Source organism: Bacillus sp. JJ864 (genome assembly GCF_036963045.1).
In the GTDB taxonomy this organism is placed as follows: Bacteria; Bacillota; Bacilli; order Bacillales; family Bacillaceae_G; genus Bacillus_A; species Bacillus_A pseudomycoides_C.
In genome coordinates, this window is sequence record NZ_JBALLY010000094.1 from 1 (window position 1) to 43,073 (window position 43,073).

Sequence of the window (43,073 nt, forward strand, 5' to 3'; positions counted from 1 at the left end):
CAGTTTTCTACTCTACTAATAAAAGGGAGGAATTATCATGAAATTCTCAAGTAAACAACGTCAAAATGTTTTAAATGAAGTAAATAAACAAGAGGTAGATGTGATTGTCATCGGCGGTGGAATCACAGGGGCAGGGATTGCACTAGACGGAGCAAAACGCGGGCTATCAACAGTTGTATTTGAAATGCAAGACTTCGCAGCGGGTACATCAAGTCGTTCTACAAAGCTTGTTCACGGCGGTTTACGTTATTTAAAACAGTTTGAAGTGAAGATGGTCGCTGAAGTTGGGAAGGAACGTGCTATTGTATATGAGAACGGCCCTCACGTAACAACACCGGAGTGGATGCTGCTGCCGTTCCATACAGGCGGTACGTTTGGTGCATTTAGTACATCAATCGGCCTTCGCGTATACGACTTTTTAGCAGGGGTTAAGAAAAGCGAGCGCAGAAAAATGTTTAGCCGCGAAGAAACGATGAAGAGAGAACCACTTGTGAAACAAGAAGGGTTAAAAGGCGGCGGTTACTACGTAGAATATCGTACAGACGATGCACGTTTAACAATCGAAGTCATGAAAGAAGCAATTAAACATGGTGCAAAAGCAGTCAACTATGCGAAAGTAGACAGCTTCTTATACAAAGATGGAAAAGTATGCGGCGTCCGTGTAGTCGACTTATTAGACGGAAACGTATATGAAGTGTACGGTAAAAAGATCGTCAACGCAGCAGGTCCTTGGGTCGATACACTTCGTGAAAAAGATAATTCGAAAAAAGGGAAAGTACTGCAGTTATCAAAAGGTGTGCACCTTGTCATCGATCAAAAACGTTTCCCATTAGGGCAAGCAATCTACTTTGATACGCCAGATGGACGTATGGTATTTGCGATTCCGCGCGGAGGTAAAACATACGTAGGTACAACGGATACATTTTACGATAAAGATGCAGCGGTGCCAAAAATGACGACAGAAGACCGCACATATATCATTAATGCGATTAACTACATGTTCCCGAGCGTAAACATTACAGAGAAAGATATCGAATCAAGCTGGGCCGGCGTTCGTCCATTAATTTATGAAGAAGGAAAGAGCGCATCTGAAATTTCTCGTAAAGATGAAATTTGGACTTCTGAGTCTGGCTTAATTACAATTGCCGGCGGAAAATTAACAGGATACCGTAAAATGGCAGAGATGGTTCTAGACTATGTAACATCTTTAATGCAAAAAGAAGGTCACGGTTCATACCCAGCAAGTGCAACGAAACATATGCCAATCTCTGGCGGTCATGTGGGCGGTTCGAAAAACTTCCCAACATTCATCGCGAAAAAAGCACAAGAAGGAACAAAATACGGTTTAACAGTAGAACAAGCAGAGCAATTCGCAAAATTCTACGGTTCAAACGTCGATGTACTCTTCGAATTAGCGAAGGAATATAAAGGAGATGCAGAGCGCCATAACATGCCGCTTGATGTACTTCTCCCACTCGTATACGCAATGGAGTTCGAAATGACAACAAAACCAGTCGATTTCTTCGTACGCCGTATGGGAGCAGTATTCTTCAACATTCACTGGGTATATGAATGGAAAGACGCAGTTATCAACTACATGGCAGAAGCATTAAACTGGAACGGAGAAGAGAAGCGGAAATATACAGCTGAATTAGACGCAGCATTAACAGATGCAGTTGTACCGGTCGATCAACAAAATCAGACATCTGCGCTCGCATAAAAATGAAAACCACACTGTTTCTAAAGATTTAGAGATGGTGTGGTTTTTTTATATGAATGGATAGTAGTTTGAATAAGGGAACTTCATGTATCTTTGGAATAAAGATTGGTGAAAAAGTTGTAGCTATACTATATTTTGCAGATTTAGTATGATGTGGCTCTTTTTGGGGTACCGCCACATCGCTATCAAGCTAAGATTTTAAAGTACCTCCAAAACGAAAAAACGGTATTCTTTCTATCTAAGATGTAGAAGGACTATCGTTTATTTTTTTTAAAAATGTAAAAAACTTTTGACATTAATAACAGAATTATATAAACTAATAATGTAAAAAGTTTTTGACAAAACTAGGGGTGATGTTCATAAAAATGGAGAACATAATTCGTATTTTACGTAAAGAGAAAAAGCTTTCCCAAGAAGATTTAGCTAAATTATGTCATGTTTCAAGACAAACGATTAATGCGATTGAGAATAACAAATATGATCCTACATTGGAACTTGCTTTTAATTTAGCTAAATCCCTTGGTGTAACGGTTGATCAATTATTTATAGAAGCTAGATAGGGAGAAGAAACAAATGAAAAATGGAATTAATATCTTATTTACTTGTTTATACATTGTGATTATGGGTTTACTTGCTTTTGAATGGTATGAGAAGCAACAGCTTTCTATAACCTCGTTATTTGTAGCAACAATCATTTTGCAATCTTTATTTATGAAGAGAATTTTTAAAGGTAAAAAGGAGAGCGAGCATTTTATTGATGAAATGTTTTTACATATCAGACAGAAAAGCTTGTCAATTTGTTGTTTTGTAATGTACATATTAACTTTAGGTACTTTATTTTTATCGGAAGGAACATGGAATTTTAACCACATGCATAATAAACCATTAATCTTTTTGGTCTTTTTATACCCTATCGTTTATCAAATTAGTCACATATATACTTCAAGACGTAACTCTTAATTTAAGGATTTAGACTGTTTCAAAGTACAAAAAAACGTTATTCTCTCTGTAGAAATATACAGAAAGGATAACGTCTTTTTTGCTTTATGGATAGTGCAAAATCTTAGCTTGATAGCGATGAGGCGGGATCCCATATATAATTATTTTATTTGAAAGTCCCTTTTAAATTTTTTTCAAATCTTTTCATAGGTTGATATACAAAGACGTGTAGTGATAAACCTATAACTGCAGTAATGTTTAAAATAATGCTTATAATCATTAAAGACCATTCTATAACTGGAGAAAAGTATCCGTTCATACTTAATGTAGAAGAACTTACACCTAGCATTAAAATAACTATTAGTAAAGGTAAGTTTTTAACCAATTTGAATCCTCCTATAAACATAATATTCCTATATTTATTATATCATGTAATTAATTATAAATTTAATTTTGTTGGTGGACTTTTATAGGAATTCAACTTGTTTTTTCGTTTTGGGGACCAATGAATTTCTTAAGTTGATAGGCATGATTGCCAAATATACTAGTAGAACGATTATTTATATTACGAAAACGAGAAAGGGGGACATTGAATCATGCCGAAACATATCGTAGACCTATCTAAATACAATGATAATATCGATTGGGATATTGCTGCGCCGCAACTGGATCTAGCAATCTGTCGCGTTCAATATGGCTCAAGGAAGATAGACCCACTGTACAATGAACATGTCCAAAATTTAGAAGCGTATGGAATTCCTCATGCTGCTTATGCTTACGGTTGTTATGTAAGCATTACAGATGCCATTGTAGAGGCCGAAGATTTTCTGGCACGCGTAAATCCAAATGCAAAATTTCTTGTATTAGATGTTGAAGATGATACGCTCGCAAGCTGCGGAGCTACAAATCTAGCAGAAGCAACACAAGCATTTATTACTACTTGCCAGGATGCTGGTTGGAAAGTTGGGTTATATGTATCGCATCATATGCATGGATCTTACGGGTTACAAAATGTACAAGCTGATTTCTTATGGATTCCACGATATGGAGGAAGAAAACCTAAATATGCATGCGACTTATGGCAATATGCAGATGGTGAAACAGGGGGATGGCTTGATGGGATTGGAAAAGTAGATTTAAATGCTTTAAACGGAGATAAATCGCTTGAATGGTTCACAAATGCTCAGGAACTGTATCGTATTTTTGTAGGAGACTTCAATTCAAATGGATGGATGGAAGATGTATACCACACAATCAAAGGTATTTTCCCTGACTACGGAATGTGGACGCAATCTCTTGACGATGGAAATCAGCGTATCGTTATTGGTGATTTCAACTCCAAAGCGTGGTGTGATGAAACGTTTGCGAAGTTGAAAGAGGTTTTTCCGTCATATGGTATGTGGGCCAAGCGAATTTAGCTGCCTACATAATGCATATCGTATGGGATGGCATATTTGTGCTATCTCATACGATATTACTATTTTATGAGCAGGTAGAAGTTTTGGTAGGATACATAAAGTTTATACTTTCAATGCTTTTACATATAAGGTTGCTTAGTTAAGATTACGGTGTTCCAGGGGATGGGGTCCAAATAAAGGAATATCCATATTGGGTCGCATGATAAAAGATGGCGACAACTGAAATAATGATACTTATTCGAAACATCCAAGGGCTTTCTATTTCTTTTTCTTCCAGTATTAATCCCACAATAGAAATAGCCATGCTAAGGAGTGGACTTAAGAAGTAAAGAACTATCCATATTGGTTCGTATGGTAAAGAAGGGTCACCAGTGGCCATATGATGTTGTTCATATTGTTTGGAAATTTGAAAATAAAGAAACGGATATAGACTTATCGTAAGTGCTGTATAGGATGCCCAAGTAAATTTTTTCATAAATGATAGCCCCTTTAAAGTGTGTTATAACAATGAATGATTGTATTTCAGTTATATAGTTTTACGCATATATAAGAAACAAATGAGTCTAATAGTAAATTGGATTTAAGGCAATAGTTTAGACACAAAAAAGTTAAATCTAAACTATTTTTCATCAAAATTACGAATTTCTCTTATGGGAATGTAAATACCCTTCTGGAACTCTACTCAGCGAATCAATGATTTGGCTATTTTCATTAAATTCGTAGTCAACGCCGCTAATTTTAACTACTGGTTTATTTGTGCCTCGTTGTCCCATTATTAGGGCGGCAGTAGCGGCAAGAAGGTCGCAAAAGGTCTCTACAGATTTCTTTATTTCACCGGTAACTGGATCGATTGCCTCGCTCGTTCTCAAAGCTGGGATGCCATATAGACCGATGGCAATCTGAGTCGCTCCCGCTTTTTCGATACGTCCATCACTATCAGTAATGATCACGCCGACTTTAGCGTTAAGAATTTTTTGCACCGTTTCGCTAATTCTTTTTGCGCTTAAATCGGGGTTCTCTGGTAAGAGCATAACGTGTTCAGAATCGATTTTGTCTATCCCAGCACTCGTTAAACGCATTCCATTTGGCAGCCAAGCGCCAATGTAGTCATTGTCTATTTCTAGCTTACGACCAAATGGATCCCCTGTTTCATCTATCATTTTTTGAATAATTCTAGGGTCTTTTCTTGGAACTTTTTCATGTATTTCATTCGCTAATTTACTTGGTTTTACATTACTAAGAGCTATATCTCGACCCTCTACGGTTGAGATTGCTTTTGAAGCTACACAAAGTATATCACCATTTCTTATTTCAAAATTTGATTTTACGGCTGACATGGCAATTATCTCGCCGATATTATCGCCTTTATTAATTCTTGGTATGTTTGGGACTGCTTCAACATGAATTTTCATAATTTATCTCCTTTCGTTCTTTCACGCAATTAGGGGACAAGTTAAAGTTTCACTTTATCTGGAAATCCATTCCGTTATTATTTGAAGCATTGGTATAATCATTGCTAAATGCACACGAATAAAACAATAAAACAAAAACTAGTGAAAAAAGTGAAAGTTATAGAAATAGCTAGATTTAGCATGATTAACCATTTTGGTTTTTCCTGTTTTCGTAAAGCTATGTATGAATAAATATTTGAGATGCCTAAAGGAACTAACAAAGCAAAAAAGATATATGTAAGTTCAACTTTTTCACTTTTATCAAGGTCATTAGCATCATACATATAAAAGCATTCAAGACAGGTTAAAAAAATATATAGATATTTGAAAAAAATAAGGTTTGCTGTGATTCCGATACAAGCGTGTTTATTCTGTAATAGTTTCATTATTTTTCCCCTTATAAACTTCTACTAACAATTTACCAAATAACATTATACATTAATTGGTATTTAATGTGTTGGAAAATAAGTGTTCTCCGAATAAGAGGGAGGGGGAAATGAAAACATATATTTGTATAGGAATAATAAGTATCTTTGATGGTGGATTTCAAATTTAAATGAATTTTTATCAAAATAAGGTACTAAGAAGCTATATAGAAAAATAGAAAGCAAGCAAAAAGATAATGCTACCTACTAAAAAAAGGAAGATATGAAACTCACTTTAATTAATTCTTGTTTCATTAAACATCTTTCATTATTTGTAGTTAAGGTAAAATAAGAACCTAAAAACCAAAACAAACCGGTAACTAATACTAAAAGACTAGAAATCATTATAAAAAAAGCTAATATTACCAACTCAAACACTTTATTTCCTCCATCCTTATAAACTATAAAATATGTTCGTGTATGTAATGAGGTACTGTACTGTTCAATTGTTACACCACCAATATGTATTAAGTAAATTATAAAGAGAATAAGGGAATTTATTCCATAAAATAGGTTCATCACCGTAACATGGGGTTGATTTTTTGAAAGTGAATCATTTTCAATACACGGAACGGAGAGTGGCGACTCCCGCGGAAAGCGTCCACTCGGAGTGGAGTGTACATCTATCTAAATGGCACCCCCGTCTTTTGGTGATGAACCATAAAATATTGCATTGAGGAAATCGCTGTGAAAATAAAAGATCTTGAATCAGGGACTTTTTAAGTGCCCACGATTTTGGTTTTGTATGTAGTCTATTACTCCTTATGCTAAAATAAAGGATAAGAATGGTAAGGGAGGATGGGGAAATATGATTCCTCAAAACATGATAGCATCCATTAGCGAAAAGTTAACAAAAACAGTAAATCCATATTGGATTATTGTATTTGGATCGACAGCACAAAATCGGACAAGAGCAGATAGTGATATCGATATAGCATATGTTAGTGATGGAGCTTTAGATCATTACGAACGTTTTTTACTAGCGCAGGAGTTAGCCAATATTGTTCATAGAGATGTTGATTTAGTTGATTTATCACAGGCATCAACGGTTTTTCAAGCACAGATTATCCATGAAGGAAAGACAATATATTGTTCGGATGAAGAACGCAAGATTGTATTTGAAATGAAAGTTCTTAAAATGTATGCAAGATTGAACGAGGAACGCCGCGTTATATTTGATGATATTAAGAAAAGAGGTGCTATACATGAAGAGTGAAGTGATTGTAAACAAAATTGCTACAATAGAACGTTGTATAAAGAGAATTATAGACGTATACGAAAACAACCCGGAGAATTTAGAGGATTATACAAAGCAAGACTCGATTATTTTAAATATACAACGAGCATGTGAAGCGAGTATTGATTTAGCGATGCATATTGTCGCAAGTAAGAAGCTAGGATTACCACAATCTAGCCGAGAAGCGTTTGATTTACTAGTTGAAGCGAACGTTATAAATAAAGACTTAAGCAATAATTTAAAAGCGATGGTAGGATTTCGGAATATTGCTGTTCATGATTATCAGAGTGTAAACTTAGAGATTGTCCAAAAAATTATTGAGAAACATTTGAGTGACTTCAAATTATTTACGAAGGAAATTTTAGGGATTTTGGACTTGTAAAAGTGAAACCACATTATCTCTACAGTTGTAGAGGTGATGTGGCTGTTTTGGGCTTTGGAGAAAGTAAAAGAGTTTACGAATATTTCCTTTTTTACAATAATATTGTAGAAAGGAGGCGGGAGCATGGAAGTATTTTTTCGAGCAGCTCCATTAGAACCGTTTGTCCCATACTCGAAACAACATGTTATTATACTTCTTCTTATTGGATTAGCGATGTATTTTCTATATCACTATCAGGATTTACTACGCCAAGAGCAGTGGAATATGATGGTTCGCTATACAATTGCTTTTTTATTTATAGGTAGTGAAATTGGATTGGACATATGGCAAGTGAAGGCTGGGATTTTTCAGCTCAGTACATCATTGCCATTTGAGTTATGTACGATTAGTTTATTTTTGGCATCCATTATGATGATAACGAAAAGTTATAAGTTATATGAAATTGTCTTTTTTACAGGAATTCTCGGGGCATCACAAGCTATTTTAACTCCAAACTTACAGTATGCATTTCCGCATTTTCGCTTCATAGAATTTTTCATCGCACATGCATTACTCGTTTTGTCACCGCTCTTTATGACATGGGTGGAAGGATATAGACCAACTTTTCAATCGATTAAGCATACAATGCTATTTTTAAATGCATTGCTACCCATTATTTTATTCGTAAACTATAAAAAAGGCGGGAACTATATGTTTTTAGCGCATAAGCCCGAAACGGCTTCCTTACTTGATATGTTAGGTCCTTATCCTTACTATATTATTTCATTAGAAATTGTTGCGTTTATTGCATGTCTACTCTTGTATATGCCATTTAACAGAAATAGAAGAGGTATAAACAAAAAATTATTAAGAAATGTTTGAGTGAGAAACCACACCCCGCTATAGATTTAGCGACGGTGTGGTTTTGTTATTCTATCACTTGTTCCTGAATATCAGGATCATGATTCGCTATCACTTGTACACAATCTTCTCTTTTCCTAAATTCTCTGACCCAATCTAAAGATTTTTGAGCAGCGGCCTTATCAGCCGTTACCCCAGGTAATACATTTTGTTCCCATGACCTTTCTGAATAGCCAACATCACTTGCTAATAGTACCCAACCTTTCGATGTTTGTACTAGTGCAGAGCACAATCCTTTACTATGGCCAGGTGTAAATACCATATAGAGAGAACCGTCTTGAAATACATCATAGCCTAATCGGTTAGGGCCGTGCGGAATGTCGTGTAACTGAAACGTATTGATAGAAACACCTTCCCACATTGACCTGATGTATCCAGCGTCTTTTTGCGCGGCATTCCATTCTAGTTCGCTTGTTACAATCTGTTTTGCATCTGCCACGTGCTTTATCCCGCTTACATGATCGGAGTGAAGGTGGGTCAGTAATACGTAATCAATATCCTTGTTTTGAATTCCTTTCGCTTGCAGTCTTTCCGCAACTGACTGCCCTTCTGGTAAAGTGCCAGTAAACATCGTAGAAGTAAGCCAACCTAAATGTTTTCTCGGATTTATTCTCATATCTTCGTGCCATCCTGTATCGACTAAGACGAGTCCTTTTGGATGCTCAATTAAATATGCGGAAACAGGCATCCATCTTTTTTTAGCAGAACTTCTGAACCAGCCTGTATACGGCAGTGGGTGCCATGTTTTCTCTTGAAATGCCATCGCTTGATCGATGTATACTTGTCCGGTATGCCATACATGTATTTTACTAGTCATCATTTTTTCACCTCTGGATAAAATATTAGATTAATTGTAAGATAATTATGTATTTTATGGAAAATTATTGTTTTAATAAAATATTATGTGGAATATGGGGTGAATAGACATGCAATTGGTTTTTCGAATTACCTATCATCGTATGTACGACTATTATCGTCTGAAACTACTTCAAGCAATTCATTGTTTAAATACTGAAGAATTGTGGAAGCAGGAGATGAATTCAATTGGTGGCATCGCCTTACACATTTGTGAGCATATAAAAAGAAATACAGTTCGGTACTCGAATCCGGATATAAAGTTTGAAGAAGGGATTGAAGAATACTTCCCTCGTTTAGAAATCACATCATATGATTTATGTTTAATGATAAAAGAAACCTTTGATAACTGGAAAAGGGCGTTTACGAAAGCGGTAAAACGGAATGTAGAAATTGATATGCATAGTCTTCTTCATCTTGTTGAACATACCGCCTATCATGTAGGGCAAGTAGTGGATCGTGCGAAAAGAATAAGAGGAACACAGTTTGATTTTTGTCAAAAGGGGTTAAATGAAAGGAATTTGAGAGATATGATTGAAAATGACAGTGATTTGCTAGATTCATAAGCATTTCTTATACGTATCCTAAAGTTTTGGCTTATTTTGCGGAAATAAAAGGTATTGTACGATTAACTTAAATATGAGATGAAAGGAAATGATGCCAATGCTTACATTTCGTCGTGTCGATGTTGAAAAGGATAAACAGACGATTATTAGATTTTTCACAGATACAGATGAAGAACTTGCGTTTGATGAGAGTGAATATATAAAGTATGCAAAGCAAAAGCAATTCCATTTTCCAGAAGGGTTTGTTCTCTTAGAATGTGATCAACAGGCAGTTGGGGAATTGGTGCTTCGATATGATCAGTATGAAGGAAGAGAGATTGGGTATGTAAGTTTTGTATATGTAATTCCCGAGGGGCGTGGAAAGGGATATAGTAAAGAACTTTTTCAATATGCTGAGGAGCAGTTTAAAAAACGTAATCTATTTGAATATCATCTCCGCGTGGCACAGTCTAATTTGAGAGCAATCAAATTTTACGAAAAACAAGGACTTGAAAGATTGGGAGAAGAGCGGAATTCTTACAATCAGCGTTGCTGGAGAATGGGGAAGAAGATGTAGGTAGGAATATATAAATTCATAAAGCGGTGGTCGTATTGACAAGTAAACTTCCTAATAAAATTCATATCATAGGCTCTGTTGGGAGCGGAAAAACAACTTTAGCAAGAATGTTATCTTCACAGTTACATATTTCATATTACGAGCTCGATAACGTCGTTTGGAGACGGTCTGAACAAGGAGATATAAGAAATACACCTGAAGAAAGAGATGGACAGCTGAATGATATTGTCAGTTCCGATGCATGGATTGTTGAAGGGGCTCATCATACATGGGTATCTCAAAGTTTTCAACATGCAGACATCATCATTTTTTTAGATGTAGCCCTTTCGAAGAGGATATATAGAATAACGAAGAGATTTATTTTACAACTACTCCGGCTTGAAAAAGCAAACTATAAGCCGAGTTTCAACATGTATTTGAAGATGTTTAAGTGGACGAGGGATTTTGAAAGAGAGAGTAGAGCGGGGATTTTGCATATGTTAGGGGAGCATGGTGATAAGGTGGTTGTTTTGAAGGATAATAGAGATGTTGATATGTATGGTATAGGATGCAGAGATTACTGATTTTCATGCCTTTCTGGAGTTACTTGACATTTACTTACATGAAAAACTAACCAATTTTCATTCCATCCAACCACGTGGACTATGCTCTGCAAATGCTTGAAGAAGGGGACATTTTGTCGGAGTACTGTTGAAATAAATTCATATCATGTTACGGAGGAATCACTGAAGTGAATAAAAACATAACTAGAGTAGCCATTCTACTAACCTCTCTCATTTGCGTTACCGCTTTATTTCTTTACTTCACATGGAACGGTACTCCATGGGAAAAACAAACAGCCATTTCTGAATCAGAAAAGTATATTGCGAAATATTTTGATTTAGATGCGAAAATCAAAGGCACTTCTTACAATCATAAAATGGATAGTTATGAAATCTCATTTGAAACAAATGAAGGTAAGAATTTTACTATTGAATATAAAGGACCGAACCGCTTTGACATTTCTCCGGGAGTTCAGGAGTATTTAAGTCAACATTCTAAAATTACAAAGTAATAAGGTTGAAACAAAGAAGTAAAAAAGAGCTAGCGTCATGCTAACTCTTTTTTACTTCTTTTGGTTACGCTGCTATATCTTCGTTCTCATTATTTTAACAAAATTCCAACAGAAGTCCCCTTCCTCAAGCACGTGCAGGGCATAGCCCAAGTGGTAGGGAGTAGAAGAATTCTATAGAAAATGCGGATATCGCAAACGATTTGGGAAATAGATAGGAAAACGTAAAATAGTACAGTAAAAAAGATGGACCAAAACAGTTTCTTACTGTTTTGGTCCATCTTTTTTTACCATTCCTTTGGCTCATAGTTCAAGTCTTGGAATAATCGATTACGTTCTTTTTTAGATAAGTCTCTCCATTGTCCAACGGGTAGATTACCTAAATGAATATTCATAATTCGAGTCCGCTGTAGTCTATACACATCGTAGCCAAGCGCTTCACACATGCGACGAATTTGGCGATTTAGTCCTTGTGTTAAAGTGATTTGAAAAACATATTTGGAAAGTTGTTCCACCTTACAAGGCAGCGTTTTCGTACCTAAAATTTTTACACCTTCAGCCATTCGTTTTAAAAATTCAGAAGTAATTGGCTTGTCTACTGTAACAATGTATTCTTTCTCATGCTTATTTTCAGCACGTAAAATTTCATTGACTATATCTCCATCGTTCGTAAGGAGTATTAAGCCATCTGAATCTTTATCTAGTCGCCCAATATTAAAAATTCTTAATGGGTGATTGACTAAATCAACAATATTACCCTTAACATTTTTTTCTGTTGTACTCGTAATACCAACGGGTTTATTTAAGGCAATATAAACATAATTACTTGCCATTCGTATTTGGTTACCGTTTACACGAACATCATCCCCGGGCTCGACTTGGCTACCTATTTTCGCAACTTTTCCATTTATCGTGACTTTTCCTTCAGTGACTAATTTATCTGCACCGCGTCTCGATGCTTGTCCAGATTCACTAATGAACTTATTAATACGCATGTTAAACACAACCTTAAGTAGAGAGTTAATAGTATAAGAATATTGGATTCGCATTTGATTTTCAAGGGCTTATTAAAATCTCAGGTAGATTATATAAATGCAAAAACCCATTTCTTTTTAGGTGGGCGAGAGCATCTGGCCATGCGTAGAAGCGGTTAGGACCTTTTTTTACCACATACAAGGGTTTAAAACAAAGGAAGAAAGCATGTTATGGTGGAATATAACGTTTATTGAAGAGATGCTGAGTTCAATTTCAGTGCTTGTAGAACAAACTGAATTATAGAGTGATGAAAAAAATATATGGAATGTGTTTCTGTTGAGAGACAACTTTGTTCGGAAAAAGATGTGTTAGATTTTGTAGGCATATGCGTTGAAAATGACGTATACTTATTAATACTCTACGTTGATGTATTTTCTGAAGACTTCTTCAATCTGAAAACAGGTCTAGCAGGAATGATGTTGCAAAAATTCACTATTAGATTCAAAGAAATGATTATGGGAGCTACTAAAGGAAATAATTTTAGAACATTTAAGAATATTGTAGATGCTGAAACTTGGATTTCAAGTTTATGATGCCAAAGAGAAAAAAGGGAATTATGCATATGGTATTCATACAATGGTGAAAAATACATACAAGAATCTATAACAAAATGAGGTTAGTACATGAGTCCACAAAGTTTTAACGATTACGCATTGAGTAAAGAAATTGTAAGAGCACTTGCTAGCTTACAATACGAAAAGCCAACAGAAGTGCAAGAGAAAGTCATCCCAATTGCATTAGAAAAGAAAGATCTTGTTGTAAAATCACAAACAGGAAGCGGTAAGACAGCTTCTTTTGGAATTCCGCTTTGTGAAATGGTTGAGTGGGAAGAAAATAAACCGCAGGCGTTAATTCTTACACCAACGAGAGAACTTGCTGCGCAGGTAAAAGAAGATATTACGAATATAGGAAGATTTAAGCGTATTAAAGCAACTGCGGTTTATGGAAAATCCCCATTTGCACGTCAAAAATTAGAACTGAAGCAAAAGACACATATTGTTGTCGGCACTCCAGGGCGTGTATTAGATCATATTGAAAAGGGGACTTTCTCGTTAGAGCGTCTGAAATATTTGGTGATTGATGAGGCAGATGAAATGTTAAATATGGGCTTTATCGATCAAGTAGAAGCCATTATTGACGAACTACCTACGAACCGAATGACGATGCTCTTTTCTGCGACATTACCAGAAGATGTTGAAAATTTGTCTCGTACATACATGGAATCACCAATCAACATTGAGATTCAAGCATCTGGAATTACGACAGATAAAATTGAACATAGTCTTTTAGAAGTGAGGGAAGAAGAGAAGTTCTCTCTTCTGAAAGATATAACAACGATTGAAAATCCAGATAGTTGCATTGTTTTTTGTCGTACGCAAGAAAATGTAGATGATGTATTTAGACAGTTAAACCGTTCTGGCTATCCTTGTGATAAAATTCATGGCGGTATGGTGCAAGAAGACCGGTTTGCAGTAATGAATGATTTTAAAAGAGGGAAATTCCGTTATTTAGTAGCGACAGACGTAGCAGCAAGAGGAATTGATATTGAGAATATTACCCACGTTATTAATTACGATATTCCATTAGAAAAAGAAAGTTATGTACACCGTACAGGAAGAACGGGACGTGCTGGTAAGAGCGGAAAAGCAATTACATTTGTAACCCCGTATGAAGAAAGATTTCTAACAGAAATCGAAGCGTATATCGGTTTTGAAATTGTAAAAATAGATGCACCTTCAAAAGAAGCAGTTATCACAAGAAAGGCGGCATTTGAAGGAAAAATAAATGCTAAGCCAATTGTGAAAAAAGATAAAAGCGCTAGTCTCAATAAGGGAATCATGAAGCTGTATTTTAATGGCGGAAAGAAAAAGAAAATCCGAGCAGTGGATTTCGTTGGTACAATTGCCAAAATTTCAGGTGTTACAGCGGATGATATCGGGATTATTACGATTCAAGATAATGTTTCTTACGTTGAGATATTAAACGGAAAAGGACCACTTGTTTTAAAAGTAATGAAAAACACAACGATAAAAGGTAAGCAGTTAAAGGTTCATGAGGCGATTAAGTAAAAGGAACTATCCACTCTAATAGGTGGATAGTTTTTTCGTTGAAATCATTATTTTATTTTAATAAAAAAAGAACCCTAAACTTTTCGTCTTAGGGTTCTACTCTGAAATCATTATTTTACGGTTTTCTTACAACGAAATTCTATAAAATTAGTTAACTTATAGATAACTTGTCCAACTGAAAAACGCAACCTATTTTGTCGCTTTTCGACCTACTAATACCCAGTACAGAGATAAGCTGAAAAGGGCAATGAATACGAGAATGAATAGGATATTACTAAACATGGAAGCATCCACATTGTTTGTCATTCCGAAGAAACTTTTTTTCATTGCGGAATGGTCCATCATTGCCGCTGTGTAGGCAATTCCGATTGACATCGCAACATTCAGTGTTAAGTTATAAAATCCGATTGCTGTTCCTGTTTTTTCTTTATCAATTGTACAAATGCAAGACTCAAGTAATGGAGCATACATGAATGCAAATGAGCTAGAGAATAGAACCATAGAGATTACGAATACAACAACAGAAGTTTTGATAAAGAATCCGCCTAATAGTAAGCTGATCATAATGCTGCACATAGCGATTGTAATACATTGCTTGCTTCCCATAACCTTCGCAACTTTTCCTGAAAGAGCCCCAACGATAGTCGCTGCGATATAGCCTGGAATTAATAATAGTGAAATTGTATCTAACTGCAAGCCATAAATCTTTTCAAGCAAGAATGGAAATAGGAATATATATGCTAACTGTACAGAATAAATGATAAACGCAACGCCAAGCAATGAGATAAACTGCTTATTTTGGAAGAATGAGATTCCGATAAAAGCTTTTGAGTTCTTACTAATATAAGTAAGGAACAAGGCAATTGCAACAATAAACAAGATCAGGTACATCCAATTGAAATCTGTAATATATAGTAGTAGGGACGCTGAAATGGCTCCAACTAGAAATAATCCTAATATATCTACATGACTGTTTTCCGTTTCTTCCTTAGGAAGGTATTTTAAAATAAAAGGAAGAGTTAAAAGTGTTACTAAAGAAATTAAAAATAGAGTTGTCCAATGGAAATATGTTGAAACATAACCACCAGTTAATGCACCGATAAGCTGTGAAAGAGCAAAACTACTTGTACTTAATCCTAAAAATTTCTTTTGTTCATCTGCAGGTAAATGCTTTGTGACAAATATTACATATAACGTTTCAGCTGATGCTAAACCAGCAGTTTGGACAATACGTGAAATAACAACTAGTAAAAACGAATGTTGAAAAATATATCCCATGATGGAACCAGCGCAGATTAAAATAATCCCAGCGCTAAAAAGTTTTCTAAAACTAATAGAATCCGCTAAAGCTGCGTAAACGACTGCTCCAATTCCAATCACAAGACCAGCTAATGTTGCTTGCCAGCTAACTGTTGTCGCTGAAATGTTAAAATCTTTTGCCATATCAACAGAAATAATCTTAAACGAATTATCAATTACTAAACATAATAGAAATAATAGTAAGGTAACAGGTACTGCTTTCTTAGCACTATATTCCTGAGTTTTCTTCATACTTACATCTGCATTTATTGTAGACATAGCGATATTCCTCTCCTTTTGTGATTTAGGAAATGATCTTTCTAAATCATGATTGTCTAACTATCAATTAATTGGATGGCTTCAGTAATTTCTACGCCATTTGCTTCATAGGTGGGATTTCCTTGTGCACAGTTGTACCCATTTTTGTTTTTTCCTTTTTATGATGTTCAAAAAGGAAGCGATTGCATGAATAACTGAAAAAAACTTACATTTTGATGCCGCTTTCATAATCATGCGTGATAACCCATTACAATATCGTATAGTTGTATATATCTAAAATGTGAAAAGGATACCATACCTTGTTCTTATGATGTTTACAAGGAAGCATTCGCGTGAAAAGCATCTTATGTTTGATTCCGCTTTCATGATTATGCATGATAACCTGTTGTGATATACAACATTGTACAGTTGTCTAAAAACTTGTATATATCTTAACAATGAAAAGGATACCATACCTTTCTTTTGCTCACAACCCATCTTTCTTTCGGAATTTGTCTGTTTTGTTACAAAAAAAGCGGTGGCAAATTAAATTGTTGATTTGAACAGAAAGCTTTACTATTTTAAGAATTAAAAAAGCCAGAAATCCAACTAGGGATATCTGGCTTGATTTTATATTAAAAAAGACATGACACTACCTACATGATGTAAAAAACTGAATTATAAGTCTATATCTTTTTTCGTAATAATGCAAAAATAAAGGTATGCACAAGAAACGTAACGTTACGACCAATATAGAAAAGAGGGCGTACAATGAAAAGAACAATGACGACTGATGAAGCAATTCAAGGAGGGAAGCATGTGCGGATATTCCATGTAAGTGAAGAGAGTGATATTCAAGAGTTTCATCCTCGAAAACCGACTCGAACGGATTTAGATCCAACGAAAGGGCTTGTATGGGCAATAGAAGATCGATGCTTACCTAATTTTTTGATGCCTAGAAATTGTCCACGTGTTTGCTATCGTGTTGGTCCAAATACATCTGAAATTGACAAGCAAACATATATATCATCAAAGTCATGTTCTCATGTAGTGGTTATTGAAAATAAATGGTTTGAAACAATGAAACATACGAAATTATATTTGTATGAATTTGATACAAAGCAGTTCACACTGCAAGATGAGAATGCTGGTTATTATGTAAGTGAAACATCGCAAATTCCAATCGCTAAATTAGAAGTCGTTGATGTATTTCAAGAATTGTTTAAACGCAATGTTGAACTGCGTTTCGTAAATAACTTGTGGGATAGTTTTGATGAAATTCAAAAGACAACGTTTCAATGGTCCATGTGTAGAATGGGTTTTGCACAGCCAAGGTTTGAGGAATAATTTGTTATGCGGGAAAACTAAAGTTAGATTTCTAATAAGAGAATCCTTATAAAGTAAGGGTTCTCTTATTAGAGTATTCGTTATTAACTATTATAATCAAATTGAGGTGATTATTCTCCTGTTTTAGCGAACTTCTTAATACGTTCACCGATTTCATCACGAACTTTTTGAAATACAGACCATTCTTTTCCTGCTGGATCGTCAAATCCCCAATGAACTCGTTTTACATGTGGAGGTGTTGTTGGGCACACATCATTCGCGTGACCACAAAGAGTTACAATAAGATCTGCATTATTTAAAATTTCTGGATTAATAGTATCAGATGTTTGAGCAGTAATATCGATACCTACCTCTTTCATCGCTTTAACTGCATTAGGATTTACACCGTGTGCTTCAATACCTGCAGACAGCACGTTCCATTTGTCACCTAAATATTTTTCACCCCAAGCTTCAGCCATTTGACTACGGCAGGAATTCCCTGTACATAAGAAATAAATTATTTTTTTGTTATCCATTTTACATCCACCTTTACTATGAATATTTATCTTGGCTGTGTCTGAAAGTACTTACGCTGGAACCAAAGTGCTACATTTACAAGAGCAATCATAACGGGAACTTCTACTAACGGCCCAACAACTGCTGCAAACGCTGCGCCTGACTGAATTCCAAATACACCTACAGCAACGGCAATTGCTAATTCAAAGTTGTTGCTTCCAGCGGTAAAAGCTAATGTTGTTGTTACTCCATAACTTGCGCCAATCTTTTTGCCCATAAAGAAAGAGACAAAGAACATGAGTACAAAATAAATGAGTAATGGAATGGCAATACGTACAACATCAAGCGGTACACTAACAATAACCTCACCTTTTAAGGAGAACATCACAATAATTGTAAATAGTAATGCGATTAATGTAATTGGGCTAATCTTTGGAATGAATACTTTTTCATACCATTCTCGCCCTTTAGTTTTTGTAAAAAACAAGCGTGTTAGCATTCCAGCAATGAACGGAATTCCTAGATAAATAAAGACTGACTTTGCAACCTCTGCCATTGTGATATCTACAACAGCACCTTCAATTCCTAGCCATTCTGGAATTACTGTTACAAATACATACGCATATATTGAGAAAAATAACATTTGAAAAACCGAGTTAAAAGCAACTAATCCAGCTGCATATTCTGTATCACCTTTTGCTAGGTCGTTCCAAACAATGACCATAGCGATGCAACGGGCTAAACCAATCATAATTAAGCCCACCATATATTCTGGCTTATCTGGTAAAAATATTACCGCTAAAGCAAACATCAGAACAGGACCAACAATCCAGTTTTGAACAAGTGATAAAAGCAATACTTTTACATCTTTAAAAACTCTCCCCATCTCTTCATAACGAACCTTCGCTAAAGGAGGATACATCATTAAAATTAAACCTATGGCAAGTGGAATAGATGTTGTCCCCACTTGTAAATTATTTAAGCTACTTGTGATTTGTGGAAATAGTATTCCTGTACCGATTCCTATAGCCATAGCAAGAAAAATCCAAATGGTTAAGTATCGATCTAAAAATGATAATCGTTTCATGAAGTTCTCCTTTCAGATTAACAGCAAGATGTAGGTTCTATCTTATGAACGTCGCTGTCCGCCTTTGTATAGAAGAATTCCCATTCGTTACCATCTGGGTCAGTTATCCAAAACTTATCTTGTACGGCATAGCAGCATGTTGTATTTATCTCGTCCCGTGTGAACAAGCCTTCTTTTTCTAAACGGTGCTTATGGATCTTTATTTCTTCTTCATTTTCTAATTGGAATCCAAAATGATTGATTTGATTTCCATTTACATTATCTATTACATTTAAGGTGAAATGTAATCCTGGAGTTTCCAATAAGAATTTTGCATAATCATTCTTTACTTTAACGGGTTTTACTCCAAATACTTTTCCGTAGAATTCAATAGATTTTTCTAGGTTTGTAACATTAACCCCAACATGTACGTATTTCATCAAAAACTCCTCCTTAGATTTTATATTAATCAAAAAAAATTGATATAAAGTTTAAAAATTTTAGCAACAAGTTCCTTTTCCTGTTTTTCTAAAAATACAACAAAGTTCTTCTGATAATAAGTTATTTACTTCAGTGTCGTTTAAATCGTAGTAACTCCAAGTACCTTCCGTTTCTTTGATTATTAAATTTGCATCTAACAAAATTTTTAAGTGATAAGATAACTTAGATTGTGTCATCCCAAATATTTCTGTTAAATCACATACACAAGTTCTTCCCCTTTGACAAAGTTCATACATAATCTCTAATCTTTTTTGATCTGCAAGGGCTTTAAATTTCTTCTCATATTGTTCAAATTGTTTATTCATATTATCTAACCTCGTTCATCAATTTTTATTGATGTTTTTATTATACGATAGATTTTTTGTTCAACACAATAAATTAATCAATTTTTTTTGATTAATTTATTCCACAAATAATTATAACCATATGATTCATGAATACGAAAGGTTGTTTAATTTGACTTTTGTTGTGGTAAAACTTAAAAGTTATAGTAGAAAGAGGGGGCGTATGTAGTACAAAAAGAATAGATAAAGCGTAAATATTTATGCTTTATCTATTCTTCTCGAAACCCTTATATAAGGTACAACATTTCATCTCGCTATTCGTGGGCAGTAAGACCCTAGCTGAGGAAAGTTTCACTTTGTAAATAGGACCTGACCGCTTCTTCTGATTACTTCGATGTTTTAATCTTAATCTGACTAAATTCGATTGGTATATAATATTTATTATAAACGACAGGATATTTATCGCTAATATAGACACTTTCTAAAATTAAATCACATTCTTCTCCGTGGAAAAGCTGATATTTTAATGACGACGGAGTATTGACGGAACTAGAACGTTTAATTTCGATAGTAGAGGAATTAGCGAGTTCATAGATTTTCTCCTCTAACATTTCTAATACTTGCTTCTCGTTTTGTAAGTCAAGATTTAACTTCGAAACAGCTTCTATTGGCATCATTGTAAAAGCAAAGGCTACGATGTTATCATTATTTTTATACCAGCGTTCCAACGCAACCACGGCAGTCATTTCTTGATTTAATACTTGCATGGCATAGTCTGTGACTAGGTCAATTCGGAAAATAAGTTCGATATCATCTATTTTTTCCGTATAGCATTTATATAAGGGATTCCCTAACTTCTCCAAGCCATCCATACTTTCATTATGATGAAATTTTGTAATGAAATTTCCTTTTCCATGGATATTTTTCACTAAGCCATCTTCCTGCAAAAGTGCTAAAGCATGCCGTAATGTCATTCTGCTTACACCGAATACTTTTGCTAATTCGGGTTCTGTTGGAAGCTTACTGTCTGGAGGAAATGTTCCATCCGTGATTAATTTATACAACTGGTCATACACAGTGACGAATAACGGTTTTTTTTGTTTATTGAGTTCTTGAAGTTTATTTTTCATTTTTTTATACTCCTATAGCTTTTCAAATTCATAACTATACATTTCTTTTTTTGTTCTATTGTATCTTACTTTTTTGTGGAAATTAATACGCTTTCAAAAATTCATTATAATTGGCATTGGGTGTATCTGTTAAGCAAACTGAAATATTGCTGATTCTACAAAATTATAAAACCTATACTAGATACGAGGATATTCAGATTCTATCACGAATTGAATTTAAAAAAGTGAATCAAGAGCTGAAAGGAAATCAATATGGAAAAAATATTATTGAAGTATTTGATTAAATTTACAACGTTTAGCGAAGCGGAGCAACAAGAAATTGTTAGAGAGATACTTATTGAAGAATATAAAAAAGGAACAATGCTCCTTAGACAAGGAGATGTTTCTACGAAATGTTATTTCGTATTGCAGGGCTGCGTTCGGCAGTATTCGATAGATGAAGCGGGAAAAGAAGTCACATCAAACTTTTATATAGAAGAACAAGCGATTGCGAATTTTCACCACCATAAACAAGACAAGTCATCTCCTTATTCTTTAACTTGTCTAGAAGATTGTATAGTAGTCGTTGGTGACCTTGATACTGAAAAAGACATGTATAACAAATATACACAATTGGAAACAATGACCCGCAAGATGATTGAGGAAAAACTAGGTGATATGCAAGATGAATTGGCTTCATTTATTGCCTCTACACCTGAAGAACGCTATAAGTCACTATTACGGAAGCGCCCCCATTTAGTCGGTCGTGTACCTCAACATCAGTTGGCGAGTTATCTTGGGATTACTCCAGAGTCATTAAGTAGAATTAAGAAGCGAATTTATAAAGAAAATTGTTAGGAAGTTGTCATCCATTTTGCGAGGTTTTTCCGCCTCTCAGTAAGAGCCATATCCCAAATCCTAGTTCTCCAGCAATCATTGGTATACTAAATACAATTTGAAGTAGGGAAATAACCCTATCATATTCTGGAGAAAACGTGCTGCATAAGTGAATGACAATATAGCCTATTGAAGCAAGAAGCAATAAGATGCTAATGACTTTTGGTATGCTGCTTGATTTGAAAGCTAAGTAGCCGATAATCATGAGGTGTCCACCAAAAATAATTAATCCGATAGCCCAAATCGATTCAAATGCTTCTAAAAATAGCATGATATGTGCTTGAAGCTGATCGATTTTCAAGAATGATAGATAAGTTGTATTTGTTGTGAGAAGCAGTACAAATAGCAAATTGAGTATGGCAATTCCTAATATCGCCGCATAGATAAGACGGAGCCATGCCCCGAGCAAGGAAAGGTTTGTATGAATGGGCTTTAGGAAGACGTAGAAAGCCCAGGCGACCACAATATCAGTTATTAGGATAATGACCCAACCAAATATTTCAGCCTTGAAAAGGAGAGGTGCTGCCATGATATTGTGATAGGTGGCACTAGCATCTTCTTTTACAACGAGGCTTGCATGGGCGAATCCAGATGAAAAAAATGCAACAAGTGCCATGATGATCAGTGAAATGCCTGCGGTTAGGGCGTATTTTCGCTGATTTGATTGTTCTTTTACTGCAATAGTCATAAAATAACCTCCTATGTTACATCGTTTCGCTTTATTGTAACGGGGAGGAGATGATGCGGCATTGACTTAAATCAAGAGTGTGAAAAATAATAACAACAGTTTCCTCAAATAAGCATGTTCCCATTTATGAAAAATTATGCTGTAATAGTGAGGGAACAATATTTTACTCTGTTCTATATAAATCCATTTTGATTTCTCGACATATGAATCGCTGCTATGCAGAGTATAACGGGACCGCTACCGGCCTGCTTCCTTTGTTTTAAAACATCGCATGTGGCAGGAAAAGGCACTGACCGCTCCTATGCACGGCTAGATGCTCACGTCCTCCCTAAAAAAAGGGGGGGTTATGTCGGTTTTTCAATTTATATTTATATAAGTAGTCAAAGAAGTGAGGAATTGAGATTGAAAAAGTTTAAGAAGTTTTATTTAGAGATTACGAGTGTATGTAACCTCGCATGCAGCTTTTGTCCGCCAACAGAACGGCAGAAGCAATTTCTTTCTGTGGAGGATTTTACAAAGCGATTAGATCAAATTAAACCTCACACAGACTATATTTATTTACATGTAAAAGGTGAGCCTTTGCTTCACCCTAAAATAGATCAATTGTTAGATATCAGTCATGAAAAAGGCTTTAAAGTTAACATTACAACGAACGGAACATTAATTAATAAAAAGAGAGACAGATTATTAAATAAACCTGCACTCAGACAGATGAATTTTTCACTTCATAGCTTCGATGGTCATGAGGGCTCTAAAGATAAAGAAGGATATGTACGAAGTATACTTTCTTTTATTAAAGAAGCAACGAGCCAATCGGACATGATTGTTTCGCTCAGACTATGGAACTTAACACAAGACAATAAGACGAATGTTGAAATACAACGAAACAGACAGTTGTTAGAAATCATTGAGAAAGAATTTGATTTACCATACAAGATTGAAGAGAAGCTTACGCCAGGAAAAGGTATAAAAATTGCGGACCGCATCTTCATCAATCAAGATTACGAGTTTCAGTGGCCTGCGCTGCATGAAGAAGAAGACGATGGAAAGGGATTCTGTTATGGTCTTCGAAATCAAGCGGGTATTTTAGCAAACGGAACGGTTATTCCTTGTTGTTTAGATGGTGAGGGCATTATTAACCTTGGAAATATTAACAATGACTCATTTTCAGAGATTATCGAAGGGGAACGAGCAACAAACCTAGTAGATGGATTTTCCCGAAGAGAGGCAGTAGAGGAACTATGCAGAAAGTGCGGGTATCGGAAAAGGTTTGGGAAGTAGATTAGTACACTTTTATAAAAGGTTTATTCTAAAATGTAGAGTACACCTATAGAAATTGAGATTTATATAAGAAAAGGACTAGGAAATAATAATCTTAGTCCTTTTTCTGTACAAACTTTTTTCGATAAGCAATTGAAGGTGATACACTTCACTCTTTGATTGGTAAATATATACTTGTGACGTATTTTTGAAGAAGTAGAAGAGGAAATAGAAAATTGTTAAAATAGCAATAAAATAATATAGAAGGATTTTAGATATGATGCGAAATAAATGGTTATCTAAATTATCATTAAAAAAAATGACGACATTATTGGTGTTAATGTCAGTCATCGTTTCGTTAATAGCAAGTGCGACTCTGTTACATTTTTATGTGTTGGATCGAGAAAAGGATGTTGTAAATGAAAAATTGAAAAATACTGCTAGAGTGGTTGCGAAAGATCCCCGTGTCATAAATGAAGTTGCTAATGATTCGTCTAGTCCAGAGATAGAGCAGTATACGCTGGAAGTGATGGAATCGACAGGTGTTAGCTTTGTTGTTGTGCTTAATAATGAGCTAATTCGAAAATCACATCCAGATAAAAGTGTTATAGGAAAACCTTTTTCAGATATTGAGGATGCCAAAAAATCATTAAATGGTTCTGAGCATTTTTCCAAGCAAGTTGGTGTGTTAGGAGAGGGCACACGTTTCTTTACTCCGATTTGGAATGAAAAAGGGCAGCAAGTTGGTATTGTTTGTGTAGGTTTTGTGCAGAAAACAATAAATAAAGAGTTATGGGATGCACAGAAAAATCTTTACTTTGGGTTAGGATTTGGCCTTTTTGTAGGAATATTGGGTGCATTGTATTTAGCGAAGCAATTAAAGAAAATATTATTAGGATTCGAACCTACGCAGATCGTGGCGAATATAAAGGAACGCGATACGATTATCGATTCTGTAGGTGAAGGAATCATTGCGGTGACTCCAAATCGAAAAATCCTTTTACAAAATTTAAATTTTACAGAACTCATAAAGAAGGCTAAGTTTACCGGGGACAATATGAAAGAAGGGTACCTTGATAACGATATCTTTGCAACGTTTTTTGGAGAAGTATTTACAACAGGAAAGTCAATTTCCGATCATGTAATTGTCGTGAATCAGTTTGAATTCATCGTTAATATTCAGATTATCTATATAGATAAAAAAATTTATGGGGCGGTTGCAACGTTACGTGATCAATCAGAAATGCAGCAGCTTATTCGAGAACTTAGTGGAACAGAACAATATATTGACGCCTTGCGTGCGCAAAATCATAAATTTATGAACCAATTGCATACGATTTTAGGATTGATTGAATTGGAAAAATATCAGGATGTTAATCACTTTATTCGTGTATTAAATGCCGATTATCACCGTGAGATCGGGTTTGTAGCTGATAAAATTAAAAGTCCAGCAGTTGCAGGTTTTTTACTTGGAAAAACGAGCGAGTTAAAAGAGCAAGGTGTAACGTTAATAATAGATGCAGATTCTCATTTTCCAAGTATGAAAATGGGTGAGATGCTTCATGATTTGTTATTATCGATGGGGATTTTACTAGATAATGCCAAGGAGGCTATGTCGTTAACATTGATAAAACAAGCGACGCTCTTTCTGCACTATGATGAGGAGGAGGAAGTGATTCTAATTGAAGTGAAGGATACAGGAGTAGGCATAGATGAAGCGTTAATGGAACGGATTTTTGAGAGAGGGTTTTCAACAAAAGGCGGGGCAAGAGGCTATGGATTGGATGCTGTTCAATCAATTGTCAAACAATATGATGGGCTTGTTGATGTACAATCAGAAGTAGGGAACGGAAGTATTTTTCGAATTGAAGTACCTTATAAACGGAGGAACATAGATGATTAAAGTTATCATAGTTGAGGATGACCCTATGGTTGCAATGATCAATCGGCAATTTATTGAGCGGTTTGAAGGTTTTCGAATTATCGCTTCTGTCGGCAATATTGGGGAACTATGGAATGTAATTAATAAAAATGTACCTGATTTAATCTTACTTGATGTTTATTTACCAGGAGAAACGGGGATTGATTTTTTACAGACTGTACGTCAAAAACCGCTTTCCATACCAATTATTATGATTACAGCAGCTCATGATATACCTACTATTAAGAAATCACTAGAGTGTGGGGTAATTGATTTCTTAATTAAACCTTTCTCATATGAAAGGTTTGAACTGGCAATAGAAAATTTTCTCCAATATCATTCACTAACTACTAAGTTAGAAGAAACCGATCAAGATACGTTAGATCAAATATTAATAAAAGAGAGGGTACCTTCTCTTTTAAATCCTGCTTGTAAGGAATTGCGTTCAAAAATTCCTAAAGGATTATCCAAAATCACATTAAAAAAAATTCTTCATGTGCTAGTGGAACAAGAGGGGTATTTTTCAACAGAGGATATTGCGAAAGAAGTTGAGTTATCACGTATTTCAACAAAGAAGTATTTGCTGTTTTTAAATGAGATTGGTTATTTAAGTGAAGAATTAAAGTATTTAGCAGTTGGACGACCAATTACAGTATTTCATGTTGTCCCTGAGAAAGAGCGTTTGATCATGTCTTTTAAATAAATAATTAGGTCAAAAAAAGAGTCAAACTTGAAACAGTTCGACTCTTTTTTATGGCATATAGTAATCAGCTTATAGAAACAAGTTCTCGTTTTTCCGGTAAAGGAACAGCATTTCCTGTGTGCTCTTTTGTAATGATGTCATGTAGGTTTTCGAAGCTTGTTTCAATCATATTCGTAAGTGCTTCATCTGTATTAGATCCCATATGAGGTGTCACGAGGACACGAGGGTATAGTTCTAGTAGTGCTTGAACGGTTGGATCTAATTTTTTTGTTGTTTTATCAAATTTTTGAAAGAATATTTTTTCTTCATTCTCAAAGACATCTGTTGCAAATCCTTCTAGTTTATGAGATTGCAGGGCATTAAGAATGGCTTCATTATCTTGCAGTTCACCCCGAGCAGTGTTAATGAGAATGGCTCCATCTTTCATTTTTGAAATGAATCCAGCATCGATCATTTTATCATTTGTTCCTGGAATATAAGGGACGTGTATACTTACGATATCACTTTCTTTTAATAAATCGTCCAATTCCATAAAGGTAACCGTTTGTTTCGCTGCATCACTTTGGAATACATCATATCCAAGCACTTCAGCACCAAGTCCTTTAAAAAGTTTTGCTTCCGTTAATCCAATTTTACCAGTACCAATAATACCGACTTTACAGTTTCTAATTTCTTTGCTGAACATCGTCCGATCGACGGTGAAATCTTGATTCGCTGTTTTTGTTGTTGTATAGGTTGTATGTCTTAATAATGACATAGCAAGTGTTAAAGATAGTTCTGCAATGGCATTTGGAGAGTAGGAAGGAACTCTTGCCACGTGCATGTCGTAATCTGCTGCTGCTTGCAAATCAATATGATTGTAGCCAACGGTACGTGTGAATAAATATTTTACACCGTATTCTTTTAGCTTTTTAATATTTTGCAAATCTGCTATGCAATTTCCTCTTAATAAAACAGCATCCATTCCTCTAGCCGTTTCAATATTGTCGTGTCTAAGTAAGTCTTCAATTAAGCATAAATCGAAATTGTACTTATTTAATTGTTTAAAAAACGGTACTTCATTTTCTCTAACTCCGTAACAAGCTACTTTTAATGTCATAGTTCATCTCTCCATTATCATTATAGTTCTTTATCCAAATATTCCTGTACCACTAATTAAATTAATGATGATAATCCACACAGGAATCATCACAACCGCACAGATTGTAGAAAGTAAAGATGCATTAGAAGCAAGCAGCGCATCTTTATCAAAACTAATTGCATAGGCAGCTGCTACAGTAGCAGTTGGTGTCGCCATCATAATGACAACAACTCCGACAGAAATAGCGCTCATTGAAAGAATTCCTGTTAGTGAAAGAATTGCGAGAAATACAATATTGATAATAGGAACGAACACAATTTTGTTTATGCTGTAGATGAAAGATGTTCGATCTGTAATCGCTGTTTTGAAGTTTACAGCACCGAGTGTTGCTCCAATCGAAAGCCAAGCAAGTGGTGAAGCTAGTCCTGATAAATAAGTCATCGGTTTATATAACCAAACGGCAGTCCGGTCAATTCGTAAAAATGCAACATTTGATACTTTTCCATTAGCAGCTGCAACGGCCACTTGAGGTAAATATTCTTGGAACATCCAGATAAATAATCCGAGAAAGGTCGCAATGACAATAGGATTTACAAACATTTCTTTTATATTTTTTGCTTCCATTTTCAGACCACTCATCTTGATATAACCATACGAGTATAGAAAAATTCGGTAACCAATATTAAAAATGGAGGCGTATAGGACGCCTTTAGGCCCATATATAGCACCTACAATAGGAATACCAAAGAAAGTTGTTGAACCGAAAATTGTTAAAACACGCAATGTATCTTGCTTGTCACCTTTAAATTTCAGATACATCGGCTTAGAGACAAGAATTAAAATAATGTAAATAAATAATCCCCAAATTAAAATGTTCATTCCTTCAGCTAAAGATTCCTGATTAATGTCCATCATAAAAGATGTGAAGGCTAGAGCAGGTAAAGCAACGGATAATACGACTTTTGATAGCATTTTCCCAACTTGATCATTAAAAATCCCTTTTTTGCGACAAAAGAAACCTAGCAAAATAATGAAGATTGTTGAAGTAATGGCACTGAGAATATTCATATCAGTGACGGTCTTCTGAATAATTTGAAATACATTCATGGGTTTTTCCTCCAAACCAAATATTTGTGAATAACTTCACAAATATTGATAAAATTTTAGCCGGCTATTTCTTACAAGGTCATCATAAAGTTATTTGATTTATTCAAAAATAATTTGAAATTAACATAAATTATGTAATTAAAGTAAGTGAAACATTGAGCAAAGCCTGCGCGGTTTTACAGTAATAGGAAATAACGTGATACCTTTCGATAGTTTCAAATCATTTTCGTTAATTACGTAATGTATAATTGTTAGAATATTTCGTATACATGCAAGGCAGAAATAGAATTCTATTCATTGTTAACAGGAATGTTATCTCATAATAAAATCGAAAGCGCTTTCATCAATTTTGTATATTTTACGATAGATTGTAATAACAAAAGGAGGGGAATACATTGGAAAAGAAAAAATTGATATTCATTTGCCTCGCATTTGCAGTGTTTTTTATTTTCCTTATAGAATCCTTATAATTGTCATTTATTCTATACTCACCATATACAAGGAGGAAGTTTAGAATGGGTGAGATGATTTTAGAAACAAAGAATCTTTGCAAAACATTTCAAAAACAAAGGGTAGTACAAGATATTTCACTTTCTGTACCGAAACATTCAATCTATGGATTATTAGGTGCGAATGGGGCGGGGAAATCGACTACTTTGAAAATGATAACGGGCATGCTTACGCCTACTTCTGGTGAAATTTATTTTGATGGTCATACATGGACACGGCACGATTTACATTCTATCGGTGCTTTAATTGAGTCTCCTCCGCTTTATGAGAATTTAACAGCACGAGAAAATTTGCTCGTTCGTACGACTGCTTTAGGGTTGCCAAAGTCAAGGATTGATGAGGTATTACGTGTTGTGGAGCTAGAGAATACCGGTAAGAAAAAGGCTGGTAAATTTTCAATGGGAATGAAGCAGCGATTGGGAATTGCCATTGCATTACTTAATCATCCGAAGCTTTTAATATTAGATGAACCAATGAATGGGCTTGATCCTTTTGGTATACAGGAATTAAGAGAATTGATTCTTTCTTTCCCTAGCAAAGGAATTACTGTCATTTTATCCAGTCACATTTTAAGCGAAGTAAGCCAGGTTGCAGATCATGTTGGGATTATAGCTAACGGTGTATTGGGGTATCAGGGGCAACTGAATAAGAACGACGACTTGGAAAGCTTATTTGTACAAGTGTCGAGAAAATATAAAAGGGAGGCATAAGAAATGATTCCATATGTTGCAGCTGAAAAAATCAAAATTAGACATACTTTTTTGAATAAACTTATCTGGCTAGCGCCATTAGCTACAATGCTGCTTGTTTTTTTATTATCGGGGGATTATTTTCAATTATCTAGTTACAACTGGTGGTACATTAACATGCTTCCAGGAATCCTTTCTTTAAGTTGTGTACTTCTTGCAGAGAAGGATAAAAAAATGAATAATCGGACCATTTTATCTTTACCCGTTTCATTAAAACGAGTATGGGTTTCTAAAGTATTACTAGTTTTAGGAATTTTGATTTGTTCCTGCATGATTTTTTTCTGTGGAATACAGTTATCTAGTTTACTATTAAATAAAGAGAATTTTCGAATCATTCCTGCGGCAAATGCATTATTGGGAAGTATTCTTTTGATCATTACTTTTATGTGGCAGATTCCTATATGCTTATTTTTAGGGAATAAAATAGGTCTCTTTCCGACGGTTCTATTGAATGTAGGAGCAAATGGAGTCTTAGGGGTTCTATTGGCAACAAAAAGTATTTGGATGATTAGTCCATATGCATATCCAAGCAGACTTATGATTCCTATTTTAAAAATATTACCGAATGGTTTGTATGCAGAACCAGGAAGTGTAACGTTCACACCAGAACTCCTTTCCTACCATGTAATACTGCCAGGAGTGGTGATTTCTATAGTGCTGTTCCTTTTCTTCACTTATGTGACAGCAAAATGGTTTGAAAAGCAGGAGGCAAAATAAAATGAGAGCTTTACCAAGGGTATTAAGAGCTGATTTTTTAAAGATGAAGAGTACAATTTTCTTCTGGGTACATATAGTGATGCCAATCATCGGGATTGTTCTTTTTTTAAGTTATTATTATTTTTCCAAAGTTGATTCTATTAGTAAGATTCCAGTTTATATACAAGCATTATCCATGGCTTTTCCTTTGCTAATTAGTGTTGTAAGTTCTTTTGTTGTGGAACAGGAATCATTGGCAGGGAACTTTACAGAACTTTTATCAACAGAATACGGAAAGCGGAAAGCGTTTATTAGTAAAGTATGTTTGTTGTTAATATGTGGATTTTGTTCCGCTTTAGTAGCAGTCGTTGGGTTTGCGGCAGGATTTCATTTTCTGCTAAGGCAGAATGAACTACCACTGTCTTTCTATGTTGAGATATCTTTCGTCCTTTTTGGATGTCAGATTTTTATGTATCTATTCCATCTGTTTCTGAACTTTCGCTTTAGTAAAGGTGCTTCCATTGGGGTGGGCATTATGGAATGCTTGCTGTCAGCTTTAATGCTTACAGGGATGGGGGATGTGATTTGGAAATACATGCCGTGTGCGTGGGGAATGAGATTGAGTAATAGTTTTTTTGTATACAAATTGAATTCAGATGGTTTTCATGCTTTACAAGTAGATATTCAAATGGGAGTAGTTATATGTATTTGCTCGACGATCATTGCGTTTATTATGTCACTTATCTGGTTTTCCTTTTATGAAGGGCGCAAAGAAATGTAAGCATATTTTGTAAAAACAGCATTATAATGGAAGTTGGAGGAGGGTACCTGTATGGCAAAAATATTAGCAATTGATGATGAAGAAGGCATTCTTTATATTATAAAAAGTGCTTTAGAAAAAGAAGGACATGAGGTAACTGCCGTTCGTAATCCTCTTACGATCTCAAAGAACAAATTTTCTTATTATGATTTAATTCTCTTAGATGTCATGATGCCGGAAATAGATGGATTTACACTCTGTAAGGAGATCCGGAACTTGGTAGATAGTCCAATCGTGTTTCTAACTGCTAAAACAATGGAAAAGGATCTGATTACAGGTCTTAACCTTGGCGGAGATGACTATATTACAAAACCTTTTGGAATTGGCGAACTGCGTGCAAGAGTGTCAGCGCATGTAAGGCGTGAACATAGAGAAAAGCAAAATGCATTTTTTCTGTCAGGTCTTACATTCAATCTATCGTGTAAAGAAATAAAGTATGACGATACAGTTATTTCATTTACGAAAAGCGAGTACGGAATTTGTGAGTATTTAGCTTTAAATCATGGCCAAGTCTTTTCAAGGGAAAAAATCTATGAAAATGTTTTTGGGTATGATGGCGACAGTGATAATCAAGTCATTGTGGAACATATTAAAAACATTCGCTCTAAATTATCTAAGTATGGTATGAATCCAATAGAAACAGTGTGGGGAATCGGATATAAATGGAAAAGGTGAAAAAACAAATAAATCTTCGCAAAATTTTTATACGGTATATTTTCGCATTTTCAATAGGGACGATTGCTTTAGTCACTTTGCATATTAGCTTGTTCAGTACTGGAGTTAACACAGGAGTGATTCTTCCGGCAAATTATTATGAAAAACAAATTGAATCGCAAAGAGATGCCGTAGTAAAAGCGGAACAAGGCGATGATCGAATTTTAAAACAATATAAATATGTTGTGTATGACTTTTCAGGAAACATCATTCAAGGAAATGTTCCTAAAAATGATGCGAGGAAAATATGGGATAACGTACAGAACAACGAAATAGGTGGAGGAGGATACTACTATGCAGTGATGAAGCGAAATAAAGATATTTGTGTCGTTTTATATACTTTGCATACGAGTTATAAAAACCCTGTTTTGCAGAAGTATTTACCAATCCCGGACATTTCTTTGATTATCTCTTTTATTCTATTATTTGTTGCAGAAGTACTATTTCTATCTCGCGCTTTTGGCAAATCCTTGTCAAAGGAAATGCTGATTTTGAAAAAGGTAACCGATAAAATTCAAAAGGAAGATTTAGATTTTCAAGTAGAGCAATCTAGAATAATAGAAGTGAATGAAATATTAGATTCCTTAGTAAAAATGAAAGATGAACTGAACGATTCCTTACGTAAACAGTGGGAGATGGAAACGAATAGAAGAGACCAGATTGCGGCTTTAGCACATGATGTCAAAACGCCATTAACGATACTGAGAGGGAATGCCGAGCTGTTAAATGAATTCACGCTGGATTCGGATCAAAAAAAATGTAATGAGCATATTTTGAAAAGTGTTGCTGAAATGGAAATGTATATGAAATCATTGCTCGACATTACGAAAAGTGAGGAAGTTACTTCACTTCAATTTAAGCAAATAGAACTTCAAAACTTTATTGATCATCTTATAGAGGAAAGTGCAGTTTGTGCTTTGGATAAACAGTTAAACCTAATCAAAGAGGTTAAAGAAATACCACATTTTATTCATGGCGATGAGGCTGCTTTGAAAAGAGCGATTATGAATGTAATGATGAATGCCATTGAATACTCCCCGGTAAATGGTGATTTGATGTTTTCAGTTGAAACTAGTAATAGTAAGGTTCGGTTCATTATTGAGGACTCAGGAAGAGGATTTACAAAAGAAGAAATGAATGCAGCGACAGAGCAATTTTATAGGGGAGATAAAAGTAGAAACTCAAAACATCATCATGGAATGGGACTATATATTGCTAACAACTTTGCAAAGCAGCATGGTGGAAATATTTACTTAAGTCAGTCAGAAAAGCTAGGCGGGGCAAAAGTTATTTTGGAAATAGCGGTGTAGTGGAGAGAATGAACAAAAACGCATCAGACGTTGATCTTATGCGTTTTTTTTTTTTTATGATTCTGTGTTAAGGGTTGGTGGGGTGGTACAGATGTTACAAGTACATTTTCATGTCTTTGGTAGGAAATGAAAGTATTGTAGAGAATACTTTCATGTTGGGGAGCAAGATGAAATTTCAATTAGAGGAGAAGTGTACATGATAAGGGAATGTAAGTTTGAAGATTTAGAGCAACTTGTAAAAATAAGTAGTATGGAAGTAATAGATGCTGATTTGAATAACATGATGACTATTTTTAAGGAAACTAAACACTTTTTAGTGTGGGATGAATTAGGAGTAAAAGGCTTCGCTTTTGTGATTATAAGAAATGAAGAGAAAAGGGAGTAGGATATTCAAGTTTATGTAGATCCAAGAGAAAGAAGAAAAGGAATCGGTACGTTACTTCATCAAGAGATTCATAGGCTTGTAGAAAGCGAAAATCCGAGTGTTTTCGTTACAGAAGTAAGGGTAGATATAGAAAATCCAGCTTCTTTTTACGAAAGGTTAGGGTATAAAAAATGGTTTGGATCACCAAGTATGTGTTATACGGGAGGGGTTCAACCAGAGGTAGATATTGAGTTCATTCCGTATGAAGATACGTTTTACGAACAATATGCCGAGTGCAGGGCAGCATGTTTTTATGAAATAGCCGTGAAAAATGATTTTAAGCCATATGTAATCCCGCTAAGTGAACAAGATAAACAGGCGTTATCGAACAAGCCGATATATGTCACGTTACATAATGAACAACTCATTGGAGCAATTACCATTGAAGATGGATATTTAGATCATATTATGGTTTCACCGTCATATCAGGGGAAGGGATATGGTAAAAAAATTACGCAATTTGGGATAAATAGAGCATTAAGAAATGGGGCTACTTCTATTCAACTTAGTTATATAGAAGGGAATAGTAAGGCGGAGAAGTTGTATAAATTGTTAGGGTTTGAAACGGTTCAAGTTATGCATGTGTATAGGAAATTTATGTAGAAAAAGATCCATATGAGGATTAAATATTGTTTTTAAGGATACAGCCTATCGCCATCAAGTTAAAAAATCGGTTGTTCCCCAAAACGAAAAAACAAGCTGAATTCTTATGAATGATTGTGGAAAGATAAAAAAGATAGTAGGGACATTCTTTCCTTACTATCTTTACTATTAATAGTTATATATTTTTAATTAGAAAAGCTCTTTTTTCCTCTATCTCTTAACTGTCCTCATTTTACTTACAACAAGACCAATGATACCAATAGCAATTAACGAATAACCCATTGGTAATAAATAAAATGGTTCAACAAGCTTACCATCCGGAGCGACTGTAGATCCAGCAGTATTAAAGCCAACGATGCATCCGATTCCTAAAATAAATGGTAGTAAAGTTAAAATATATTTTTTCATATTAAACCTCCATGTGTAGGGATATTTTTTATAAAATAACTGCTTTATAGTTGTAATTATAGTACTGTCATGTAGCTAGTACTATTCATATAGGTGACAAAAAGCTTACAGATTTGTAAGAGGGGAAGAGGTTTTGAATGGACAAGTTGCAACAAGCAATCGGAAAATTTAACTTGAATGTATTAGCAATTGAAGATGTTCCGCAGTCTTTTAGTTCGGCGGTTTATAAAATTAAGTTAGTTGATCAGCGCACAGTTTATATAAAAATTCCTTATTCGAAAGTAAAGCTAGAACGTGAGTATACGGTGCTTGAACGATTACGTGATGAGTTATCTGTACCACAAGTATTTGATTATTGGGAAGGTAATGAGGATGTTACTGGGGCACTGTTGTTATCTGCAATTAACGGTGTGCCGGTTACAGGGAGGTTGGATGCAGCCTTAGCCTATAATATTGGAGTGCAACATGCCAAGCTGCATGCGATTATTCCAAATGAACAGGATTTTAGCAGTGCCGTTTCTAATGTGTATAGTCAATGGTCGGAATTTATTCATTCGTAGAAGATGTAAAGGAAGTGATTGAACCGCGTTTATTTGAACAATCATTGCAACATTTTGATCGTCATCTCAAATTACTTCCATCACCAGACGGACCTTGTATCATACATATGGATTTTCGACTAGGCAATATTTTAGTTTATGAAAATCAAGTGGTTGGCATTATTGATTTTGAAAGTGTTCGCATCGGTGCAACCGAAATGGATTTTACAAAAATCAATCGTGACATTTTCATGAAATATCCTGGAACAATGGAGGCTTATCAGCGAGGCTATGAATCCATCAGGCCGCTTATTGATTTGCAAGAAGTTTTGCCGTTTTATCGATGTGTTTAATTTGATCGGTTGGTGTAAACGAAGAGGCATTGAAAAGCATCGAGCTTTTTTACAGGAAAATTTATCGTATTTAAACGCTTTTTTATGAACGTTCGATAGGTGAAGAGGAATTATCAAACTTTATTGTCACGTTAAATAGACCGGGCAAGACGAAATCCAAGGTCGTCTATGCGAAAGGTTGGATGGCTGCGACGGCGACACGAAGCCCCGCAACCTCTGGCTTCTTCAGCCCAGCTGCCTCCGCGGAAAATTCGGTAGGAGCCGTATACTTGTTCATCATATAAATCCCAGCACCATTCCCAAACGTTTCCTAACATATCATATAGCCCCCATGCATTCGGTTCCTTTCTGCCTACTTCATGGATGGTGCCTCCTGAATTTTCATCATACCAGGCAATTCTGTCAAGCTCTCCGTACCTATAACCAGTAGTCCCTGCTTTACATGCATATTGCCACTCTGCTTCTGAAGGAAGTCGGTAGCCGTTTGCTTCCCAATCGCAAATAATATTTTCACCATCGTTACTTATAGAATAACATTCTTTTAGTCCAGCTTTCTGTGAAAGTAGATTACAAAAGGAAATGGCATCGTGCCAAGAAATATTTACAGCTGGTTTTAGATTTCCCTCAAAAGAAGACTTATTTGTAATAGCGTAGTATAGACTCATCGTTACAGGATACTGGGCAAGAAGAAATGGTTTGATTTCAGCTTTCCATGTGCGTTTAATTCTATCGTCTCTTAATTCTACTTCGCCCTCTGGAATTTTTACCATTGGATAGTCAATGGAACTCTTTATTTCATTGGACACTTTATCTGCCTCCTAATGAACTTTTTACAAATTTTACCTCGTTTTAGGGCGTGAAAGCAATATAAAAATACATAATTGTAAGAGAACAAGGTTGTGTTCATCACATATAAAAGAAAAAAGCCCGGCAATTGCCGAGCTTTTCATTATTTCTTAGCTTCTTTGTCTGCTTTTGGAGTTTCGAAAATATCTTTTAAGTCTTTATCTTCGATCTTCACATCTGCTTTTTTCATTTCTTTTGTAACAAGATCGTTCATAAATTGAGCATCTTGTGATTTCTTGTCAACAAGATCGTTTTTAATACGGTCTTTTTCTTGATCAAGTGGTTTTAATTCTTTAATATCAGTAACTTTGATGATGTGATAACCGAATTGTGATTTTACAGGATCACTTACTTCGTCTTTTTTCAATTTATATGCAGTATCTTCAAATTCTTTTACCATTTTACCTGGTCCGAAGTATCCTAAGTCGCCGCCTTTTTCTTTTGAACCTGTATCTTCAGAGTATTGTTTTGCTAACTCATCAAAAGACTTGCCTTGTGCTAGTTCGTCTTTTACTTTTTTCGCAGTTGCTTCATCTTTTACAAGAATGTGGCTTGCTTTAATTTCAGGTTTGTAGTTATCTTTTACTTCTTTGTCTGTGATGCTTTTCTTCACAGCTTCTTTCATTGATAGCTCAGCACGAATAGTTTCTTTTAATTCTTTTTCAGTCATGCCACTTTGTTTCAATACATTGGCAAATTGATCACCGTATTGCTTTTTATATTCGTCATATTGTTTGTTAACGGCATCGTCTTTTACTGGGTAGTTTTTAATAAATACTTGTTTCATGACTAGGCCTTTTAAGACGTTTTGACCGCCTTGTTTTTTCATTGCATTGTAGAACTCGTCTTTTGTGATGTCCCCAGCTTTTGATGTTGCAACTTTGTCAGAAGTGCCACATGCTGATAATGTGAATACACTTGTTACAGCTAGGGCAAGCATTGCTTTCTTCATGAAATAAACACTCCTACTATTATGTATTTTTGAATCCCGTATAAACGGGCAGTAAGCCCCTACTAATGGAAGTTTCACTTTATAGTATAAGCAATATGTACAAAATTTAATATAACATATTTCGATGTGTTTTCCTATTGATAAAGAAAAATTACCCATATGTTGGTGAGGTTTGTCAGATTCGGTCATGTCACCATTTTGGGCTTACACGCATACAAAGAGAAATGAGGAGGTTGAATATATAATGAATCAACAATTAATTTTGTGGCTTGTGTTGTTTATTTTATTAGTAATAGTAGGTATAATTTGTTTATAGAGGAAAAAAAGTGAGGAAGGGGTTTCCTTCCTCACTTTGCATGAAATATAATTTCTATATAACTAGAAATTAATAGAACGGTAATACATACGTTGATGAACCGAAAGACACTCGTTTGACGTCGATCAGACATTTCTTTTTGCTGACACAGTGTATGTGTCATAAGGTTTGTATAAATTAGAACGATAAATGCAAAAGCAATAAATGTAATTATAATTGTCACGAGGAGCGTCCTCCTTTGGCGAAAGTACATATACTTCTATTGTATCATACGATAATTTGTTCGTGTTATAAAATTCTGAAATAGAGGAACTCGGATTAGAAAGAGAGGGAAGAAAATGGACGTTGTGAAACGCTTAGAACAAGCAGAATATTATGTATCGCTTCTTTTTAATATGATAGATGAAGAAAAGTGTCCATTTTATTCTTTAATTATAAAGAAGAAAGTGATGAAACGTGACGTAGAACGTTTATTAGTTCTTTGTGAACAAATGAATGAGCAATACATAATAGAAAAGCAAGAAGGTTTGCTTTTATTTGATGAGCTGTTACATAAATTTGAAAGAGCGCTTCCGCAAAGCCTCGAAGGAAAAGAGGCGGCAGAAGCGCTCGAACGTCAAGGGTTATTTCAACCATTGATGCAAGAATTTTTACGAATGATAGCGAAAAGATAATAAATTAGCATTTTTTAACAAGTTTTTCATCATGCTCTGTAAAACTCTCCTCGATATTATCCAGTGATTTCTCGAAAATGTCGATAAAGTCTTGCCCATAAACATTTCGTAAAATGGCGATTAATTCGATGTTTTCTGGGAATTTACCGTAGAAATTGCGAAGAGCTAAAGCACCGTTAAAGACAGAATTACTTTCAGGGTCATATTCCTCCATTAATTGCAACAGCAATTCTTCTCCCTTTTCTGTAATTTCAATATACGTGTTTCGTTTGTCATCTTCTTTCTTTGAAAATATAAGTAGACCGCGTTCTTCTAATTTTTTAGAAAAGTTAAAAGCCGTGGATACGTGCATGACACCGAACTTCGCAATTTCTGAAATAGAAGCCCCTTTTAAGTGATACGCAATCCATAAAATATGATGTTCATTAATATTTAAATCATATGGCTTAATCCACTGTTGCCAATCTTTTTCCACACACTTCCATAACGCTTTTGACAATTGAGCAATGCGTTGGCTGAAAATCATCGCTTCTTTTATCGAATAACTTTTTTCATTGTTTTTCATCGATTCACCCACTTTATACAATTCTTATTCATTACTATCTATTATGCCAGTAAAATAAAAATTAATAAAGTGTTTTTGTTAGAATTGTGAAAATTTTTCGTTAAAATGACAAAACTATACAAAATTCGAGTGATTATAAAAGCGTTTCCTTGTCGGACAGGACAAAGAGTGACGGAATTTTATTCTGATTTGGACGTAGAGAGAAGAGGGGGATTATTGTATAAAAAATACGGCACATGTATGTCATGTGCCGTATAAGAGACGGTACGAATCAAAACGATTTGTTATAGTACGAAAAATTAAGCTTTGTTAGGAACTGTTTGTTGTAACTTTTCAATTGACTTTTGAATGTTTTCAATTTCTTGTTCAATGTGGCGCTTATTTTGAGAAATATCTTGTCTCCATGTCGAGATTGTTTCGTGCATATCATCTTTTAATTCTTGAATGACTTCTTTTCCTTCAGAAGCTGTTTCAACAATTTGTCGTGTTAATAATTTTGTATCGGCTGTAATATCAGCCAATGTTTTTTTTATATCATTTCCTTTTTCTTTTAACTTACCTCGCATATCTCTTCCAGATGAAGGAGAAGAGAAGAGTACAGCAAGTCCAGCAACAGCTCCGCCGCAAATGACGCCAGTTAGAAAGGATTTAGATTTTGACATGAAAAGAGCCTCCTTAATTTGTGAAACTTACTATCATAGATGGAAGTTTCACAGCATTGTTATACTCATGATGTGTAAAACTGTGCATATGCATAAGACAAGGGGGGAGAAAAGTGAAATTAATTACAAACATTTGTTTTATTGTCAGTCTTTTCTTTCTTGTACGAGCAATGCAATTATTTTTTATTTTAAAACAGAAAAGATCGTACCCGCCAATCCTTTTAGTAAAGCAGCAAGTTGCTCGGTTTGCGTTCATTGGCGGGGTGTGTATGGCATGTACAATCTTATTGTACATACTTCAATAGTTCTGAGAAAAGGGTTACTTTACGCTAGTTGCAATTGTGTTTGCAATGTTTTGTAACTCTTCCATTGTGTAATCGCTTTGGTGAGATTTCCATACAGCACCGAAACCGTCTTTTTCGCCGTAGCGTGGGATTAAGTGAAGATGGAAGTGAAAGACAGTTTGTCCTGCTTTTTCGCCGTTATTATTTAATAAGTTGAAACCAACTGGATTATATTCAGCTTTAATCGCATTCGAAATTTTTGGAACGACAGAGAAAATGTGTGCAGCAATTTCTGGTGTTAATGCGAATACGTCTTGTTTATGTACTTTTGGAATTACAAGTGTATGTCCTTTTGTAACTTGGCTAATATCAAGAAAAGCGAGTACATGTTCATCTTCATATACTTTTGCGCAAGGAATTTGTCCCTCAATAATTTTACAAAAAATGCAATTATCTGCTGTATGATTCATATTCCTCATCCTTTCAGTAGTCTTAGCCGTATTTTACCATAATTACATAATAGAAAAAACACGAAAAGCAGGAAGCGGGTAAGCTTCCTGCCTTCTGAAGAAGGATTGAAAAAGCGTTTTCGTTTAATCTACCTTTAGGAGACACCTCATTTATTTAGGAAATGCGCGGTAACTCGACATATATTCTGCCGTCGACACCCCATTTACAATGAAATGATGTTGCAATCCTTCGGAAATGAATTGTTTATTTTATAAAACAGTATCTACTCTCCGCGAGACACCCCGTTTCTAAAATGAAACAAATTATATGGCTCCGTGTAAATAACCTTTGTCCATTATAGACACCCCATTTCATGATGAGTTCGCTAGGCTGTGTTCATCACTTTTATGGTTGCTTTTTCAATGTGTTCCTTCCTCACTAATTATGATGTCCGCTTTTTTAAGATATATGCAAAGGAAATTTTTTCTTTTATTGTTAGGTCTGTACTATGTAGGAGCTTTATTTTTTTGGTAAGATGATTACATATACATAAATGAAGAAAGTGGTGTCATATGGAACAATTATTACGCGTGGAAAATCTCACAGGCGGATATACGAAGCGGCCTGTATTACAAAATATTTCATTCTCTATTAAGAAAGGAGAGCTTGTCGGTTTAATTGGTCTAAACGGTGCGGGAAAAAGTACAACGATCAAACATATTATCGGATTAATGGAGCCGAAACAAGGTCATATAACGATTAACGGTAAGACATTAAAAGATGATATGACAGCATACCGCTCTAGTTTCTCGTTTATTCCAGAAACACCTGTACTTTATGAGGAGCTAACGTTAGAAGAGCATTTAAAGCTAACGGCAATGGCGTATGGCATTGTCGAGAAAGAGTATGAGAAGCGCGTAGACAAGCTGTTAAAAGAATTTCGTATGAAAAATCGTTTGAAGTGGTTTCCATCTCATTTTTCAAAAGGGATGAAACAAAAAGTAATGATTATGAGTGCGTTTTTAGTGGAGCCTTCTTTATATATTGTCGATGAGCCGTTTGTTGGGCTAGATCCGCTAGCGATTCAATCATTGCTGCAAATGATGGATCAAATGAAAAAGAGCGGTGCAGGCATTTTAATGAGTACACATATTTTAGCAACAGCAGAGCGTTATTGTGATTCCTTCATTATTTTGCACCAAGGTGAAATCCGGGCACAGGGCACGCTCAAGCAGCTGCAAGGCGAGTTTCATATGCCAGGGGCAACGCTTGATGATATTTATATTGCACTAACGAAGGAAGAAGATGCTGATGAATAGTAAAGGGCTATGGAAAGAAAGGTTTCGTCATTTTTTAAAGGAAACACGTACATACGGTAAATATGTATTTAATGATCATTTGAAATTTATTTTTGTATTTATCATCGGTGCCGGCGCATATTATTACCAGCAATGGCTGCAAACATTAACGCCTGCATTTCCGGCCGCATTTGTGATGGCGGTGCTGTTAGGACTCGTCTTAACGGCAGGATCGATTCAAACGTTATTAAAAGAAGCAGATCTTGTATATTTACTTCCAGTAGAAGAAAAATTAAAAGCATATTTCGGAAAAGCATTTCAATTTACGTTTATCGTCCAGTTGTATATTGTGGCAATGGTAAGTGCGGCGCTTGCTCCGCTCTATTTCCAGCAGACGAAACAATCAGGGGAAACATATATCATAATTATCCTGGCGATTGTGCTAAGTAAAGGTTGGAATTTATTTGTGACGTGGGAGAAGTCTTATATGACGGATAACCGTATTCATCTCACGGACTGGCTTGTTCGTTTTGTACTTAACTTTTTCTTTGTTTATTTCCTTGTCGAGCGCGCTTCTGCTTTGTATACGGGAGCAATCGTCTTTGCGATGATTATTTACCTTGTATTTTTGCACCAGAAAGTAAAAGGGAAACCGCTGAACTGGGAATATTTAATTGCTGAAGAAGGAAAGAAAATGATGCTGCTATACCGCATTGCCAATATGTTTGTGGATGTACCGGCATTAAAAGAACGGGTAGCTCGCCGCAAGTGGCTTGATTTTATTCTGCAAATGGTATCGGATAAAAGACCGTATTTATTCTTATTCTTGCGCACGTTTTTACGCTCAGGAAATTACTTCGGGTTGTATGCCCGCTTACTGACAATTGGCGGTTTGATCTTATACTTTGCGCCGTTTCTCTATGTGCGCCTTCTAGTCGGCGCCTTGTTTTTATATTTAATCGGCTATCAGATGTTAAGTTTATGGAAGCATCATCGTTTGAAATTATGGCTCCAGCTATATCCGATTGCAGAAGAAGCGAAAATGAAAGATTTTCTGACGTTACTATGTACGTTGCTGTGCGTAGGCGGTGTCATATTCGCTGTACTCTTTGCGTTTGCAACGAAGGATATCATGATGACAGGACTTGTTCTTCTTATGAATCTGTTATTTAGCACCCTGTTTGTTTATCAATACGGGGCGAAGCGTTTAAAAAAATTATCCCGCATTAACGGGCAGTAAGATCAAGATTGAGGGAGAAGTGAAGAAGATAGGTGGGGGA

The 43,073-nt window shown here is 35.3% G+C and carries 51 protein-coding genes and 2 pseudogenes; 32 read left to right on the top strand and 21 right to left on the bottom strand.

Translation table 11 applies throughout. The features are described 5' to 3' along the window. Positions 1-37 precede the first annotated feature (37 nt). The 3 genes from V7024_RS15385 to V7024_RS15395 all read left to right on the top strand — a co-directional run bounded on the left by V7024_RS15385 (position 38) and on the right by V7024_RS15395 (position 2,680). Entirely contained in the window at positions 38-1,720 is a 1,683-nt protein-coding gene (locus V7024_RS15385) for a glycerol-3-phosphate dehydrogenase/oxidase (RefSeq protein ID WP_335521437.1), read from the top strand. 365 nt (positions 1,721-2,085) lie between these two features. Next, positions 2,086-2,280: a helix-turn-helix transcriptional regulator gene (locus tag V7024_RS15390; RefSeq protein ID WP_335521439.1), complete on the top strand. Its 195-nt coding sequence runs from the start codon at positions 2,086-2,088 to the stop codon at positions 2,278-2,280. A 13-nt stretch (positions 2,281-2,293) separates the two neighbouring features. After that, complete coding sequence (locus tag V7024_RS15395) at positions 2,294-2,680, top strand: hypothetical protein (RefSeq protein ID WP_335521441.1); 387 nt, start codon at positions 2,294-2,296, stop codon at positions 2,678-2,680. A gap of 145 nt (positions 2,681-2,825) precedes the next feature. On the opposite strand, the gene V7024_RS15400 is transcribed toward V7024_RS15395, so the two are convergent. After that, the gene (locus V7024_RS15400) at positions 2,826-3,044 is read right to left on the bottom strand and encodes a hypothetical protein (protein ID WP_098918265.1); all 219 of its coding nucleotides are present in this window, start codon (positions 3,042-3,044) and stop codon (positions 2,826-2,828) included. Between the two features lie 211 nt (positions 3,045-3,255). Between V7024_RS15400 and V7024_RS15405 the strand changes: the two genes are divergently transcribed. Then, positions 3,256-4,077, top strand: coding sequence for a GH25 family lysozyme (locus V7024_RS15405; protein WP_335521444.1), 822 nt, complete (start codon positions 3,256-3,258; stop codon positions 4,075-4,077). Between the two features lie 145 nt (positions 4,078-4,222). On the opposite strand, the gene V7024_RS15410 is transcribed toward V7024_RS15405, so the two are convergent. Beyond that, entirely contained in the window at positions 4,223-4,552 is a 330-nt protein-coding gene (locus V7024_RS15410) for a hypothetical protein (protein ID WP_335521446.1), read from the bottom strand. A gap of 160 nt (positions 4,553-4,712) precedes the next feature. Next, positions 4,713-5,489: a coenzyme F420-0:L-glutamate ligase gene (locus tag V7024_RS15415; RefSeq protein ID WP_335521448.1), complete on the bottom strand. Its 777-nt coding sequence runs from the start codon at positions 5,487-5,489 to the stop codon at positions 4,713-4,715. A 1,272-nt stretch (positions 5,490-6,761) separates the two neighbouring features. On the opposite strand from V7024_RS15415, the gene mntA reads away from it, so the two are divergent. The 3 genes from mntA (at position 6,762) to V7024_RS15430 (ending at position 8,433) form a co-directional block, all read left to right on the top strand. Next, positions 6,762-7,169 carry a type VII toxin-antitoxin system MntA family adenylyltransferase antitoxin gene (mntA, locus tag V7024_RS15420; protein ID WP_335521451.1) on the top strand — a complete coding sequence of 136 codons (408 nt, stop codon included), beginning with the start codon at positions 6,762-6,764 and terminating at the stop codon, positions 7,167-7,169. Continuing rightward, positions 7,159-7,572, top strand: a complete 414-nt coding sequence (hepT, locus tag V7024_RS15425) for a type VII toxin-antitoxin system HepT family RNase toxin (protein WP_335521453.1) — start codon at positions 7,159-7,161, stop codon at positions 7,570-7,572. Before mntA ends, hepT begins: the two co-directional genes overlap by 11 nt. 123 nt (positions 7,573-7,695) lie before the next feature. Beyond that, entirely contained in the window at positions 7,696-8,433 is a 738-nt protein-coding gene (locus V7024_RS15430) for a YwaF family protein (RefSeq protein WP_335521456.1), read from the top strand. 46 nt (positions 8,434-8,479) lie between these two features. Here V7024_RS15430 and V7024_RS15435 read toward each other — a convergent pair whose 3' ends face one another. After that, entirely contained in the window at positions 8,480-9,289 is an 810-nt protein-coding gene (locus V7024_RS15435) for an N-acyl homoserine lactonase family protein (RefSeq protein WP_335521458.1), read from the bottom strand. 109 nt (positions 9,290-9,398) lie between these two features. Between V7024_RS15435 and V7024_RS15440 the strand changes: the two genes are divergently transcribed. The 4 genes from V7024_RS15440 (at position 9,399) to V7024_RS15455 (ending at position 11,503) form a co-directional block, all read left to right on the top strand. Continuing rightward, on the top strand, positions 9,399-9,893 hold the full coding sequence (locus V7024_RS15440) for a hypothetical protein (protein ID WP_335521460.1): 495 nt from the start codon (positions 9,399-9,401) through the stop codon (positions 9,891-9,893). 97 nt (positions 9,894-9,990) lie between these two features. Next, complete coding sequence (locus V7024_RS15445) at positions 9,991-10,449, top strand: GNAT family N-acetyltransferase (protein ID WP_335521462.1); 459 nt, start codon at positions 9,991-9,993, stop codon at positions 10,447-10,449. 35 nt (positions 10,450-10,484) lie between these two features. Continuing rightward, entirely contained in the window at positions 10,485-11,012 is a 528-nt protein-coding gene (locus V7024_RS15450; protein WP_335521463.1) for a DNA topology modulation protein FlaR, read from the top strand. Positions 11,013-11,170: 158 nt separating this feature from the next. Then, a complete protein-coding gene (locus V7024_RS15455; RefSeq protein WP_335521550.1) occupies positions 11,171-11,503 on the top strand; it encodes a spore coat protein C in 333 nt (110 codons plus the stop codon). 284 nt (positions 11,504-11,787) lie between these two features. On the opposite strand, the gene rluF is transcribed toward V7024_RS15455, so the two are convergent. Continuing rightward, positions 11,788-12,504 (bottom strand): 23S rRNA pseudouridine(2604) synthase RluF, encoded by a 717-nt coding sequence (gene rluF / locus V7024_RS15460; RefSeq protein ID WP_335521465.1) that lies wholly within the window; start codon positions 12,502-12,504, stop codon positions 11,788-11,790. A gap of 291 nt (positions 12,505-12,795) precedes the next feature. On the opposite strand from rluF, the gene V7024_RS15465 reads away from it, so the two are divergent. Together V7024_RS15465 and V7024_RS15470 are read left to right on the top strand one after the other, a co-directional pair. Then, positions 12,796-13,068 carry a DUF4180 domain-containing protein gene (locus V7024_RS15465; protein ID WP_335521467.1) on the top strand — a complete coding sequence of 91 codons (273 nt, stop codon included), beginning with the start codon at positions 12,796-12,798 and terminating at the stop codon, positions 13,066-13,068. A gap of 90 nt (positions 13,069-13,158) precedes the next feature. Next, the gene (locus V7024_RS15470; RefSeq protein ID WP_335521468.1) at positions 13,159-14,604 is read left to right on the top strand and encodes a DEAD/DEAH box helicase; all 1,446 of its coding nucleotides are present in this window, start codon (positions 13,159-13,161) and stop codon (positions 14,602-14,604) included. Between the two features lie 189 nt (positions 14,605-14,793). Here V7024_RS15470 and V7024_RS15475 read toward each other — a convergent pair whose 3' ends face one another. Then, positions 14,794-16,182 carry an MFS transporter gene (locus V7024_RS15475; RefSeq protein ID WP_335521471.1) on the bottom strand — a complete coding sequence of 463 codons (1,389 nt, stop codon included), beginning with the start codon at positions 16,180-16,182 and terminating at the stop codon, positions 14,794-14,796. A 750-nt stretch (positions 16,183-16,932) separates the two neighbouring features. Between V7024_RS15475 and V7024_RS15480 the strand changes: the two genes are divergently transcribed. Continuing rightward, entirely contained in the window at positions 16,933-17,508 is a 576-nt protein-coding gene (locus tag V7024_RS15480; RefSeq protein WP_335521473.1) for a DUF6886 family protein, read from the top strand. Between the two features lie 110 nt (positions 17,509-17,618). Here the strand turns inward: V7024_RS15480 and arsC are convergent, their stop codons facing one another. From arsC to V7024_RS15505, 5 genes are all read right to left on the bottom strand, one after another. Continuing rightward, positions 17,619-18,023, bottom strand: coding sequence for an arsenate reductase (thioredoxin) (arsC, locus tag V7024_RS15485; RefSeq protein ID WP_335521475.1), 405 nt, complete (start codon positions 18,021-18,023; stop codon positions 17,619-17,621). A gap of 26 nt (positions 18,024-18,049) precedes the next feature. Then, on the bottom strand, positions 18,050-19,090 hold the full coding sequence (gene arsB / locus V7024_RS15490; RefSeq protein WP_335521477.1) for an ACR3 family arsenite efflux transporter: 1,041 nt from the start codon (positions 19,088-19,090) through the stop codon (positions 18,050-18,052). A 17-nt stretch (positions 19,091-19,107) separates the two neighbouring features. Beyond that, on the bottom strand, positions 19,108-19,509 hold the full coding sequence (locus V7024_RS15495) for an ArsI/CadI family heavy metal resistance metalloenzyme (RefSeq protein ID WP_335521480.1): 402 nt from the start codon (positions 19,507-19,509) through the stop codon (positions 19,108-19,110). A gap of 60 nt (positions 19,510-19,569) precedes the next feature. After that, positions 19,570-19,875, bottom strand: a complete 306-nt coding sequence (arsR, locus tag V7024_RS15500; RefSeq protein ID WP_335521482.1) for an arsenical resistance operon transcriptional regulator ArsR — start codon at positions 19,873-19,875, stop codon at positions 19,570-19,572. Positions 19,876-20,240: 365 nt separating this feature from the next. Then, positions 20,241-20,984, bottom strand: a complete 744-nt coding sequence (locus V7024_RS15505) for a GntR family transcriptional regulator (RefSeq protein WP_335521484.1) — start codon at positions 20,982-20,984, stop codon at positions 20,241-20,243. 252 nt (positions 20,985-21,236) lie between these two features. On the opposite strand from V7024_RS15505, the gene V7024_RS15510 reads away from it, so the two are divergent. Beyond that, entirely contained in the window at positions 21,237-21,821 is a 585-nt protein-coding gene (locus tag V7024_RS15510) for a Crp/Fnr family transcriptional regulator (protein ID WP_335521486.1), read from the top strand. A 7-nt stretch (positions 21,822-21,828) separates the two neighbouring features. On the opposite strand, the gene V7024_RS15515 is transcribed toward V7024_RS15510, so the two are convergent. Then, positions 21,829-22,548 (bottom strand): DUF4386 domain-containing protein, encoded by a 720-nt coding sequence (locus tag V7024_RS15515; protein WP_335521488.1) that lies wholly within the window; start codon positions 22,546-22,548, stop codon positions 21,829-21,831. Positions 22,549-22,950: 402 nt separating this feature from the next. On the opposite strand from V7024_RS15515, the gene V7024_RS15520 reads away from it, so the two are divergent. From V7024_RS15520 to V7024_RS15530, 3 genes are all read left to right on the top strand, one after another. Continuing rightward, positions 22,951-23,829, top strand: a complete 879-nt coding sequence (locus V7024_RS15520) for a radical SAM/SPASM domain-containing protein (protein WP_335521490.1) — start codon at positions 22,951-22,953, stop codon at positions 23,827-23,829. Positions 23,830-24,085: 256 nt separating this feature from the next. Further along, complete coding sequence (locus V7024_RS15525; RefSeq protein ID WP_335521492.1) at positions 24,086-25,711, top strand: sensor histidine kinase; 1,626 nt, start codon at positions 24,086-24,088, stop codon at positions 25,709-25,711. Further along, positions 25,704-26,432: a response regulator gene (locus V7024_RS15530; RefSeq protein WP_335521494.1), complete on the top strand. Its 729-nt coding sequence runs from the start codon at positions 25,704-25,706 to the stop codon at positions 26,430-26,432. Before V7024_RS15525 ends, V7024_RS15530 begins: the two co-directional genes overlap by 8 nt. A 64-nt stretch (positions 26,433-26,496) precedes the next feature. Here the strand turns inward: V7024_RS15530 and V7024_RS15535 are convergent, their stop codons facing one another. Beyond that, on the bottom strand, positions 26,497-27,531 hold the full coding sequence (locus V7024_RS15535; protein ID WP_335521497.1) for a 2-hydroxyacid dehydrogenase: 1,035 nt from the start codon (positions 27,529-27,531) through the stop codon (positions 26,497-26,499). 30 nt (positions 27,532-27,561) lie between these two features. Next, entirely contained in the window at positions 27,562-28,620 is a 1,059-nt protein-coding gene (locus tag V7024_RS15540) for an AEC family transporter (protein ID WP_335521498.1), read from the bottom strand. A 515-nt stretch (positions 28,621-29,135) separates the two neighbouring features. On the opposite strand from V7024_RS15540, the gene V7024_RS15545 reads away from it, so the two are divergent. The 8 genes and pseudogenes from V7024_RS15545 (at position 29,136) to V7024_RS15580 (ending at position 34,446) form a co-directional block, all read left to right on the top strand. Further along, positions 29,136-29,840 carry a lantibiotic protection ABC transporter ATP-binding protein gene (locus V7024_RS15545; RefSeq protein ID WP_335521500.1) on the top strand — a complete coding sequence of 235 codons (705 nt, stop codon included), beginning with the start codon at positions 29,136-29,138 and terminating at the stop codon, positions 29,838-29,840. A gap of 3 nt (positions 29,841-29,843) precedes the next feature. Continuing rightward, positions 29,844-30,596 carry a lantibiotic immunity ABC transporter MutE/EpiE family permease subunit gene (locus V7024_RS15550; RefSeq protein ID WP_335521502.1) on the top strand — a complete coding sequence of 251 codons (753 nt, stop codon included), beginning with the start codon at positions 29,844-29,846 and terminating at the stop codon, positions 30,594-30,596. 1 nt (position 30,597) lies between these two features. Further along, positions 30,598-31,356 carry a lantibiotic immunity ABC transporter MutG family permease subunit gene (locus tag V7024_RS15555; RefSeq protein ID WP_335521504.1) on the top strand — a complete coding sequence of 253 codons (759 nt, stop codon included), beginning with the start codon at positions 30,598-30,600 and terminating at the stop codon, positions 31,354-31,356. Positions 31,357-31,407: 51 nt separating this feature from the next. Beyond that, positions 31,408-32,070: a response regulator transcription factor gene (locus V7024_RS15560; RefSeq protein WP_335521506.1), complete on the top strand. Its 663-nt coding sequence runs from the start codon at positions 31,408-31,410 to the stop codon at positions 32,068-32,070. Continuing rightward, complete coding sequence (locus V7024_RS15565) at positions 32,058-33,419, top strand: sensor histidine kinase (protein ID WP_335521508.1); 1,362 nt, start codon at positions 32,058-32,060, stop codon at positions 33,417-33,419. Before V7024_RS15560 ends, V7024_RS15565 begins: the two co-directional genes overlap by 13 nt. A gap of 196 nt (positions 33,420-33,615) precedes the next feature. Then, positions 33,616-33,804, top strand: a complete 189-nt coding sequence (locus V7024_RS15570; RefSeq protein ID WP_335521510.1) for a hypothetical protein — start codon at positions 33,616-33,618, stop codon at positions 33,802-33,804. A gap of 3 nt (positions 33,805-33,807) precedes the next feature. Further along, positions 33,808-33,966, top strand: a pseudogene (locus V7024_RS15575) (GNAT family N-acetyltransferase); the annotation flags it as partial. Between the two features lie 27 nt (positions 33,967-33,993). After that, the gene (locus tag V7024_RS15580) at positions 33,994-34,446 is read left to right on the top strand and encodes a GNAT family N-acetyltransferase (protein WP_335521512.1); all 453 of its coding nucleotides are present in this window, start codon (positions 33,994-33,996) and stop codon (positions 34,444-34,446) included. Positions 34,447-34,656: 210 nt separating this feature from the next. On the opposite strand, the gene V7024_RS15585 is transcribed toward V7024_RS15580, so the two are convergent. Beyond that, positions 34,657-34,854 (bottom strand): DUF3955 domain-containing protein, encoded by a 198-nt coding sequence (locus V7024_RS15585; RefSeq protein ID WP_335521514.1) that lies wholly within the window; start codon positions 34,852-34,854, stop codon positions 34,657-34,659. 137 nt (positions 34,855-34,991) lie between these two features. Here V7024_RS15585 and V7024_RS15590 point away from each other — a divergent pair. After that, positions 34,992-35,834, top strand: a pseudogene (locus V7024_RS15590) (phosphotransferase family protein). 43 nt (positions 35,835-35,877) lie between these two features. Here V7024_RS15590 and V7024_RS15595 read toward each other — a convergent pair. After that, positions 35,878-36,516, bottom strand: coding sequence for a formylglycine-generating enzyme family protein (locus tag V7024_RS15595; RefSeq protein WP_335521552.1), 639 nt, complete (start codon positions 36,514-36,516; stop codon positions 35,878-35,880). A gap of 179 nt (positions 36,517-36,695) precedes the next feature. After that, positions 36,696-37,544, bottom strand: coding sequence for a peptidylprolyl isomerase PrsA (gene prsA, locus V7024_RS15600; protein WP_335521516.1), 849 nt, complete (start codon positions 37,542-37,544; stop codon positions 36,696-36,698). Between the two features lie 172 nt (positions 37,545-37,716). Between prsA and V7024_RS15605 the strand changes: the two genes are divergently transcribed. Further along, the gene (locus V7024_RS15605; RefSeq protein WP_371932353.1) at positions 37,717-37,860 is read left to right on the top strand and encodes a YjcZ family sporulation protein; all 144 of its coding nucleotides are present in this window, start codon (positions 37,717-37,719) and stop codon (positions 37,858-37,860) included. Positions 37,861-37,891: 31 nt separating this feature from the next. Here the strand turns inward: V7024_RS15605 and V7024_RS15610 are convergent, their stop codons facing one another. After that, complete coding sequence (locus tag V7024_RS15610; RefSeq protein ID WP_438824474.1) at positions 37,892-38,077, bottom strand: hypothetical protein; 186 nt, start codon at positions 38,075-38,077, stop codon at positions 37,892-37,894. Positions 38,078-38,198: 121 nt separating this feature from the next. On the opposite strand from V7024_RS15610, the gene V7024_RS15615 reads away from it, so the two are divergent. Then, positions 38,199-38,534, top strand: coding sequence for a DUF1878 family protein (locus V7024_RS15615; protein ID WP_098917545.1), 336 nt, complete (start codon positions 38,199-38,201; stop codon positions 38,532-38,534). A gap of 4 nt (positions 38,535-38,538) precedes the next feature. On the opposite strand, the gene V7024_RS15620 is transcribed toward V7024_RS15615, so the two are convergent. Then, positions 38,539-39,099, bottom strand: a complete 561-nt coding sequence (locus V7024_RS15620; protein ID WP_335521521.1) for an HTH-type transcriptional regulator Hpr — start codon at positions 39,097-39,099, stop codon at positions 38,539-38,541. Between the two features lie 299 nt (positions 39,100-39,398). Then, positions 39,399-39,761 (bottom strand): YtxH domain-containing protein, encoded by a 363-nt coding sequence (locus tag V7024_RS15625; RefSeq protein WP_335521523.1) that lies wholly within the window; start codon positions 39,759-39,761, stop codon positions 39,399-39,401. Positions 39,762-39,874: 113 nt separating this feature from the next. On the opposite strand from V7024_RS15625, the gene V7024_RS15630 reads away from it, so the two are divergent. Then, on the top strand, positions 39,875-40,066 hold the full coding sequence (locus V7024_RS15630) for a hypothetical protein (protein WP_335521526.1): 192 nt from the start codon (positions 39,875-39,877) through the stop codon (positions 40,064-40,066). A 14-nt stretch (positions 40,067-40,080) separates the two neighbouring features. Here the strand turns inward: V7024_RS15630 and V7024_RS15635 are convergent, their stop codons facing one another. Further along, entirely contained in the window at positions 40,081-40,515 is a 435-nt protein-coding gene (locus V7024_RS15635) for an HIT family protein (RefSeq protein WP_335521530.1), read from the bottom strand. Positions 40,516-41,067: 552 nt separating this feature from the next. On the opposite strand from V7024_RS15635, the gene V7024_RS15640 reads away from it, so the two are divergent. Together V7024_RS15640 and V7024_RS15645 are read left to right on the top strand one after the other, a co-directional pair. After that, positions 41,068-41,814: an ABC transporter ATP-binding protein gene (locus V7024_RS15640; protein WP_335521531.1), complete on the top strand. Its 747-nt coding sequence runs from the start codon at positions 41,068-41,070 to the stop codon at positions 41,812-41,814. After that, positions 41,807-43,033, top strand: coding sequence for an ABC transporter permease (locus V7024_RS15645; RefSeq protein ID WP_335521533.1), 1,227 nt, complete (start codon positions 41,807-41,809; stop codon positions 43,031-43,033). Before V7024_RS15640 ends, V7024_RS15645 begins: the two co-directional genes overlap by 8 nt. Positions 43,034-43,073 lie beyond the last annotated feature (40 nt).

Bases quoted from the DNA above. Each gene is read 5' to 3' on its own strand.
- V7024_RS15385 (WP_335521437.1), top strand. From the start codon at position 38: ATGAAATTCTCAAGTAAACAACGTCAAAATGTTTTAAATGAAGTAAAT.
- V7024_RS15390 (WP_335521439.1), top strand. From the start codon at position 2,086: ATGGAGAACATAATTCGTATTTTACGTAAAGAGAAAAAGCTTTCCCAA.
- V7024_RS15395 (WP_335521441.1), top strand. From the start codon at position 2,294: ATGAAAAATGGAATTAATATCTTATTTACTTGTTTATACATTGTGATT.
- V7024_RS15405 (WP_335521444.1), top strand. From the start codon at position 3,256: ATGCCGAAACATATCGTAGACCTATCTAAATACAATGATAATATCGAT.
- V7024_RS15410 (WP_335521446.1), bottom strand. From the start codon at position 4,552: ATGAAAAAATTTACTTGGGCATCCTATACAGCACTTACGATAAGTCTA.
- V7024_RS15415 (WP_335521448.1), bottom strand. From the start codon at position 5,489: ATGAAAATTCATGTTGAAGCAGTCCCAAACATACCAAGAATTAATAAA.
- mntA (WP_335521451.1), top strand. From the start codon at position 6,762: ATGATTCCTCAAAACATGATAGCATCCATTAGCGAAAAGTTAACAAAA.
- hepT (WP_335521453.1), top strand. From the start codon at position 7,159: ATGAAGAGTGAAGTGATTGTAAACAAAATTGCTACAATAGAACGTTGT.
- V7024_RS15430 (WP_335521456.1), top strand. From the start codon at position 7,696: ATGGAAGTATTTTTTCGAGCAGCTCCATTAGAACCGTTTGTCCCATAC.
- V7024_RS15435 (WP_335521458.1), bottom strand. From the start codon at position 9,289: ATGACTAGTAAAATACATGTATGGCATACCGGACAAGTATACATCGAT.
- V7024_RS15440 (WP_335521460.1), top strand. From the start codon at position 9,399: ATGCAATTGGTTTTTCGAATTACCTATCATCGTATGTACGACTATTAT.
- V7024_RS15445 (WP_335521462.1), top strand. From the start codon at position 9,991: ATGCTTACATTTCGTCGTGTCGATGTTGAAAAGGATAAACAGACGATT.
- V7024_RS15465 (WP_335521467.1), top strand. From the start codon at position 12,796: ATGGAATGTGTTTCTGTTGAGAGACAACTTTGTTCGGAAAAAGATGTG.
- V7024_RS15470 (WP_335521468.1), top strand. From the start codon at position 13,159: ATGAGTCCACAAAGTTTTAACGATTACGCATTGAGTAAAGAAATTGTA.
- V7024_RS15475 (WP_335521471.1), bottom strand. From the start codon at position 16,182: ATGTCTACAATAAATGCAGATGTAAGTATGAAGAAAACTCAGGAATAT.
- V7024_RS15480 (WP_335521473.1), top strand. From the start codon at position 16,933: ATGAAAAGAACAATGACGACTGATGAAGCAATTCAAGGAGGGAAGCAT.
- arsC (WP_335521475.1), bottom strand. From the start codon at position 18,023: ATGGATAACAAAAAAATAATTTATTTCTTATGTACAGGGAATTCCTGC.
- arsB (WP_335521477.1), bottom strand. From the start codon at position 19,090: ATGAAACGATTATCATTTTTAGATCGATACTTAACCATTTGGATTTTT.
- V7024_RS15495 (WP_335521480.1), bottom strand. From the start codon at position 19,509: ATGAAATACGTACATGTTGGGGTTAATGTTACAAACCTAGAAAAATCT.
- arsR (WP_335521482.1), bottom strand. From the start codon at position 19,875: ATGAATAAACAATTTGAACAATATGAGAAGAAATTTAAAGCCCTTGCA.
- V7024_RS15505 (WP_335521484.1), bottom strand. From the start codon at position 20,984: ATGAAAAATAAACTTCAAGAACTCAATAAACAAAAAAAACCGTTATTC.
- V7024_RS15510 (WP_335521486.1), top strand. From the start codon at position 21,237: ATGGAAAAAATATTATTGAAGTATTTGATTAAATTTACAACGTTTAGC.
- V7024_RS15515 (WP_335521488.1), bottom strand. From the start codon at position 22,548: ATGACTATTGCAGTAAAAGAACAATCAAATCAGCGAAAATACGCCCTA.
- V7024_RS15525 (WP_335521492.1), top strand. From the start codon at position 24,086: ATGATGCGAAATAAATGGTTATCTAAATTATCATTAAAAAAAATGACG.
- V7024_RS15530 (WP_335521494.1), top strand. From the start codon at position 25,704: ATGATTAAAGTTATCATAGTTGAGGATGACCCTATGGTTGCAATGATC.
- V7024_RS15535 (WP_335521497.1), bottom strand. From the start codon at position 27,531: ATGACATTAAAAGTAGCTTGTTACGGAGTTAGAGAAAATGAAGTACCG.
- V7024_RS15540 (WP_335521498.1), bottom strand. From the start codon at position 28,620: ATGAATGTATTTCAAATTATTCAGAAGACCGTCACTGATATGAATATT.
- V7024_RS15545 (WP_335521500.1), top strand. From the start codon at position 29,136: ATGGGTGAGATGATTTTAGAAACAAAGAATCTTTGCAAAACATTTCAA.
- V7024_RS15550 (WP_335521502.1), top strand. From the start codon at position 29,844: ATGATTCCATATGTTGCAGCTGAAAAAATCAAAATTAGACATACTTTT.
- V7024_RS15555 (WP_335521504.1), top strand. From the start codon at position 30,598: ATGAGAGCTTTACCAAGGGTATTAAGAGCTGATTTTTTAAAGATGAAG.
- V7024_RS15560 (WP_335521506.1), top strand. From the start codon at position 31,408: ATGGCAAAAATATTAGCAATTGATGATGAAGAAGGCATTCTTTATATT.
- V7024_RS15565 (WP_335521508.1), top strand. From the start codon at position 32,058: ATGGAAAAGGTGAAAAAACAAATAAATCTTCGCAAAATTTTTATACGG.
- V7024_RS15570 (WP_335521510.1), top strand. From the start codon at position 33,616: ATGATAAGGGAATGTAAGTTTGAAGATTTAGAGCAACTTGTAAAAATA.
- V7024_RS15580 (WP_335521512.1), top strand. From the start codon at position 33,994: ATGTGTTATACGGGAGGGGTTCAACCAGAGGTAGATATTGAGTTCATT.
- V7024_RS15585 (WP_335521514.1), bottom strand. From the start codon at position 34,854: ATGAAAAAATATATTTTAACTTTACTACCATTTATTTTAGGAATCGGA.
- V7024_RS15595 (WP_335521552.1), bottom strand. From the start codon at position 36,516: ATGGTAAAAATTCCAGAGGGCGAAGTAGAATTAAGAGACGATAGAATT.
- prsA (WP_335521516.1), bottom strand. From the start codon at position 37,544: ATGAAGAAAGCAATGCTTGCCCTAGCTGTAACAAGTGTATTCACATTA.
- V7024_RS15615 (WP_098917545.1), top strand. From the start codon at position 38,199: ATGGACGTTGTGAAACGCTTAGAACAAGCAGAATATTATGTATCGCTT.
- V7024_RS15620 (WP_335521521.1), bottom strand. From the start codon at position 39,099: ATGAAAAACAATGAAAAAAGTTATTCGATAAAAGAAGCGATGATTTTC.
- V7024_RS15625 (WP_335521523.1), bottom strand. From the start codon at position 39,761: ATGTCAAAATCTAAATCCTTTCTAACTGGCGTCATTTGCGGCGGAGCT.
- V7024_RS15635 (WP_335521530.1), bottom strand. From the start codon at position 40,515: ATGAATCATACAGCAGATAATTGCATTTTTTGTAAAATTATTGAGGGA.
- V7024_RS15640 (WP_335521531.1), top strand. From the start codon at position 41,068: ATGGAACAATTATTACGCGTGGAAAATCTCACAGGCGGATATACGAAG.
- V7024_RS15645 (WP_335521533.1), top strand. From the start codon at position 41,807: ATGAATAGTAAAGGGCTATGGAAAGAAAGGTTTCGTCATTTTTTAAAG.